Below are 55,887 nucleotides of genomic sequence, written 5' to 3' on the forward strand. Positions count from 1 at the left end.
ACCATGGCTACACGATTCCAAAAACGAAAAAGCCAGCTCTCTCGAACTGGCTTAACTCGTTGAATTCATTGGTGCCGCTTGTCGGAATCGAACTGACGACCTACCGCTTACAAGGCGGTTGCTCTACCAACTGAGCTAAAGCGGCGCGCGTCGGATTATATCTGCTGTCCGCCGGGGATGGCGCGCGCATCGGTGACTCATGGCAACGGCCATGGATTAAACTCAAATCATCATGAACATGTCTCCACATGCCAGCGCGCTGCAGACGTACGCGAATGGAGACCCATCTGCCCGATGTCCGATACCGTCACGCCCGTGCCCGTTCCGGGCTCCCCTGCAAATCGCCTGAACGGAACCGATGCCGGGCCGACGCTTGCCCGTCCGCTCAATGTGCTGCTGATCGAGGATTCCGAAGACGACGCGCTGCTGCTGCTGCACCGCTTCCGGGCAGCGGGCTACCAGGTGTGGTCGCAGCGGGTGGAAGACGAGCGGTCACTGCGCGAGGCGCTGTCGTCGCGCACTTGGGATCTGGTGCTGTCCGACCACAACATGCCGCGCTTTTCGGCGATGGCGGCGCTATCCATCCTGCAGAAACTGGAGCTGGACCTGCCCTTCATCATCGTTTCGGGTGTCATCGAGGAAGACATCGCGGTGTCGGCGATGCGCGCCGGCGCGCATGACTATCTCAGCAAGGGCAAGCTCGACCGGCTGATTCCGGCGGTCGAACGCGAAATGCGCGAGGCGCGCAACCGGGCCGAGCGGCACAGCGCGCTCGATGCCGTGCGCGACAGCGAGGCCCGCTTTCGCGCACTGGCGGCCAACATTCCGGGTATGGTGTTCCAGCTGCTGCGCCATGAAGACGGCGGCTGGCGCTTCCTGTTCGTCAGCGAAGGCTGCCTCGCGCTACTCGGTTTCAAGGCTGGCGAGCTGGTGGCTGCGCCGCGCCGCTTTCTCGACATGGTGCTGCCGGAGGACATGCCGGAGCTGGAGCGCGCGATGCATCTGTCGGCGCACACCCATGCCACGGTGAACTGGGACGGTCGCATCCGCCTGCCCGATGAGGACATCAAGTGGGTAAACCTGCGCTCATCGCCGCGCGTACTCGCGTCCGGCGTGCTGATCTGGGAAGGCATCGTTTCCAACATCACGCAGAGCAAGCTCACGGAGCGCGAATTACGCCAGTCGCGTGGTCAGCTGGCGGAGCTGTCGTCGCACCTGCAGATCGCCAAGGAAGAGGAACGCGAACGCATTGCGCGCGACATCCACGACGAACTGGGCGGCCTGCTGGTGGCGCTGAAGTTCGAAGTGTCGCTGCTGGCAAACAAGACCGCGGCCGATCAGGACGCGATCAAGGCGCGCTCGGTCAGCATGGGCAAACTGGTGGATGACGCGATCACCACGGTCGGGCGGATCGCGCGCGAACTGCGCCCCGGCATCCTGAAGGAATTCGGCCTTGCGCCGGCAGTCGAGAGCCATGCGGAAGACTTTGCCGCCCGTACCGGCCTGAAGTGCGAGTTGCTTTGCATCGATCACGACATCGACCCGGACGAGGAAACGGCCATCGCACTTTTCCGGGTTTTCCAGGAGGCGCTGACCAATGTATCCAAGCACGCCGGCGCGCGCACGGTTGAAGTGCGCCTCACGCAGGAAGACGACGACATCGTGCTCGAAGTCGGCGACGATGGCCGAGGCCTTGCGCCGGAAGACCTGAACAAGCCCAAATCCTTCGGCCTGCGCGGCATCCGCGAGCGCGTGGTGCACTTGAACGGACGTTTCGAAGCGAGCAGCCGCGAACAAGGCGGCACCCGACTGCTGCTGAGGGTGCCGGCGTGCCGCCGCACCGTACTGGAGTTTTCCCGATGAGCAGCATCCGCATACTTATTGCAGACGACCACGCCATCGTGCGCTCCGGCCTGCGCCAGATCCTTTCAGACAGCCCGGATCTCATCGTCACGGGTGAAGCGGAAAACGGAGTCGAAGCGATGCACAAACTGCGTGACGGCAGTTTCGACCTCGTGCTGATGGATGTATCGATGCCCGACCGCAACGGAATCGACACACTCAAGCTGGTGCGCAAGGAGTTTCCGCGACTGCCGGTGCTGGTGCTGTCGATGCACCCGGAGGACCAGTACGCGATCCGCGCACTGAAAGCCGGCGCCTCGGGCTATCTGACCAAGCAGAGCGCGCCGGAACAGCTGGTCACCGCGATCCGCCAGGTCGCCAGCGGCAAGAAATATGTTTCGCCCACGCTGGCCATGGAACTGGCCAATGCCATTACCGACGACGACGAGCGGCCGCCGCACGAGAAATTGTCCGACCGCGAATACCAGACGCTGGTGATGATTGCCTCGGGCAAGACGCTGACCCAGATCGGTGAAGAACTGAGCCTCAGCGTCAAGACGGTCAGCGTCTATCGCGCACGGCTGCTGGAAAAGATGCGCATGAAGAACAACGCCGAACTGACCCACTACGGCCTCAAGCACGGGCTCACTGACTAGGGTATGCCGACCGCCCTCACTGCCGTGCGGAGTGTGGAATAACTTACGGATGCGCCCTAAAGCCCGTCGTCGGAGTGCCGTTGTAAGCATTCGTTACGGACTGTGAATTGCCATTGAAATGTCTGACGCCATGCAGCCGCTCGAAATCGCCCGTGAAGCCTTGCGACGTCTCGCCATGCGTCAGCTGCAGCCCACGCCGGAAAATTACCGGTCGCTCTATCACGAAATTGCCGGCACCAAGGCCGACGACCTGTTCCCGGAACGCGCACTGAAGTTGGTGTGCAGCACCCTGCCTCGGCTCAATCAATCGCAGATCGAATTTGGCGAGCGGCTCGAAAGCGCTGTTGTCAGCCGCAGCTGGTCGGCGATCAGTGGATCCCTGGTCGGTCTGCTGCGCGCGCAGGCGGCGCCTCAGCGCAAGTGGACGGCTCTGCTGAAGGACCTGTTCAAGCAGTTCGAACGCAGTCACGACTCGCTCACGTATGCGCAGAAGCAGGTGACAATCCAGCAGGTGCTGGATACGTCCAGCGGCGAGCTCGATGCCCTCTACGCGCGGCTGAGCAAGCTTGCAGACAACTGGGAATCCTGCGAGAGCAGCGATGCAGAAGCTGCCGGGTTGCACGGCCATGGCCGCCACAAGATCGTCCCCGCGCTGGATAACAGTGACGCCGCACTGCGCGACCTGTTTGCCAGCACGCTCGAAGGTGTCGTCGGCAGCCTGCTGATTTCGGCGCCCGAGCTGCGCGACGAAGCCATTGCGCTGGGGCAGGCGCTGCGCGACGTGCGCGACATGAGCGGCGTCGATGATCTGGCGTCCAAACTGCGCAACCTCGTGTATCGCCTGAACTGGGTGGTCGACGATCAGGCCGAAATCCGGGCCGGTCTGTTGTCGCTGCTTGACCTGCTGCTGAAGAACATCGGCGAACTGGTTCTGGACGACCGCTGGATGCGCGGTCAGATCGATTCGCTGCGTGCGTTGTGCGATCACCCGCTGACTGCGCGCGAACTGGATGAAGTGGAGCGCCGGCTGCGCGAAGTGATCGAGCGTCAGGGCTCGCTGCGCGGCAATATCGACGACGCGAAGCACCAGATCAAGCTGATGCTGGCCGGCTTTGTCGAGCAGCTCGGCAGCTTCACCGACGCCACGTCGGGCTTCGGCGAGAAAATGGAAGGCTACGCGGAAACAATCGCTGCCGCCGACGACATCGGTTCGCTGCAGGGTGTCATTGCCGAAGTGATTGCCGCCACGCATTCCATGCGCGCCACGACAGAAAAGTCGCGTGCCGAGGTTGACAACATGCGCGACCGCGTACGTGCGGCGGAAGCCGAAATAGAACGCCTGCAGGTCGAGCTCGAACAGACCAGCGAAAAGATGCGCCACGACCCGCTGACCGGCGCACTCAACCGCAAGGGACTGGAAGAGTCCTACGCCAAGGAAGTGTCGCGAGCCGCAAGGCGCGGCTCGCTGTTGTGCCTCGCAGTGCTGGACATCGACAACTTCAAGCGGCTCAACGATACCTACGGCCACAACACCGGCGACGAGGCACTGCTGCACCTGGTTGGCACGGTACGCGACTGCCTGCGTCCAAACGACACCCTGTCACGCTACGGCGGTGAGGAATTCGTCATATTGCTGCCGGAAACCTCGGTCGAGGATTCGGTCATCGTGCTGCAACGCCTGCAGCGCGAACTTACCAAACGCTATTTCCTGGCCAACAACGACAAGCTGCTGATCACCTTCAGCGCCGGCGTCACCGTGGTCGGTCATGAGGAACCGCAGACGTCTGCGATTGAGCGTGCCGATGTGGCCATGTATCAGGCCAAGGCCACCGGCAAGAATCGCGTGGTCATCGCACCCGAGCAACCGATTGCTGCGTGACCCGGGCCGGCATCCGCTTCGCCCGCCTCAAGTTCCCGGTTCCCGCAACATTCAGTCGTGATATGCGTCGGGCCGCCGGTTCTGGCGGCCTTTCCTGATTTGAAGGCATGCGCGTTCGGCGTCGAGCTATCTGCGAAGTGCCATCGGTTCCGGGATAGCCACGCGGTGTGCCGTCTTCACACACCCGGTCAGCAGCTGACCAGACATTGCTCGCATCAGCGCTGTCCATGCGGACGTGAGGTGTGATCGACGTTGGGGTGTCGGGCATCGCCTGCGGCTCACCCCAACCTACAGGCGCTTTCCGTGCGGACGTGGCGTGATCGACGTTGGGGTGTCGGGCATCGCCTGCGGCTCACCCCAACCTGCGAGTGCTTTTCCCGGGAGCGGAGCGGTCGGCAGTGCGTTGGTTGGGGTGAGCCGCAGGCGATGCCCAACGAAAACCCTTGCCCGTCACGCACCAGGGCGGCCACTGAGCGGCCCGTCAGCAGCCACGCGCAGCGCGCTCCGCTGACATTCCGTAACAGTCTGAAACAGGTCCTGCACGATGTATGGAGCACAAAACGGGCCGACCTTGCAGGCAAAAGCGATTGCAGCGGCAACCTCACGCAAGCAGGAACGCCCGTACATGCCGCAAGGGGAAGCCATTTCATATCGGCAGCCGCCTGAAAGCCAAGACGACAAAGGCTTTCATTAAGGTGCCCCGCTAAAGTTTGCAGCGGCAACTCCGTTACTTCAAACATCGGCGACATCAACAGCGGGCCATGCAGCCCGGAGCGCCGTAACTACACACTACTTCGTGACAGGAGAAATAAAATGCCGCAAATCATCAACACCAACGTGCCGTCGCTCACCGCACAGCGCAACCTGAATTCTTCGCAAAGCTCGCTCGCCACTTCGCTGCAGCGCCTGTCCTCGGGCCTGCGCATCAACAGCGCGAAGGACGACGCCGCCGGCCTCGCCATTTCAGAACGGATGACGTCGCAGGTGCGCGGTCTGAACCAGGCTGTCCGCAACGCCAACGACGCGATCTCGCTGACGCAGACTGCCGAAGGCGCGATGGGTTCGATCACCGAAGGTCTGCAGCGCATGCGTGAATTGTCGGTTCAGGCCGCCAATGATTCGAACAGCGCCAGCGACCGTCAGGCCCTTCAGCAGGAAGTGTCGCAGCTGCAACAGGAAATCAACCGCGTTGCCTCGTCGACCCAGTTCAACGGCAAGAACCTGCTCGACGGTTCGTTCTCCGGCCAGTACTTCCAGGTCGGCGCGAATGCCAACCAGTCGATCGGCATCAGCCTCGCCAATACCAAGGCGACCAACATCGGCGCCAATACGGTGACCGCCGGCGGTACGTTGAACAACGCAGCCGCTCTGGCAGCCGGTGCGGGTGCCCGCGTCGCCAACACCGTCGTCGCAGCCGAAGATCTGACCGTGACCGGTTCGCTCGGCACGGCAGCGGTTGCAGTGAATCTCGCAGACACCGCCAAGGCTGTCGCCGCGGCCGTCAATGCACAAAGCGCCACCACCGGCGTAAACGCAACGGCAGCGACCGAAGCCACGCTGAGCGGCCTGACGGCTGCCGGCACCTACACCTTCACGCTGTTCGGCGAAAATTCAACCGGTGTCGCCGTGTCGGCCACCATCGGCAACGCAGCCGATCTGAGCTCGTTGTCGACCGCGATCAACAACTACGCGGCGACCACCGGCATTACCGCCACGGTCAGCGGCGGTTCGGTCACGCTGAAGTCGGAAAGCGGCGCAGACATTTCGCTCACCGACTTCGCTGGCGCCGGCGATATCAGCCTCCAGGGTCGCAATGCCTTCACCAGCGCAACGGCCGGTGCAGCAGTCGTGCTGACGGGCGCTACCGCCGCCACCGACTCCTCGACGGTCGGCGGTACCTTGAAGTTCTCGTCGTCCGACGCCTTCTCGGTCACCAGCGCGTCGGCCGGTGGTCTCTTCACCGCGACCACGGCGAACGCCAGTGCGCTGTCGTCGGTCGCCTCGATCAGCGTCGGCACGCAGACCGGCGCCAACGCCGCCATCGACGTCATCGACGCCGCCCTGCAGTCGATCAATACGCAACGCGCTTCACTGGGTGCCATCCAGAATCGTGTGCAGAACACGATCAGCAACCTGCAGACCACGTCGGAAAACGTCAGCGCAGCCCGCAGCCGTATCCAGGATGCCGACTTCGCGATGGAAACCGCCAACCTGACCCGCGCGCAGATCCTGCAGCAGGCCGGTACCGCGATGCTGGCGCAAGCCAACTCGCTTCCGCAGAACGTGCTCAGCCTGCTCCGCGGCTAAGCACCGGCAACTGAAAGAAACGGGGCACGGTTCGCCGTGCCCCGTTAATTGCAAGGGGAAATCGTCATGGCGATCCAGCCAGTCCCGCCGAGTACCTCGCCACCGCACACTCCGGCCCTCGCACAGAGCACCGGAGTGAAGGTCGTGGCTCCCGCCAGTGTTCGTGACCAACCCGCGCAGAACACCCCGCTCACAACCGAACAGATCGAACAGACGGTGGACGAAATCCGTCGCCAGATTCAACCGGTGGACCAGAATTTGCTCTTCACGATTGACAAGGAAACAGGGAAAACAATCGTGAGACTTATCGACTCAAGCACCAAGGAAATCCTGCGGCAGATCCCCTCGGAGGAACTGATCGCGATCGCGCGCGCGCTCGGCAAGGGCCAGAGCGGCCTGATTGAGCGCAAGGCCTGAGGGGCGCAGCACCATGGCAATCTCTTCCGCAGGAATCGGCTCCGGCCTTGACGTTTCAGGCCTCGTATCGCAGCTGATGTCGCTCGAACAGCGCCCACTGACGCTGCTCGCACAGAAGGAGGCCGGCGTACAGGCGAAGATCTCCGCCTACGGTTCCATCAAGGGTGCACTGTCTTCCATCCAGTCGGCCGCAACCGCCCTGTCGAACGCGGCAACATTTACCGCACGCAAAGCTGCCATCGGCAACGCCGACGTGGCAACAGTTGCCGGCACGCAAACCGCGGTTGCCGGCAACTACACACTTGAGGTCAATACGCTGGCCGAATCGCAAGTGGTGGCATCCGGCCAGTTCGCCGGCAGCACGGCAAGCGTCGGCAGCGGCACGCTGACCATACAGTTGGGCAAGTACAACGCGGGTGCCTTTACCGCCAACCCGGACAAGGCCGCAGTCAACATCACCATCGGAAGCGGTGCGATGTCGCTGGCCGACGTGCGCGACGCCATCAACGACGCCGATGCAGGCGTTACCGCCTCGCTCGTCAATGACGGCAACGGCCATCGCCTGGTACTGCGCTCCGTCGACGGCGGAACCGAAAACACGGTGAAGATCACCGCCACCGACGACGACGGCAACAACACCGACGATGCCGGACTGTCGCGCCTGATCTACGACGCATCGACCGGCGGTACGTCACGCCTGTCGCAGATGATCCCGGCGTCCGATGCCACGCTGACGGTCAATGGCATCGCCATCACATCAAGCACGAACACGCTGACCGACGCGATCGAAGGCGTGACTCTGAGCTTGAAGAAGACCAACGCCGGCAGTCCGACCGTGGTCTCCGTCACCAATGACACCAGCGTCGCCCGCAGCGGCGTAGAGCGTCTCGTCAAGGCTTACAACGATGCCCTCGGGATCATCAAGACGCAGACCAGTTACAACACCGAAACCGACAAGGCCGCCACGCTGAATGGCGAAAGCACGATGCTGGCATTGCGCAACCGCCTGAGCGCACTTGTCGGCACCTCGATCGCCCCGGGCCTGAATTTGTCGGCGATCGGCGTATCGGTCGAGAAGGACGGCAAGCTGGCGATCGACTCGACCAAACTCACGGCCGCTCTCGATAACGGCAACGTGGAAAAGCTGTTCCGCGGCTCCGATGACGTCAAGGGCATGGGCAGCCGGCTGACCAGCCTGATGGACGACATGATCGACGCCGGCGGCCTCATTTCCAGCCGCACCGAAGGGCTGACTGCGGCTGCCAAGGCGTTCCAGAAACGCGCTGAAGCGATGTCGGACCGTCTGCTGACGATCGAAGCGCGCTATCGCAAACAATTCAGTGCGCTCGACACGCTGATCAGCAACATGACCGCCACCAGCAACTATCTGACGCAACAACTGGCCAATCTGCCGACGATCTCGTCGCGCTGATGCAATCAACCGGGCAAAAGGGACTTTCATGTTTGCATCGCTTTCAAATCCGCATATGGCCTACGCACAGGTCGGTATGGAAACACGGGTGGCCGGTGCCGATCCGCACCTGCTGATCCTGATGCTGTTCGACGGTGCGCTGATGTCGGTATCCACCGCCAGCCACCAGATGGAAATGGGTGAAACCGCTGGCAAGGGCCTGTCGATTTCACGAGCCATCGACATCATCGGCAACGGTCTCAAGGTGAGCCTGGATCTGGACGCCGGCGGCGAACTCGCCCAGCGGCTATATGCGCTGTACGACTACATGTGCGCACGCCTGCTGCATGCCAATGCTCACAACGACCGCGCTGCACTGGAAGAGGTCAGTCACCTGCTGGGCGAATTGAAGGATGCCTGGGAAGAAATCAGACAGAAGCTGTCGCAAGGCGCGCCCATGTAGGCAAAAGCGGAAATTGCACGGTAATTACCACTTACCTGTGCGCCTCCGAACCGCTGCCCGCCTGTACGCTCATTGACTAACCGGTACCTCCTGCAAGACGGCCCGACGACATGAATTCACTGCCCCTGCTCGAAGACATGCACCAGATCTCCAGTCACATGGTTGATGCCGCGCGCGCCAACGACTGGGACCGCCTGGTCACCCTTGAACTCGACGTGTCCGCGCTGCGCCAGCGCATCGCCGACAATGACGAGGAAGTGACTTCGCCGTCCGAGCGCGCCCGCAAGGTTGCGCTGATGAAACAGATACTCGCCCACGACGCCGAAGTGCGCCGCCACGTCGAACCGTGGATGGCACAGGTCAAGGTGTTCCTCGGCAAGCTTCCGGCAGGCCGGGCCGAAAACGGCTGAACGCATGAACAACCTGCTGCCGGGCATCTCGCAACGTCTTGCGGAACTGGCCCGCGGCTCGGTACAGGTCGCCGGTCCGGTTAGCCCGATCGGCGAACAGCTGCCTGAATTCCAGCCCGGCGAGCGCTACACCGCACAGATCATCCAGAACCTGCAGGACGGGCGCGCACGCGCCCAGGTGGCGGGTCAGATGGTCACGCTGCAACTGCCGCAGGGCGCACGCGAAGGCAGCACGGTCACCCTGACCCACGTCGCGCGCAATGCGCAGACACTGATCGCCACGCTGGTCCCGGATCCTGCGGCCGGCGAGGCCAGCGACGTCAGCCTCAGCGAGCCGGCGCGCGCCATCAGTGCGCTGCTCGACCGCCCGTCGCCGCCGCCGGCACGCCTGTCCGCCGGGCAGGCGCTGATCGATCCGGCCCTGCTGCGCGCCAGTGCCCACGTGAGCGACGCGGCGGCAACACCGGTGATCGCCGGCCGACTTGCCAGCGCGATCGGCCAGAGCGGCCTGTTCTACGAGTCGCACCAGGCGCAGTGGGTCAGCGGCGAGCGCACGATCGAATCCACCGCGCGCGAGCCGCAGCGTGCCTTTGATCCCCAAGCCCGTGCGACGCCGGCCGCGCTGCAGCGCGCCGATACCGCAACGCTTGCACAGGCCGGCGCCGAATTCCCACAGATCAACGACGCACCGGCCCCGGAACGGGCCGAAGCCGTGCGCGCAGATTCCGCAACGCCGGCCGAACTGCGACCGCTGGTGCACAACCAATTGCTGGGTCTGGCACAGCACTCGCTCGCCTGGGAAGGACTTGCCTGGCCCGGGCAGATGATGAAGATCGAGATCGACGACCCGCGCGCCGACGGACGGCCCGATGAGGCTGCTGCCGAGCCGGACACCGATGTACCCTGGACGTCACGCCTGCGACTGGTGCTGCCCGGTCTGGGGGAGGTCGAAACGTCCCTGACGCTGTGGCGCGACCATGGCATCGCGCTCAATTTTTCCAGTGATCCTGAAGCGCGGCTTCGCATGGGCAGTGCCCTGCTCGAACTGCAGCAGCGCATGAGCGACGCCGGACTGCGCCTGGGTCAGGTGACCTTCGGCGATGCAGCGCCGGCCGTCGAAAGCCCATCGATCGAGGCGGCCGATGAAACCACGACCGACCCCGCCGGCAGGCAGGTGATGGCATGACGCAGTCTGCCCGCGCCCAGGCGGTCGCCATGGCCTACGGTGCCGGCGATGCCGCGCCGCGCGTCGTGGCCAAGGGCCGCGGGCTGGTGGCCGACGAAATCATCCGGCGCGCGCGTGAAGCGGGCGTTTTCGTGCATGAATCGCGCGAAATGGTTGCGCTGCTGATGGGGCTCGATCTCGACCAGCGCATCCCGCCGGAGCTTTACGTCGCCGTAGCCGAACTGCTGGCGTGGATCTATCGTGTCGAAAAGGGGCTGAACGCGGCACCGCCATCGACCATCAGGGTGCCCACCTGACCTTACACTCCACCGCACCGCCGCACTCCTGCACCAGCAGGCGCGGCACACCGACAGGACGCATTCCATGACCGAGGACATCCGGTTCGATCTGCTTGAAGCCGACGATTTCGCCCGCTACGTGCTGGACGGCACGACCGATATCGTGTTCTACCTGCGCGCCATCAAGGACCAGAAAGCCAATGTTTCGGTCTATGCCGGCCGATCAAGCGAGCCCTTCCTGACGGCCGTACTCGACATCGACGACGCACGCGGCGCGGTCGTACTCGATGTGCCGCGGGACGAGAAACAATTGGAAAAAGCGCTCAAGTCGTCACCGCTGGTCTGCCTTACCTCGCTGGAAAAGGTGAAGGTGCAGTTCATGGTGCCGCGCTGCCGCAGCGTCGAATTCGACGGCGGTCCGGCGATCGAGATTCCGCTGCCCACGCGCATGTTGCGGCTGCAGCGGCGTGACTACTATCGCCTCATCGTGCCACCCAATCCCCGCCTGCGCTGCCTGATCCCGACCGGTGACGGTAACGGACGCATGATCGAAGCCAACATCGTGGACATCTCGGGCGGCGGTCTGGCCGTTGTGGCGCCACCGAGCAGCCTGAACCTGTCGGTCGACAGCCTGATTGATCAGTGCCAGATCATGCTGCCCGAACTTGGCACCATCACGGCCACGCTGCAGGTGCGCAACATGTTCCGTGTCACCGAACGCGGTGGCAGCGAGCTGCGTGCGGGATGCCAGTTCATCGGCCTGCCGGCCACGGCGGATGCACTCATCCAGCGTTACATCCTGCGCATCGAGCAGGAGCGTACGAGCGTGCGCGACGTCTGAGAAATGCGTTGACGCGTTCACTCGCGCTGCGCTGCTGACTGCTCGGTTGCTGACAGCAGTTGATATGCGCGCTAAGGTCTTACGATGGTGCCAAAGGCGGCGCCATTGACGATCGAGACCACGAGGCAATGAACATGGTGAACGAACTGCAGACGTTGTTGCCGCACGGCTACTGTTTCTCGTGGCAGAAAGACCTGGTACTGCTGCACGTCGTATCGAACGTGCTGATCGCGGCCGCCTACTTTACGATTCCAGTCACCTTGTGGACCTTCGTCCGTCGTCGCACCGACCTAAGTTTCAGCCCGATCTTCGTCATGTTCGGCGTATTCATCATGGCGTGCGGGGTCACGCATGTGATGGACATCTGGACGCTGTGGCACCCGGATTTCTGGCTTGACGGCTGGCTGCGCCTGATGACGGCAGGCGTGTCGATAGCGACCGCCATCATGCTGTGGCGACTGATCCCGATTGCGCTGTCGCTGCCCAGCCCCGAGTCGCTCAGCGAGGCCAACACCGAACTAAAGGCAGAAATCGCGCGCCGCAAGCAATACGAAACCGAACTGCGCGCGCTCAACTGCCAGATGAAGCAGCAGATCGAGGAACTCGAAGCGCTTTCGTACGCCATTTCGCACGACGTACGCGGCCCGCTGCGGCACATAGAAGGGTTCGCGCGCGCTCTGGCCGACAAGCACCCGGCACCGACCGACCACCCTGCTCAGCGCTACATAGAGCGCATACGGTCGTCAGTGCATCACCTGAGCAATATCGTCGAAGGTCTGCTCGCGTTCTCGCGCGCCAGCCGCACCGAAATGCGCCGGGAGCGCTGCGACATGAACATGCTGATCGCCGAAGTGGTAGAAGAACTGGCGCCCGACATGGACAACCGTGTCGTCGAGTTGAAGCTCGGCGCGCTGCCCGACGTGCAGGCAGATCCCAAACTGCTCTACCAAGTGTTCTACAACCTGATGGCCAATGCAGTGAAGTATTCGCGCGACCGAGCACCGGCAGTGATCGAAGTCGATTGCATCGACGACAGCGGCGACGACCTTGTATTCCGTATTCGCGACAATGGCGCTGGCTTCGACATGCAATATGCAGGCAAACTATTCGGTGTGTTCCAGCGCCTGCATCATTCGAGCGAATTCGAAGGTACCGGCATCGGGCTGGCTAACGTGAAGCGCATCGTCGAGCGCCATGGCGGGCGCGTCTGGGCCACCGGCGAGATCAACGCAGGTGCCAGCTTCTTCGTCGCCCTGCCGCGACGTGCCCGCGCGGCAGCTGAGCGTTCTGCAGACCCCCTCACAGGAGTAAGCGATGTCCCTGCACTTGCGTGACATTCTGGTTGTCGAGGACAACGACAACGATGTCGAACTGATGTTGCTCAGCCTTGGCGAACTCAAGCTTGCCAACGACATCATCATTGCACGCGACGGCGTCGATGGGCTGGACTACCTTTACCGGCGCGGCCGCTTCGCCGCGCGCGAGGGTGACCATCCGCTGTTCATGCTGCTTGACTTGAACATGCCGCGCATGGGAGGTATCGACATGCTGGTCGAAATGCGCCGCGATGACAGGCTGCGCAGCCTGCCGGTCGTCATCATGACCTCCTCACGCGAAGATCCGGACCTTCGCCGCTGCTACGACCTGGGCATCAACGCCTACGTCGTGAAACCGGTCGATTTCGATCAGTTTTCGCGCACGGTGACCAATCTGGGCATTTTCTGGGCGCTGATCAACGAGCCGCCGCCGCGGATCTGAATCGCCAACCCAGGCCTCGATCCTGCTGATCAAAAGCCGGTTTTTCACCCCGTCGCCGATTTTCCGCCTCGAAACGTGAAAATTCGGTGACACCTGCATCCGTTCTGGCCTCTGCCGAGTAGTGGGAATGACGACGCGCTTTCGAGTTGCGGTCTCGTCCATTTCCCCAACCATTTTCTTCGGAGAGGTCAGACATGTACGAAAAATCACTGTTCGCAGCAGCATCCACCCTTGCGCTCGCGCTTGCAACCCCGGCCGGAGCGGCCGATTTCATCGGCCTGACGACCGGCAACGAAATCGGCATGATCAGCAGCAGCAACACTTCGGCCGCCACCTTCACGTCGATAACCGGCCTGGGCGCCGGTGAACGCATCCTCGGCATCGATCTGCGCCCCAGCAACAACATGGTGTACGGCGTCAGCAGCCTGAACCGCATCTACACGCTTGACGTATCGAGCGGCATGGCCACCTTCATGGCGGCACTCGACACCCCGCTGGTCAACGCGTCTCTGTCCTACGGCATCGACTTCAATCCGGTGGCCGATTTCGCCGGAGCGGCGTCGCTGCGCTACGTGAGCAACGTCGGTCAGAACCTGGCGATCAACGTCAATACGGGTGTCGTCGGCAATGCTGCCAGCGTCATCCCGTCCGGTTTCAGTGCGGTGGCCTACACCAACTCAGATGCCTCGGCGATGAGCGGCCCGGCATCAACTGCGCTGTACTACCTCAACACCACGACCGACACGCTGCACATCGCGCCGACCGCTTTCAATGCACCGACCATCACGACCGTCGGATCACTCGGCATTTCGGGCAATGTGATCGGCGCCAACGGTTTCGAAATCGACGCCAGTGGCATGGGCTGGGCAGCACTGACGCTGGACAACGGTGACAGCGGTCTCTATTCGATCGACCTCGGTACCGGTCTCGCGACCTTCAATGGCGCGCTCAACGCCAACCTGCGCGGCTTCACGTCTGCCTCCTTCATGGCACCGGTGCCGGAACCCGAAACCTGGGGCATGCTGCTGTCCGGTCTCGGCCTGATCGGCATGATGGCGCGCCGCCGCATACGCAAGGCCTGAGCACGCTGCACGTCGCGCGGGCTTCGGTTCGCGCGATTTTCAAGGGCTTCGCGCCGCAGGGTGCGAAGCCCTTTTTCGTTATTACTCGAAACGTGGTGCTGGCTGCCCGGATCAGCCGAGCAGCAGGTCGAAAAAATCAACCGGAACGACCTTGCGCGCCACCGGTGCCGGCGGGCGCGGCCAGGGTTGCAACAAGGCGCCACGATCCGGTACGAGACGTTGTTCGAACTGCACGAAATGCTTGCCGTTGATCCGGTTGTATTCGCCCTGGAAGGCGGCGAGGTAGGCATCCGGCGTCAATCCGCGGGTGGTGCCGTGCAGCAGGTTTTCAATGCACAGCGCAGACAGCCGAGCGAAAGCGGTCAGCTTGCCCACCTCGGCAGCCGCCTCCAGATGGCCGTCGGTATCGAGCGTCCATTGCTTGCGTTCCAGCAGTTGTGCATAGCCGACGGCGGCGTCCCGCACCGGTTGCAATCCGGTAACGGCCATCGGGTAGGCATCGTTGTGCAGGCGCGCCTGCGCGATGTCGATCAGCGTTTCGCGGAATCGCTTGTAGCGGTCGAACACCACGGTCACGTAGAGCGACAACAGCGTGCCGAACAGGATGCCGATCAGCGCGCCGGATGCATCCTTGCCCCATAGGGCCCAGACACTGTCATCCGGCGGTTTGTCGGATAGCCGATCGGGCGGCTGGGCGCAGACGATCAGCGGGGGCGCTGTCGGCGGACAGGCCGGGCAGCCGTCGGTCGGCGGACACGAAGCGCCGGGATCGGTCACGGACCCGGGCGTAGCGGACGCCACGACCATCGATGCGACCGGTATCGTCGATGCGCCGTCGGTCGCCTGCGCGAGCGCCGTGCACGCAAGCCACAGCGCGCCGGCCACTGTCACGACGCGGCGCATTTGCTGCGACATCACGCCACCGGCCACGGGGTACGGACGCCAGCAGCCGTGTCATCAGTCGAGCACATACGTTTCGTCCTGCTCGGGCACCACGGCGGACCAGCCCAGTTCGTGCTCGAGCTTCTGACGCAGACTGTCCGCCGCGGTTGCTTCGCCATGCGTCACGAATACGCGGCGCGGCGCCCGCCCGACCGGGCGCAGCCAGTCGAGGATTTCGCGGTAGTCGGCATGCGCCGACAGGCCGTCTACCTTGGCCACTTCGCAGCCGATCGGCGCATCGCGGCCGAAGATCCGCAGGCTGCGCGTGCCCTTCAGCAGCGCATCGCCGCGCGTTCCTTCAGCCTGGTAACCGGCGATCACGACCGTGTTGCGCGGGTCGGCACCAAACGCCAGCAGGTGGTGCAGGATGCGGCCGCCATTGAGCATGCCGGCGCCCGCGATGATCACCTTGGGGTAACGGTTGCCCGCCAGCGCTTCCGACTCTTCCGGCTTACGGGTGAAGGTGACCGCGTCACGCATGCGGTCACACGCCTGCTGGCTGAGCCGATGTTCGTGCCGGTACTGTCGGAACACACCGGTGACGTCGATCGCCATCGGGCTGTCGAGAAACACCGGCAGGTCGGGAATGCGCCGTTCGTCGATCAGCGTGGCCAGCAGATGCATCAGTGTCTGGGCGCGACCGACGGCGAAGGACGGCAGGAGCACCGTACCACCGCGTGCCGCGGTGCGGCTGACGATGCCGGCCAGCGTGGCAAACGGGTCATGTTCAGGATGCAGGCGATCACCATACGTCGACTCGACCACCAGCCAGTCCGTATCCGGCAGCGGTTCGGGTGCGTGCATTACCGGGTCGTCCGGCCGCCCGAGATCACCGCTGAAGGTGATGCGCTGACCGGCGCACTCGACGCAGACGCTGGCCGCGCCCAGGATGTGCCCGGCGCGCTGAAAGGTGACGCGATACGGGCCGATCGAGAACGGTTCGCCGAAGCCCGTGCTGCGCAGATGCTCCATCGCGTGGCGCGCATCGTCGGCCGTATACAGCGGCTCCGCCGGATGGTGCTTGCTGTAGCCGTACTTGTTGGCGTGACGCGCGTCTTCTTCCTGCAGGTGGGCACTGTCCTCGAGCAGGATGTCCACCAGTTCGCGCGTGGCCGACGTCGCCCACACCGGTCCGTCGAAGCCTTCGCGCATCAATCGCGGCAGATAGCCGGAATGGTCGAGATGGGCATGCGTCAGCACGACGGCCAACAGCCCGGCTGCATCGACCGGAAAAGGCTTCCAGTTGCGACTGCGGATATTCTTTACACCCTGGAACAAGCCGCAATCCACGAGCAGCGAGTGCCCCTCGTGCGTCAGCAGATAGCGCGAGCCGGTCACCGTGCCGGCGGCACCCAGAAAACGGATTTTCATCGTTGTCGTCCTCCTCGCTCAGAGTGTAAGCCCGGCTGTCGCAGTGCGACAGCCGGGCACTCAGTTGTCGGCGGAGAGATTCTGCGCGATGCGCCAGAGCACGCCACTCGGGTCGGGCAGCTCAAAATCCCGCATCCCCCACGGTCGGTCTTCCGGCCTGCCGATCACCACGGCGAAGCGCCGGGCGATAGCAGCCGATACGAGGTGCGCATGCCAGGCGTCCACGTCGGCGACCAGCAGATGCATCTGGAACTGCCGAGCAAACGCCGGTTCATCGAAGGCCTGAAGCAGAAAGCTTGTATGGCCATGGCGCACATAAGCCAGCCTGTCGTCCCCCCACGGCACTTCGAAACCAAGCGCCAGATAGAACCGGCGCGACAATTCGAAGTCGGTGGCCGGTACAAAGGCCTTGATTTCGACCGGATCCAGATTCATCACAGGTCGCTGCGGATGGCGCCGATGCGCCGCACCCTTCGACTGATCAGGCCGAGGCCAACCAGCATCATCAGCGCAGCGCCCGGCTCGGGCACCGTCGACACCTGCCAGCCCATGTCGGCAAAGCCGGCGTAGTCGAGCGCGGTAGGCAACTGGCGTTCACCGAAGGGGGTACTCGGATCCATCATCGTTTCCTGCGGCAGGCCATCGCGCACGCTGATCGTGCCTTCAGCCCAGTGACTGCCGTAGCGGTCGACCGGCACGCCGCCGCCGTACGCCGCCACCGACGCAACACCGATGAACAGACCCGTGCTGGCATCGATCTGCGCCAGCCACGAATCAGCTTCGCCAAATCCGAGGATGTGACCGATTTCGTGTGTGGCCGTGGTCAGAAAATCCGGGCTGCCGGGCGACAGACCCGAGGCATCCGCGCCGAAATACCAGTCATTGCTGGCGTTGAACCAGATGTAGCCGCCCCAAGTGGCGTAGTCGCTGGCGTCCGGGCCGGTGGTGTTGAGCTGACCACGCGTCATGACCGCGTTGACGAAGGCGGCACTGCCGGTGGCCTGCAGGTTTGCGCCGGTACCGGCGAAGCCCAGCACGCCCGGCGCCGACGGCGAGCCGCCGACATAGATGCGCAAGGTATCGGCTTCGATGGCGACGTTGTTCAGGGTGACGCCGGGCCCGCCCAGACTCGGATGCAGGAAGGACACCGACCACTGGTCGCCCTCAGCCGGCATGATCGCGCTCAGCGTGTCGGCGAAGCCGCTGTAATGAGCGGCTGCGAGGTCGAGCAAGGCGCGGCGATCGACCCGCGGCGCGCCGGTCGTCAGGTCGGTGAAGAAGCCGCGCGTGTCGTAGGTGTAGTCGAACTCGATCTGCAGCGCCGAGGCCGACGGCGACGCGAGCGCCAGTAACAGGGCCAGCAGCGGCATCGTCGCGACACGACGCTGCGATGTCAGGTCGCGGTCACGCATGGGCGCACTCCCGATAGTGCACCGGACGTGCGCCGCGGCGCGCCAGCGCCGATACCAGACCCAGACCGGCCAGCAGCATCGCCCACGCCTCCGGTTCCGGGACGGCCGACAGCGGCGTGACCGAACCGGTGCCGCCGCCATAGACACCCTGCAGCGCGACGATCATTTCGCCGTCGAGCGCAAATACCGGCCCCTCGTAGACCGACGACTGCGCGGGCGGGGCGGCAGGCACGTCACTGCTTTCGTAGTGCCCCATGCCCAGCGTATGCCCCAGTTCGTGCTGCGCCACCGCGTAGAACCACAGCGGTGTCCAGCCGGCGCCGAAGCGGCCGGCGTTGAACACGATGTCGCCCGCCAGACCGCTGGCGGCCGAGAACGGAAAATAGGCGTAGGCGTTCGCATGGCTGATGTTCGCAACCAGGCCGACCCGGATGTCGGCCAGTCCGGCCGGGTCGTACTCGCCGGTTTCCGGCAAAGGACCGGCGTCGGTCACTTCGACGAAATGGATGGGCAGCACCGCTGCGTAATCCGACAGCGCCTGTTCGAAAGCACTACGCAGCAAGGACGCCGGCAGCGCCGTGCCGGAGGCATCGCGCAGGCCGCCGTCGAGCAGATTGCTGAAGCTGTACGAGAGCTCGATCGCACTGCCCGGGCCGTCCGGCTGCGCCCAGCTCGCATACATCGGGTAGTGGCCGGCCTGCGCAGGTGCGGCGGCAAGGGCGCCGACGAGCGCCAGCGCGCCGCCCAGCCGACGCGCCTGGAAGGCAGCGACCTTCACGGCGCCGCCTCGGCAGCGCGCTGCCGGCGACGTGCCAGGCCCAGCAGACCGAGTCCGGCCAGCAACATCGCATGCGTTTCAGGCTCGGGCACGGCACTGACTGTCAGGAAGGCCGAACCCGGCGCTTCGGTGTTGTTGAGGAAGCCGTGCAGGAACTCGTTGCCCGAGGTGTCGTTCACGCCTGTCAGGGCCAGCACGTGAACCGCGTTGCTGCCGCTGATCCAGTCGCCGACGATCGCCGACACATCGAAGGTGACTGCGCCGGAACCGCTCACGACGCTGCGCGCCGCGACATCGGCCGGCAAAATGCTCTGGTTGAAGAAGTTCAGCCAGCTCACGCTGCCGCCCGGATTCGTGTCATCCGTGATCGCGGTGAACGGGTTGGCGGCGACCCCATGCGCCGACACGGTGAAGGGATTCCCGGCGCTGGCGTCGGCCCCGAAGCCGCCGCTGGTCGACTGCACCGTCAGAATGGCGCTGACCGGGCCGCTGAAGGTCGAAAAGTCGTAATCGAAGGCGAGATAGATGGTTTCGGCGCCGACGGTGCCGAACGGATTGCCGGTCGATACGCGGAACACCGGGCGATTGTCGCCCGCGTATCCGCGGACTGCATTCGCGCCCTGGAAAAAGGAGGACGTCATCACGTCTTCCGCCACATCTATCTTGATGGCATGTACCGGGCCGCTGGCCAGCAAGGTTCCCAGCATCACTGCACCGGCTGCACGCACGGCCTGTTTTCGGATGGTCATCGATTCACCTCATTGATTTTGACAGTTGTCCGCACTCCTGCCCCGCATGCGGCGGGGCGGACAGTGCAGTCGGAGGCTGGCGGACCGATCCGGTCGTGGCTGGCAGGTGCGACATCGCGCCGATCGGGCACGTGCTGCGGAACGGGAGGCTTGCGCGCCCGGGCGATGCGGGCGATGGCTGGCGAAGGATTCGCTGGGTGACGGACTCGAGGTCGACGCCTGGCTTGCTGAAAACACCCGTGAAAACGATGCGAAGACCTCTTCACGCACGAATTCACGGACGAATGAAGAATCTTCCAAATGAGAATTATTGTCAACAAGTGCAGCGAAAATCGTCTGTCGGATTCGGCTGCTGTCGGCACGGGTACTGCGCACGACATCGACCCGGCATGACGGGCGACATCGGCCATTCCGCCTAGAACGATGCATCCACGTCCGTCCGGTGCTTGAATGACACGCCCGTCGTCCTCCAACTCCGGAAAGGTTTCCCATGCCCCCCGTCACGATTCCGCAGGCGCGCACGCGCCGCCTCTGCAGTGCGCTCCTCGTCTGCGGGCTGGGCAGCGCAGGCGCCCACGCCGCCTACTACTCGAGCAGTACGACCAGTTCGTCGCTTTCGAGCTTTGCCAACGGGCCGAACGAACAGACCCGCCACGGCGCTGCCACGCCCGGCGGTTCGTCGGCCGCGAGCGCGGTGCTCAGCAGCAGCGGCAACCGGGTGATCGAAGGTGGCACGCACAGCGCGGCGCGATCCGAACCCGGTGGCGTCCATGTGATGGCGGACGCCAACGTGCGCCTGAGCAATCCGGACTACAACCTGAATCTGGTCGTGGCGGCCAGTTCCACCGCCCATGCCAGTTTCAGTGACGCTCTGGTCATTCATGCGCCCGGCCTCGCCGCCGGCACGACCGCGCTGCTCACCTACCGCATCAGCGTGTCGGGCGACCTCGGCATCCAGGGGAACAACAGCTGGAATGGCGGCTGGAACGCATCGTCGTACTGGAGCTTCTCGTCCTCGCTCGGTTCGACATCCACCTTCCGCAGCCTGCTCAACGATTGGGCGCCGGGCAGCGACCAGCGCCTGCTCGGTGACGGCCGGTTCGGCAACCTCGACATCACGGTGCCGGTGATACTGGGTACGGTGCTTCCGTTCAGCCTGGGCGGCAATGCTTCGGCGTCGGTCAGCCTGGGCAGCACCCCCTACGAACCCTCGTCCGGTCAGATCGCAGCCTTCTCCGACCTCGGCAACACAATAGGCTGGGGTGGCATCGTGTTGCTGACAACGACCGAAGGCGCGCCGATCAACAGCTACTCCGCGTTCGGTGATTCCGGTTTCGACTACCGTCAGGCCTATGTCAGCGCCGTGCCGGAACCCGCGCCGGCCGCGCTGTTCGCTGGCGGCCTGCTCGCGCTGCTGGCACTGCGCCGCCGCTGACAGGCGAAAAAAAAACCGGCCAACGGCCGGTTTTTCCTGAGCGGTCCGATCTGTCAGACCGGCATGTTCATGATGTCCTGGTAGGCATTCACCAGCTTGTTCCGCACCTGCACCATCTGCTGGAAGGACAGACTGGCCTTCTGCGACGCGATCATCACGTCCTGCAGATTGGCCTCCGAGGTGCCGGTGATGAAACCTTCCGACATCTGCCTGGCTTGCGCCTGCGCCGCATTGACCTGTTCGATTGCATTCTTCAGCGCGTCGCCGAAGTCAGCCCCCGAGTCGGCGCCCGCCTGAGCGGCAGGCTTGCCGGCGGCGACCTGCGCCGTGGAGCGCAACTCGGTGATCATCTGGTTCAGGCTGGTGTTCATTACATTCCTCCGATGCCGTACGGCATGACTGCCCTGCGCTGCGCCGCAGGGCGGCAAAAAATGCCGCCCGCGGACCACCCATTCAGGGGTTTTGACCCGGTTGGTAATTCATGAGCAAATCCCGGGCCAACACACTGCAAGGAAACGTTCAACCTTCCCGCAGCAACCCGTCCGCCTTGTATCGCGCCAGTTTATAGCGCAACGTGCGCTCGGAAATACCCAGTTTCTCGATCGCCTTCTTGCGCGATCCACCGACCTCGGCGAGCGTTTCCAGGATCAGGTCGCGCTCCATGTCACGCACCGACCTGACCTTCAGGGGCGCGTCAGGCGTGGCACTGGGCGGTGCATCGTTGGCCGCGGGCGTCGGCATGACCGGCTCTACCGCGGCAGCGGGCACCGCGACCGGACGCGACAGACCGCGCTGGCCGCCAAGAATGATGTGCTCGGCTTCGATCAGGTCATCCGGCGCCATGATGGCGGCGCGCTGCACGGTATTCTCGAGTTCGCGCACATTGCCGGGCCAGTCGTGGCCGGCAAGGATTGCCGCCGCCGGATTGCCGAGCCGCAGCACACGACCTTGCGCCTTCGCGCAGCCGGCGAGGAAGTGGCGGGCCAGCGGCACGATGTCGCCCGGCCGGTCGCGCAGCGACGGAATGCCGATCGGGAACACGTTCAACCGGTAGTACAGATCTTCGCGGAAGCGACCGGCGCGCGCTTCGGCTTCCATGTCGCGGTTACTGGTGGCCAGTACGCGGATGTCGAGCGGAATCGGCCTCTTGCCGCCGACCCGCTCCACCTCGCGCTCCTGCAGCACACGCAGCATCTTGGCTTGCAGCGCCAGCGGCATTTCGGAAATTTCATCCAGCAGCAGCGTGCCGCCATTGGCCTGTTCGAACTTGCCGGCCTGCGCGGCAGCCGCACCGGTAAATGCGCCCTTCTCGTAGCCGAACAGCGTCGCTTCGAGCAGGTTGTCCGGGATGGCCGCGCAGTTGATCGCGATGAAAGGCATGGCGGCACGTGCCGACTGCTGGTGGATGTAGCGGGCAAACACTTCCTTGCCGGTGCCGGATTCGCCGGTCAGCAGCACGGTGGCTTCGGAGCGGGCGACCCGCGCGGCAAGACCGAGCACCTGCCGGGTGCGTGCATCCTCGCAAACCATGTCGGCCGGCGTCACCACCGGTGCCGCGTAACGGTCGATGTGGGCAAGCAACACGTCGGGCTCGAATGGCTTGAGCAGGAAATCGCAGGCGCCTGCGCGCATCGCGGCGACCGCTTTTTCGACGTCGCCGAAGGCCGTCATCAGCAGCACAGGCAGCGCGGCTTCTCGAGCGCGGATTTCGCGCAGCAGCGTGAGGCCGTCCATCGGCTGCATCTTCAGGTCGGTGATGACCAGATTCAGCGCGTGTTCGCCGGTGTTGCGCTCGATCATGCGCAACGCCTGCGGGCCATCGGCCGCACCGATCACGCGGTGGCCGGCGCATTCGATGGCCAGACACAGCGCATCGCGCAGATTCGGTTCGTCCTCGACCACCAGGATGTTCAGCTTTTCGCTCATTGCACCTTCTCCAGCACGTCTTCCGGGGCACCGCTACCGGCCGTGATCGGCAGGCGCAGCGTAAATTGACTGCCCGCGCCGGGCGCGGACACGCATTCGATGTCGCCGCCGTGCACGCGCGCCACACCGCGTGCAATCGCCAGCCCGAGTCCGGTGCCTTCATCACGCGTGGTGAAGAAGGGTTCGAACAGTCTTTCCTGAATCTCCGGCGCGATGCCTTGCCCGGTGTCGCGCACGGTGAATCCGAGGCGATTGCCATCGATGCCGACAGACAGCCCGACTTCACCGTCAATGCCGCAGGCCTGCACCGCGTTTTCGAGCAGGCTGACCAGCGCGCTGGCAATCGCCTTGCGATCGCCCGACACCGTGCCGACTGCCGATGCGGCATCGACAATCAGTTCGACGCCGGCAGCACGCGCCACCGGCTCGATTGTGTGGCGCAGTTCTTCAAGCAAGCCGGCGATGTCGATCGCCTCGCGGCCAAGCACTTCACCGCGCGCGAACATCAATGTGTCGCGAATCAGCCGCTCGAGATGGCGCAGCCTGTCCTGCGCGCGCGACGCAATCGAGCGCATGTCGGCTGGCGGCAGTTCGCGCCCGATCAGCGTGCCGACGTAAAGCGTGGCGGCGGCCAGCGGCGTGCGCAGCTGATGCGCGAGTGAGGCGGCCATTTCACCCATCGCTGCCAGACGTTCATTGCGGGCAGCGGCAATCTTGAGTGCGTGCTGGCGCGTCATGTCGTGCAGCAGCACGATGCGGGCGTTCTCGCCGGTCAGCGGCGCTTCGCTGACCGACAGCCGGCGATGCGCGCGCTCGCTGTCGGTGCACTCCCATTCGGCAGGAGCGTCGGCCTGAACCAGCCGACCGGTGCAGGACGACCATGACTGCCCGGCCCGGGCGCCCACCATGTCGAACGCCACCGGATTGGCCTGTTCGATTTCGCCAGCGCCGTCGACCACGACGACACCGGCGGGCAGCTGGTTCAGCAACGTGGTCAAACGGTCGGTCAGGCGGGCCTTCTGTTCATACTGGCGACGCAATTCGCCGTTGGCTGCGGCCAGTTCTTCGGTCAGGCTGGCGACCTGTCGTTCCAGCGTGCCGTAGGCTTCCGACAGCTCGGCCGACGCAGCATTGAACAGGCGGAAGGCTTCGGCCAGGCGTGCCGCTTCCTCCGGCGCAATGCGCGGCGTGTCCGCGGCTGAAGCGGCGGTGACGGCAACAGTGGCAGCAGCGGGATCAGCCATGTTCGGAACGCCGGCGGGCGCAGGAATTGATCGACCGTTCCAGCGTAGCAAGGCGCAGGCCACGTTTTCGGGCGGATCAGCCGGTCAAAAACCCGCCTTATCCGCGGAACGGCTCGCGCGAGGCACGCCGACAATCCGTCTCATCCTGCAAGGTCTGCCGTGCTGCAGACCCTCATCCGTCACCTGCGCGAGACGAAACATGGCCGCTGCAAACGCCGTACTTGATCCGAACACCGCCTCTTCCGGGGGCGCCAATCCGATGGCGCTTGCGCAGCAGCGACTGGCAGCCTTGCCGATGCAGAAAAAGATGGGACTCGCCGGCGGCCTGGCGATGGCGATCGCGCTGCTGGTCGGCGTCGCGCTGTGGAGCAACAGCCCCAATTACGAAGTGCTGTTCTCGAACATCAACGACAAGGACGGCGGCGCCATCGTCGCGATGCTGCAGCAGCAGAACGTGCCGTACAAATTCTCCGAAGGCGGTCACGCCATCCTGGTGCCGTCGCAGTTCGTACATGATGCGCGGCTGAAGCTCGCCGCCCAGGGGCTGCCACGCGGGGGCTCGATCGGCTTCGAGCTGATGGAAAAGCAGAAGATGGGGCAGTCGCAGTTCTCCGAGCAGGTGACCTACCAGCGTGCGCTGGAAGGTGAATTGGCGCAGACCATCGGCACGCTGGCCGCAGTCGACAACGCCCGCGTGCATCTGGCCATTCCGAAACAGAGCGCTTTCCTGCGCGACGACCAGAAGCCCTCGGCATCGGTGGTGATCGGTCTGCTCGGCGGCCGCACGCTGAGCCCGGAACAGGTCGGCGGCATCGTGCACCTGGTCGCATCGAGTGTGCCGCAGCTGGCCACCGAAAACGTTTCGGTGCTCGACCAGAACGGCAACCTGCTGTCGGGCAACCGCGACATGAAAAACGGCGCGACGCTCAACCCGACCCAGCTGAAGTATGTGAACGAAATCGAGGCATCCACCATCCGGCGCATCGAAGCCATGCTGGAGCCGCTGATGGGGCGCGGCAACTACCGCGTGCAGACCGCCGCCGACATCGACTTCAGCCAGACCGAACAGACCGCCGAAACCTACAAGCCGAATCCGACGCCGGACGCCGCGATACGCAGCCAGCAGATGAGCGAATCGGTCAGCAACCAGCCGGCCGCCGGTGGCGTACCGGGCGCGCTGGCCAATCAACCACCGGCACCGGCCGCCGCGCCGATCGTGATACCGCCGGCGCCCGGAGGGCCCGCGGCCGAAGGTGCGCCCGGGGCGGCGCCGATGGTGCCTATCAACACGCGCAAGGATTCGACGACCAATTTCGAGCTGGACAAGACCGTACAACACATCCGCCAGCCGACCGGCCAGATCCGCCGTTTGTCGGTAGCCGTACTGGTGGCGCAGAAGATCAAGACGGATGACAAGGGCAACGCCACGCCGGTGGCGCTCACCGACGCCGAACTCAAGCGCATCAACGATCTGACGCGCGAGGCGATGGGTTTCAACGAAGCGCGTGGCGATACGCTGAACGTGGCATCGGCCCCCTTCACCGAAGTGCAGCAGGAAGTGATCGATACGCCGATCTGGAAAGACCCGGAACTGACCGGCATGGCGGGCGACCTGCTGAAGTATCTGCTGGTCGCCGGCGTCGCCGCCTACCTGTTGTTCGGTGTGCTCAAGCCGCTGGTACGCACGCTGACCGAACCGGTCGAGCGCGACGAAGACGACGTTCGCGACGTCACGCTGGATGCCGATGGCCAGCCGATCGCCCTGCCCGGCAGCGCCGCAGCGCAGCTCGAACTGTCACCGGAGGCCCGCGCAGCGCTCGATTTCGAAACCAAACTCGAAGCGGCACGCACGATGGCGAAGAACGATCCGAAGGCGATCGCGGAAGTAATCAAGCACTGGGTGAACGGCGATGAATGATGCTGGAATCGAACGCAGCGCTCTGCTTCTTGTGACGCTGGGCGAAGACGCCGCAGCCGAGGTGCTCAAGCACCTCGGGCCGCGCGAGGTGCAGAAGATCGGTACTGCAATGGCCGGGCTGCGCAACGTGCCGCGCGAACGCGTGATCGAAGTGCTCGACCTGTTCGACGAAGCCACCTCGGCCGGCAGCCGCGTGTCGGCCGACGAGACGCTGATCCGCAACATGCTGACCAAGGCGCTCGGCGAAGAGCGCGCCGGCCATCTGCTGTCACGCATCCTGAACGACTCGGACACCGCCGGCATCGAAGGCCTGAAGTGGCTTGACGCAGCCACCATCGCCAATCTGATCAAGAACGAACACCCGCAGATCATCGCCACCATCCTGACCCACCTCGAATTCGATCAGGCCGCCGAGGTGCTGAAGCTGTTTGCGGAACGGCTGCGCAACGACGTCATCCTGCGCATCGCCACGCTCGACGGCGTGCAGCCAGTGGCACTGAAGGAACTGAACGACGCGATGTCGCGCGTGCTGGCGGGCTCGGCCAAGATGAAGAAGACCGCGCTGGGCGGCATCAAGGCGACCGCCGAAATACTTGGCTTCGTCGGCAGTGCGAATGAATCGGCCATCCTTGATGCCGTCAAGGAATACGACGCCGAACTGGCGCAGAAGATCGTCGATGAAATGTTCGTGTTTGAAAACCTGCTCGACATCGACGACCGCGGCATCCAGACCCTGCTGCGCGAAGTCAGCGGCGACCAGCTGGTACTGGCGCTGAAGGGCGCCTCCCCAGAGTTGCGCGAGAAGATTTTCAAGAACATGTCGTCGCGCGCCGCGGAATCCCTGCGCGAAGACCTCGAGGGCCGCGGCCCGGTCAAGCTGTCCGAGGTGGAGGGCGAACAGAAGGAAATCCTGAAGATCGCTCGTCGTCTGGCAGAAGAAGGCCAGATCGTCATGGGCGGCAAGGGCGGCGAGGAAATGCTGTGATCCGGTGCGATCCCGACGACACCTGCGGGAGCAACCGATGACATCGGACGGCGCACTCGCCTTCACGCACTGGAAGCTCGAAGTGTTCGACCAGGGCGTGGCGCCGACTGTGGGCATTGAGGATGCCCCGGGCGGGTCGCAGGGCCGCGCATCCGCAACGCCGGTAACGACAACACATGCGGTAGCCGACTCGGAAGCAGGCAGCGAGACGCAGCCCGACTTCAAGCTGCCGACGGCCGAAGAACTCGAAAAGCTTCAGACGGACGCACACCGCGAAGGGTATGCCGCGGGCTACGAAGAAGGTACGGCGCGCGTGCGCATGGAAGCCATGCGCCTGCACAGCGTGATCGAACAGCTCGAAGAGGCACTGGCATCGCTCGACACCGAAGTGGCGCAGGGCGTGCTGCACCTGGGCGTGGAAATCGCCCGCCAGGTGGTGCGGCAGGCGATCGCGGTCAAACCGGAAGTGATCGTCGGGGTCGTGCGCGAAGCGATCAACCAGCTACCGCATCAGCACACAGCGATCTATCTGAACCCGGACGACGCGTCGCTCGTGCGTTCGCACGCGGGTGACCAGCTGGCGCATGCCGGCCACCGAATATTCGAAGACACCGCGATTGCACGCGGCGGCTGCAAGATCGAAGCGGGCGGCAGTCATATCGACGCCACGCTGGCCACACGCTGGACGCGCATTGTCGAGGCGCTGATCGACGACGCGGACTGGATAGAACATGACTGACACACTGGACACCAAGGCCGACGAGGCTTTGCCCGACGACACGCCGGACACCGCAGTGCTGGAGGCGGCCGCACCCGCGGCGTCGAACCTGCACGTTGCGAAGTGGTCGGGTTTCATGACCGACTGTGGCACGCTGGCCGGACGGGTCAATCCGTACCTGCACGCGGGGCGTCTGACCCGCATCAACGGTCTGGTGATGGAAGCCGCCGGCCTGAAGCTGCCGCTGGGTTCCGGCTGCCGCATCATGGTTCCGGGCGGCAATAGCTGCGAAGCCGAAGTGGTCGGTTTCAACGGCGACAAGCTGTTCATGATGCCGACCGACGACGTCGTCGGCCTCGCCCCCGGCGCGCAGGTGATTCCGCTCGAAGCAGCGCCGCAGCGCCCGACGCCGACCGAAAGGCTGGAGCCTCGCCGGCGTGCATCGGACCGTGCCAAGCACCTGCCTGTTGGCGACGCCTTGCTCGGACGCGTGGTCGATGGTGCCGGTCGCCCGCTCGACGGGCTCGGCCCTGTCATCACGCGGCACTCGCGTTCGGTGGCCAGCCGCGCGGTGAATCCGCTGCTGCGCGAGCCGATACGCCGCACCATGGACACCGGCATCCGCTCGATCAATTCGCTGCTCACCGTCGGCCGCGGCCAGCGCATCGGTCTGTTCGCCGGATCCGGCGTCGGCAAGTCGGTGCTGCTGGGCATGATGGCGCGCTTCACCTCGGCCGAGGTCGTGGTGGTCGGGCTGATCGGCGAACGGGGCCGCGAGGTGAAGGAATTCATCGAGCAGATCCTTGGTGCCGCCGGCCTGAAACGATCCGTCGTGGTCGCCGCACCGGCCGACACCAGCCCGCTGATGCGGCTGCAGGGTGCGGCCTATGCCACCACGGTTGCCGAGTGGTTCCGCGATCAGGGCCGGCATGTGCTGCTCATCATGGATTCGCTGACCCGCTATGCGATGGCGCAGCGCGAGATTGCACTGGCCATCGGCGAGCCACCGGTCACCCGCGGCTATCCGCCGAGCGTGTTCGCCCGCCTGCCGCAACTGGTCGAGCGCGCGGGCAACGGACCGGAGGGTGGCGGCTCGATCACCGCGTTCTACACCGTGCTGGCGGAAGGTGACGACCAGCAGGACCCGATCGCCGACTCGGCGCGCGCCATTCTCGATGGCCACTTCGTGCTCACCCGCCAGCTGGCCGATGCCGGCCACTACCCGGCCATCGACATCGAACAGTCAGTGTCGCGCGCCATGCACGGGTTGGTGAAACCCAGCCATTTCGATCTGGTGCGCCGCTTCAAGGGGCTGTGGTCGCGCTATCAGCGCGCGCGCGACCTCATTTCAGTCGGCGCCTATTCGCCGGGCTCGGACCCGCAACTCGATCTTGCAGTGAACATGTTTCCGACGCTGGAAGCGTTTCTGCAGCAGGCCATCGATGAGCGTGAAGGATTTGAGGACGCCGTGATGAAGCTGCACCAGATTTTCGGTCTGAATCCCTGATTGCAAAAATCGGTGACACGAGTGGCGGCCGTGACCGGCCGCACGCAACGTGCGCCGTCAAAGAGAGACCTTTGAATCATGGCTGAACCCTTTCGTCTGCAGACCATTCTCGACCTGAGCCAGACGCGCATGGACGAGTCGGCACGTGCGCTGGCAGCGCTTATCGCCAGCGAACACGACCAGTCGCGCAAGCTCACGATGCTCGAGGACTACCGCAAGGAGTATCAGGACCAGTTCATGGCCGCTGCACGCAACGGCATGACACCGGGCCAGTGGAGCAATTACTCCGCCTTTCTCGCGCGCATCGACGACGCCATCCGCCACCAGCAGCAGCAGGTGGAACAATCGCGCGACCGCGCCCAGGCTGGCCAGCGCGTATGGCTCGACACGCGAACCCGCGTGAAGGCCTTCGAAACACTGTCCGACCGCCATCAAGCCACACTGGTCAAGCGTGAAGCCAGGGCCGAACAGCGGGTGGCCGACGACCGCTCGGGTCGCGTGGTTGCGGACGACTGACACAGAACGTCATGCCGCCCAGCAGCTGGCACGCTAGCTGCTTATACCCCTCCATCAACGGAGGACCTCCCATGTCAGACATCAAGCTCAGCCTGCCCTCGTCGGCCACGCCGCTCGCGTCCAGTGGCCCGGTGGGCGAAGCGCGCGGCATCGGCGCCGATGCGTCGCCCGAAGACGCTGCGACGGCATTTGCCAACCTGCTACAGGATTCCCTGAAAAACGCACCCGAAGACCCGCGCGCCGCCTTGCTGGCGAAGCTGCTCGATGACGGCAACGGTACGCCGGACGACGAGAAGGTCGATCTGCTGGATGCGCTGAGCGCCGATCCGGCCCGCATCGCGACCGAACTGCTGCCGGCCGGCTTGCTCGTGCCGGCGACCCTGCCCGTCATCGAACGGCTGGCCGGCCGGGGAGATGCCCTGGACGAACAGGCCGACCTTGATCTCGATCTGACCGGGCAAGGCGGCAGGAAAGCGGGCCGCGAGGCGTCGGGCGAATTGCCGGCGGCAGTGATTGCCGCCGCGACAGATGGCACCGGCGAAACGAACGGCAAGAATCTGCCGGACGCGCTGCTGGCTGGAGACACCCGGACGGACGGCGGTCAGCCGGCAACGCCGCAGACCGCCCAGGGCGATTTTCGCGGCCACCTGAACGCTGCACAGAAGCCGCCCACCGAAATGGCGGTTGCCACCCCGATCACGCATCCTGGCTGGGCGGACGACATCGGCCACCAGGTGATCTGGCTGGCCGACAACGGCAACAGCCGCGCGGAACTGATCCTGACGCCACCACATCTTGGCCGGATCGAAATTTCGCTGCAGATCGGCGGCGATCTGGGCACCGCACAGTTCGTATCGGCCAACCCGCAGGTGCGGGAAGCACTGGAGCAGGCCATGCCGCGACTGCGTGAAATGCTCGCCGAGGGCGGCATTTCTCTTGGCGACACCAATGTCAGCGGCGAACAACGCTCCGGCGAACAGGGTCAGGGCAGCCAGCGCGGCGCGCGCGGGCGCGATGGGAACGGCGATGGCGAGCTGCTTGTCGCACCGGCAGCGCGGCGCGGCAGCGGCCTTGTTGACCTGTTCGCGTAGCACCCCGGTAACGGGTTGAAAACGCGCTCCTGACGGCGCCGCATACATCGGCGCTAAAAAAACGGGACATTCGGCCGTTATTCGGTCATTGAAAGGCATCAGTACCCGCCGACAATCCCGATCCATACAGGAGCGCACAACATGGCAAAAGCCGCCACCGCAGACGACGTCGCCGCCGACGCACCCAAGAAGAGCAAGAAAATGCTCTTCATCATCCTTGCCGTCGTGCTGCTGGTCGTCGTCGGCGGTGCCGCCGCGATGTTCATGATGGCCGGCAGTCATGCCGAAGAGGGTGACGACGAGCACGCCGAAGAAATGAGCGACGAAGATCCGGACGCCAAGGCCGTCGCCGCCAAGAAGGCCAAACTGAAGAAGAAGAAGGAAGCCGAAGCCAAGGGCCTGCCGCCGGTATTCGTTGAACTCGATCCCTTCACGGTCAATCTGGCGCCCGAAACACAGGTTGATCAGTACCTGCAGGTCAAGGCTACGGTCAAGGTTGAAGAACAACCCGCAGCCGACAACCTGAAGGTGTACATGCCTGAAATCCGCCACCACGTGCTGATGCTTCTGTCCGGCAAGAAGGCGTCGGAGCTGGGTACGACAGCAGGCCGGGAAGCACTTGCAGGCGAGATGAGGAATTCGATCAATGCCATCGTTGGCGAAGTACCTACCAACAAGAAGGGCGAGCCGGGAGAGCCTGTCGGACCCGTGGAGGCCGTGTTGTTCACGTCCTTCATCGTCCAGTAGGCTGAATCCGGTCGCCGCGAGGAAACGCGATGTCTGATTTTCTTTCCCAGGAAGAGGTCGATGCCCTGCTCAAGGGCGTCACCGGCGAGGCCGACGATGTGGCCGAAGCCGAAGACACGGGCGGCGTACGCCCGTACAACCTCGGCACCCAGGAAAGAATCGTGCGCGGGCGCATGCCCACGCTGGAGCTCATACACGAGCGTTTTGCCCGCTACCTTCGCATCGGCCTGTTCAATTTCATGCAGCGCAGCGCAGAGATTTCGCTCGGCCCGATCCGGCTGCAGAAGTATTCCGAATTCATCCGCAACCTGGTCGTACCGACCAATCTGAATCTGGTCCAGGTCAAGCCGCTGCGAGGCACCGGGCTGGTGGTGTTCGATCCGAACCTCGTCTTTCTGGTCATCGACAACATGTTCGGCGGTGACGGGCGATTCCACACCCGGGTTGAGGGGCGTGACTTCACGCCGACCGAACAACGCATCATCCAGGGCCTCCTGGAAGTGTTCTTCGCAGAGTACGAACGGTCGTGGGAGCCGGTGTTCAAGATCAATTTCGAGTACGTGCGCTCGGAAATGAATTCGCAGTTCGCCAACATCGCCACGCCGTCGGAGATCGTCGTGGCGGCGACCTTCACCCTGGAACTCGGCGGCGTGTCGGCGGAAATGCACATCTGCCTGCCGTATTCGATGGTCGAACCGCTGCGCGACACGCTGAATTCATCGATGCAGAGCGACAGCGTCAGCTCGGACAACCGGTGGATCAACCTGCTGACTCGTCAGGTGCAGGATGCTGCGGTGGAACTGAACGTGCAGCTGGGGGGCGGCTCGCTGACCCTGGGCGGCCTGAACAACCTAAAGGTTGGCGACATCATTCCGATAACCATTTCAGACACGGTGCTCGCCGAAGTTGATGGCATTCCCGTCCTGGAATGCAAGTACGGCATACAGGCTGGCCGCTATGCGCTGAAGATCGAGCGTTTCATGGCCGGCGAAGAAGAACTGATCGAACACGCCCTGAACGTGCAGGGCAAGAAAAAGGGTGAGGAACCATCATGAGTGATCTGGCTGAAGCCGAAGAGCAGGTCAGCGATGACGACTGGGCAGCTGCGATGTCCGAGCAGACCACAGCTGACGACGCACTTGCCGCACTCGATGGAGAGGCGGCTAAGGATGTACAGCCTGCCAACATTTTCCAGCAGTTCGGTGATGCGGCGAACAAGTCATCCGAAGGCCTGCGCGACTTCGAAATGATTCTCGACATCCCGGTCCAGCTGACCGTGGAACTCGGACGCACCAAGATTTCGATCCGGAATCTGCTGCAACTGGGTCACGGTTCGGTGGTGGAACTGGACGGCATGGCCGGCGAGCCGATGGACGTGCTGGTCAACGGCACGCTGATCGCACAGGGCGAAGTGGTGGTGGTGAACGAAAAGTTCGGCATTCGCTTGACCGACATCATTACGCCGGCGGAGCGGATGAAGAAACTGAAACGCTGACGAATGCCATCGATCGGGCCGGAGATCAGTCAGAGTACGTCTGGCGAATGGAAAAGAGCGATGCCATGGCGTCGCTCTTTTTTTGTCGGCGCCCGCCGTCACGGCAAGTAGGCAAGGCTGACGCGGAGGCGATGCGCGGGCTGCGCAACGGATGGTATCGTGAGCCATCCCGACATTTCACGGAGCTGTCATGCGACTGCTGCTCGCCATTTTTCTGCCGTTCATGGTCTTCTTCACCATCGGTCGCCCGATCGCTGGCGTGATTTGCCTCATCCTGCAGCTGACGCTGATCGGATGGATACCGGCTGCGCTGTGGGCGGTCTATGCGCTGAGTCAGTACAAGACTGACAAGCGCATCGAAGAAGCGCTCGGCAAGCGGTAGGCAGCACTGCCGGTTCGAGGCAAGTTGTCCGGTGTCACGTCAGACCCCACTGCATGCTGACTGCGCAATCGCGGCGGGGAACGGCTAACCTCGACTGGCGTCGTCGAAGATCGCAAAGCCGCTCGCGGCCCGCTTTGCTTGATACATGGCGACATCGGCACGCTGGACCAGTTGCTCGGCCGTCTCGCCATGTTCCGGATAGAGCGCGATGCCGATGCTGGGCGTGATGATGAGCTGAAGGTCATCCATGTTGATCGGGGTGCCGAGGTTCGCAAGCACCATACTGGCCACGCGCTCGATGTTTTCCCGGCCCTGGGGGTTCATCAGCAAATAGAGAAACTCGTCGCCCCCGTTGCGGCATACCGTGTCTTCGTCTCGACAGTGTCCGTTCAGACGGCGCGCAATCTCCTCCAGCACGCGGTCGCCGGCGGCATGACCATGCGTATCGTTGATTGTCTTGAAACGGTCCAGATCGAGAAACATGATGGCCAGCGTCCAGCCATGGCGCTCGGCGAGCGAGATGGCTTGCGCAAGCCGGTCATCGAACAATGTGCGATTGGGCAAGCCGGTCCTCGAGTCGTGCATCCCGTCGAACTTCGCCTTCTGCTCTCCCCGCTGTGACAGCGCGAGGGCGGCCTCCGATTCGATCAACGCTTTCCGGGAGCGCTTCAGCGCAGATTCGACACCCTTCAGGTCTTCGATGCCCTGAGCCAGCGTATCCGTCACCTCATGCAGGTCGCCCGCGACATCCTGCACCTTGACTTCAACCCCCTCGCTGTCTGCCAGCGCTTCATGCACGGGCAGGGACGTTACACCCTCTGCAATCTTTGCCTTGACGACATCGTTTGCCGAAGTGAGCTCGTTGGCAACGACTTCGACCTTCGCCTTCGCTTCGTGGCTCTTTTCAAGCGCCCGTCTGAACGTCTGCGGGGCGAGCACGGGACGATCCGGGCTAGATGGATCTGCGGTCATGGGGTGGTGTGGTACCAGGTGGATCCGGAGCAAAGTAAGGAATTCGTCGAACTCGCGATCGACACTTTTTCATCCTTGAGAATCTTGTGCCTTTGGCATCAGCGCAGGCGATACGTTCAACACCTCTCGCGCGCTGCGTAACGACGATCCCCGGCTGCGCACGGAGCCGGAAGTCGAGCGGCGGAAATTGCCGCCCTAAAACCGATCTATTCCCGCGCTGAACGGGTACTGTCGGGCGCTAGCCTTGGCGCATGAAAACCTGGCTTTCTCTCATGCTGCTTGTTTCCGCCGGCTTGCTGCAGGCTGCGGAGCCCGTGGCACCTGCTGCGCCCGCCAGTGGTGCCGGCGCGGTCATGCAGATGGTCGGCGCGCTCGGTGTCGTGCTGGCGACGCTGTTTGCCGTGCTTTGGCTGCTGCGCCGCCTGTCCGGTGGTCGCCTCGCGGGCAGCGCACCGATCCGCACCGTGGGCGGCATCGCCGTGGGATCACGCGAACGCGTGGTATTGCTGGAGATCGGCGAGCACTGGCTGGTCGTGGGCGTCGCGCCCGGCTCGGTCACCGGCATCGCGACACTGCCGCGCGGCGAGATCAGTCCGGTCGGCAGCGATACAAAGCCGGTCGCGGCAGACTTCGGCGCCCTGCTGGCAAAGTTGAAGGCGGGTCGATCATGACCCGGCGCTTGCTTCCAGCACTGGGTCTGACTTTCCTCGGCAGCCTCGCGGCACCGGATACGTGGGCGCAGGCCCTGCCCGCGCTGACCAGTACGCCAGCCGCCGGCGGCGGCACCAATTGGTCACTGTCGATCCAGACCCTGCTGCTGCTGACCAGCCTGTCCTTCCTGCCGGCGGTCATGCTGATGATGACCAGCTTCACCCGCATCATCATCGTGCTTTCGCTGTTACGTCAGGCCATGGGCACGCAGACCAGCCCGCCCAACCAGGTGCTGATCGGCCTGGCGCTGTTCCTGAGCTTTTTCATCATGGCGCCGGTCGGCGAGAAGATCTACGCCGAGGCCTATCTGCCGCTGAGCGAAAACCGCATCGGCTTCGAACAGGCGCTGGACGCCGGCGCCAAGCCACTGAAAACCTTCATGCTGAAGCAGGTGCGCGAGCCCGATATTGAGCTGTTCATGCGCCTGTCGAACACCCCGAAAGTCTCCAGCTCGGAGCAGTTGCCGATGCGCGTGGTCGTGCCGGCATACGTCACCTCGGAACTGAAGACTGCATTCCAGATCGGCTTCATCATCTTCATTCCCTTCATCATCATCGACATGGTGGTCGCATCGGTGCTGATGGCGATGGGCATGATGATGATGTCGCCGGTCATCGTGTCGCTACCGTTCAAACTCATGCTGTTCGTGCTGGTGGATGGCTGGAACCTCATCCTCGGCACTCTCGTTTCGAGTTTCGGCCAGATATGAAGGACTGCGCACCATGACGCCCACCACCGTCGTCGACATCGGCCGCCACGCCGTCGAAACCCTGCTACTCGTGTCCGCACCGATGCTGGGCGCAGCGCTGATCACCGGCCTCATCGTCAGCATCTTCCAGGCCGCGACGCAGGTGAACGAAATGACGCTTTCGTTCATCCCGAAGCTGATCGCGGTATTTGCCGTGCTGGTGATCGGCGGCCCGTGGATGATCACCATCATGACCGACTACATGCGCCGGCTGTATTCATCGATCCCGTCGCTGCTCGGCTAGTACTGAATGATTTCGGTCACCGCCGCCCAGCTCGACCTGTGGATGGCAAGTTTCCTGTTTCCGCTGGCGCGGGTGATGGGGCTGATCGCCGCGGCACCGGTATTCAGCAACCGCGCCTTCGTCATGCGCGCCCGGCTTGCGCTCGGACTGCTGATTACGTTTGCCATACTGCCCACCCTGCCGCCGTCCGGGCTGAGCGTCGGCACCTGGCCGGGCACCATGGCACTGGTACAGCAGATGCTGATCGGCATCGCGCTCGGCTTCACGATACGCATCGTATTCGCCGCGGTCGATCTGGCCGGGGAGCTGATCGGCCTGCAGATGGGTCTGGGTTTCGCGATGTTCTACGACCCGGACAACGCGTCCCAGTCACCGGTGATCGCGGAATTCCTCGGTCTGATGGCGACACTGATCTTCCTGTCGATCAATGGTCATCTGATGTTGCTGGCCGTGCTGGGCAACAGCTTCGAGTGGTGGCCGGTCGGTGCCGACCTGTTCCCGGCCAACGGCTGGCTGGCCATCGCGCGCTGGGGCAGCACGGTGTTTTCCGCCGGCCTGATGCTGGCGCTGCCACTGATCGCGGCGCTGCTGGTGGTCAATATCGCACTGGCCGTGCTGACACGCGCCGCGCCAGCGCTGAACCTGTTTGCCATCGGCTTCCCGGTGACGCTGATTGCCGGCTTCGTGATGTTGATGCTGATGCTGTCCTTCATCGCACCGGCGATGCAGCGCCTGTTCGAGTACGGCCTCGAAACCGTAGCCCAACTGGCAATGGGGTGAAGCAGGGGTTTCGGCGGGCATTGCCCGCCGCCTGCTGAACGGGCCGGCTGTGCAAAGCCGGCTTCCCGAGCTCAGGGGTTTCGGCGAGCACTGCTCGCCGCCTGCTGAACGGGCCGGCTGTGCAAAGCCGGCTTCCCGAGTTCAGGGGTTTCGCAGCGCACTGCGCTGCGCCTGCCGAACGGGCCGGCTGTGCAGAACCCGCCACGGATAGACATTTGGAACGACCGCTACAACAGCACGTCGCGCGACACCCCCGCCCGGCGCAGGATCTTGCGCAGTTGCGCAAGTGCTTCAAGCTGGATCTGGCGCACCCGCTCGCGGGTCAAGCTGAGCTGATCGGCCAGCTCTTCCAGGGTTGCGATCTCGCGGTTGTTGATGCCGTAGCGATACTCGATCACCGTGCGTTGCTTGTCGTTGAGCTGGGCGATCCAGGCCTGCACCAGACTGCCGATTTCGGCGTTCTGGATCTGCTCTTCCGGTCCTGCCTGATTATCGTCGGCGAGGGACTCACCGATCGAAAGCGACGGATCGATGTCGAGCGGCGCATCGAGTGAAGCCGTGTGCTCGTTCAACGACAGAATGTGCCGCACGTCTTCGACCGGCTTGGCCAGCAAGGTTGCGATGTCTTCCGCACAGCAATCGCCGCCGCTGCGCGCCTCCAGATTGCGCATGGCACGCAGCACCTGGTTCAGTTCCTTCACCACATGCACCGGCAGCCGGATGGTACGCGACTGGTTCATGATCGCGCGCTCGATGTTCTGCCGTATCCACCAGGTGGCGTAGGTGGAGAAACGGAAACCGCGCTCCGGATCGAACTTTTCCAGCGCATGGATCAAGCCGAGATTGCCCTCTTCCACGAGGTCAAGCAGCGGCATGCCGCGGTTCAGATAGTGCTTTGCGATGTTCACGACCAGGCGCAGGTTGCGCTCGATCATGGTCTGGCGCGCTTCGAAGTCACCCTGGCGCACGCGGCGCGACAGGGCAAGTTCTTCCTCCGGCGTCAGCAGCGGGTTGGCACCGATCTCATTCAGATAGAGCTGGGTGGCATCGCCGAGAAATTCCGCCTCGGGCGCTTCGACCGGTTCGGCCGCGACCTCTGCGCCATCCAGTTCGCCCGCGACGGCATCGTCGTCGACGGGCTCGGCCGGTTCGGCGTCTTCGGGTTGCGAAAGATCGGACATGGATTATCTCGGTGGCAGATACTTCATCGGATCGACGGGCTTGCCCTGGCGCCTGATTTCGAAGTGCAGACGGGGCTTGCCGGCTTCGGTGTCGCTGTCGCCCAGCTCGGCGATACGCTGACCGCGCTTTACCGTGTCGCGTTCCTGAACCAGTATCTTGCTGTTGTGCGCGTAAGCGGACAAAAACGTGTTGTCGTGCTTGACGATGACCAGTTTGCCATAACCGCGCATGGCCTCGCCGGCATACACCACGCGACCGCCAGCCGCCGCCAGAACCGGGTCGCCGGTACGCCCTGCAACATCAACGCCCTTGTTGCTGCCTTCGCCGAAGCGTCCGATGATGCGGCCGCTCGCCGGCCAGCTCCACTCGACGCCGTCTTCCGTACGCACAGCGTCCGGCGGCGTCACGATGACCGGTGCGCTGGTCCCTGCAGCAGCAGCCGTTGCCGGCGGCGGCGCGGGCGTTGTGGCCGCGACGGCTGCACCGGGCGGCTGAGATGAAATCCCGGCCGAACGAATGCGGTCGAGCGTCGCTTCGGAGTACGGTTCAACGCCGCCGCGTGGCTCGCGCTTGAGCATCGCGTCCGCCACGGCGGGAGGGGGCGACTCGGTCACGGCCGGCGCGCTCGGAGCAGGCGTGTCAATGGGCCGCGATTCAACGCCCGGCGCGGCGATCGGGCGGGTTTCCATGCCCCCCTCCGGTGCGGCAACACGCAATTCCTGCCCGAGCTTGATCAGATTGGGGTTTTCGAGTCGATTCCAGATCACCAGATCGCGCCAGTCCTGACCATATTCGAGCGCGATGCTGAACAGCGTGTCGCCCTTGGCGACGACGTGCACAGCGGGACGTTGTGCAGCGGCTGCTGCAGCGGGAGGCGTGGCCGGTGCGGCAGTGGGCGACGTCCCCACCGGCGGACGGACTTCAACTGGCGCCGGCCGCGTGCCAGCGCATGACGCAAGCAACAGGCACAACACCGGGACTGCGAACAACGATCTATTCATTCAACCCCCGGCAACAGCGGCACGAAGCGCACCGCGTCCAGTTTCGATTCGACGTAGCGCTGCGGCTGTCTTTCGATCAGTCTCAGTGATTGGTCGGCAGTACCGACGGGAATCACGAGTCGCCCGCCTTCAGCCAGCTGATCGAGCAAGGCCTTGGGCACCGCCGCAGCAGCAGCAGCCACAATGATTGTATCGAACGGCGCCTCTGCAGCCAGACCGATCATGCCATCGGCGTGTTTCAGGCGAACGTTCGGCAGCCGCAAAGGACGCAGGTTGCGCTTGGCACGTTCCAGCAGCGGCGCAATGCGCTCGATGGCATACACATCACTCGCGAGCTTCGACAACACGGCTGCCTGATACCCACACCCGGCTCCGACTTCAAGCGTCTTGCCGAGAGGACGTCCGCCAGCGCGCAGAAGTTCAATCATGCGTGCGACGACAAAGGGCTGCGAAATGGTCTGCTGGAAGCCGAGCGGCAGCGCAGTATCCTCATAGGCGCGCGTACCGAGTGCCTCTTCGACGAACTGGTGACGCGGTATGGACTGCATTGCAGCCAGCACGCCTTCGTCGCGGATGCCCGAAACACGCAGTCGTTCAACCATCCGGGCACGCGCACGCGTAAGGCTCAGACTTGCGTCTGCGGCCGTCATGCGCCCAGCCAGTCGCGCACCTGCCCCATCTGGGCCATGTGGGTCAGGTCGATCTGCAGTGGCGTAATCGATGCGAATCCGTTGGCCGTGGCGTGGAAATCGGTCCCTTCACCGGCATCCTGAGCGGCGCCTGCGGCGCCGACCCAGTAGACAGTTTCGTTGCGCGGATTGGTGGTGCGTACCACAGGCTCGGCCTTGTGCCGCCGACCGAGACGCGTTACCTGCACACCTTTCAGCGTGTCGAACGACAAGTCCGGAACATTGACGTTTAGCAATACCGGCGTCGCGAAAGGCCGGTCGGTCAGACGGCGCACCAGATCGCAGGCGATGCGGGCCGCCGTGTCGTAATGCGCGCTGCCTTTGCGCGTCATCGACATTGCAATCGCCGGGACGCCGAGCAGGAATCCTTCGGTCGCTGCCGCAACGGTGCCCGAGTAGATCGTGTCGTCGCCCATGTTGGCGCCGTCATTGATACCCGATACGACGATGTCGGGCAGGTGGTCGAGCATGCCCGTCACGGCAAGATGAACACAGTCGGTCGGCGTGCCATTGACATAATGAAAACCGTTGCGCGCGCGGCGCAGAATCAGCGGGCGATCAAGTGTCAGGGAATTGCTGGCACCGCTGCGGTCAGCTTCAGGCGCCACAACGGTCACATCCCCAACCTCGCCGAGCGCCCGTGCGAGCGCCTCGAGGCCGGGAGCAAAGTAACCGTCGTCGTTGGACAACAGAATGCGCATGGGAAACGGAGGGCGAATGATGCGGAACGCTGTTGCAACCGATGTCGCAACGAATGGGCCACAACAGATTGAAGCAAGAAGAATTGGTCGGGGCGGTGGGATTCGAACTCACGACCCCTTGCACCCCATGCAAGTGCGCTACCAGGCTGCGCTACGCCCCGACTCAGCTCGAAATTATATCAGGGGCCGACCGGCTTGAACCGGCGGCCCCACAAAAATCGGCAACCGCGCATCACTCGAGCAGGTCGAGGATCTCCCGCAGTGCGGCACGCAACTCGGCTACATCGACGTCGTTTCCCGCTGCAGCCGGCGCTGTTCCGGCACGAGGATCGGAATCGTCGAGACGGTTACGCGCACCGCTGATGGTGAAGCCTTCTTCATAGAGCAGCTGACGGATGCGGCGCACCAGCAGTACTTCATGATGCTGATAATAGCGCCGGTTGCCGCGTCGCTTCACCGGCTTGAGCTGGGTGAATTCCTGCTCCCAGTAGCGCAGCACATGCGGCTTGACGCCGCACAGCTCGCTCACCTCACCGATCGTGAAGTAACGCTTGGCTGGAATCGCTGGCAGGACCAGCGGCTCCTTACTCGTCGTTTCCATCGTAATCGATGCCCTCGACGGCCGCCTTCAGCTTCTGGCTCGCGTGAAAAGTAACGACCCGCCGCGCGGTGATCGGTATCTCCTCGCCAGTTTTGGGATTGCGCCCCGGGCGCTGCGGCTTGTCACGCAACTGGAAGTTGCCGAAGCCCGAAAGCTTGACGCCGTCACCGTTTTCGAGCGCGTCACGGATCTCGTCGAAGAATGCTTCGACCATATCCTTCGCCTCGCGTTTGTTCAGCCCTACTTGTTCGAACAGCATTTCCGCCAGTTCGGCTTTGGTCAGTGTGGTCATGCGGCTTCCTCGTAACCCTGTCGCCCTGCCGCCTCAGGCGCGCAGCTTTGCACCGAACTCACGCTGTGCATACATCACCAGTTGATCAACGGTCGCATCGACTTCAGCGTCCGCCAAAGTACGTTGAGTATCTTGCATAACTATACGGAAAGCAAAGCTTTTTTCGTTATCTGATATGCCTTTACCCTGATATACGTCGAACAGGGCGATGTCCTGCACGATGGCCGGTGAAGCGCTGCGAAGCCCCTCCAGCACCTGCGAAAGCGGGGTCGAACGCGGCAGCAGCAGTGCCAGATCGCGGCGGACGGCAGGCTGTCTGGAAACGGTCTGGTATGCCGGCACGGCGCTGCCGAGCAATGGTTCAAGATCGCATTCGAATACCAGCGGGGCGCTTGCCAATTCGTAGCGCTGCACCAGTTCCGGATGCAGCTCACCGATGAATCCGAAGACGTGTCCGTTCAGGCTGATTGATGCCGAGCGCCCTGGATGAAGCGCCACATGACGCGCCGGCGCGAATGCTGCCTGATAAGGCAGCACCAGCGCCTCGACATCGCCCTTTACGTCGAAGAAATCGGTCGGACGCGCCGTTGCGCCCCACTGTTCCGCTTGCGCCGCCCCCCAGGCGAGCCCTGCGATGCGCAGTGTCTGTGCGAAGCCCGGGACCGGCACCGCCTGCGCTTCATGTGCAAAGCAGCGGCCGATTTCAAACACCCGCACGCGATCAAGTTGACGGCGACGGTTGGTCACCACGTTGTCGACCAGACCACCGATCAGCGTCGAGCGCATGACCGACATCTGGCTCGCAATCGGGTTGGCCAGCACGACCGGCGTGTCGTTGCCGGCAAAATCCTTTTCCCAGCGCCGTTCGACGAATGCGAAGTTGATCACTTCCTGATAGTCGCGGTCAGCCATCAGGTGACGCACGTTCGATGCGCTTCGACGCCCTTCGGACAGCTCCGGCATGGCCAGGCGGCCGATTGGCGGATGGGTCGGGATGTTGTCGTAGCCGTGCAGTCGTGCCAGTTCCTCTATCAGGTCTTCCTCGATGCGCAGATCGAAGCGCCAGCTCGGTGGCTGAACGATGAAATCGTTGCCATCGCGTGTGAAAGGAAGCGCCATGCGCTGAAGACAAGCCTCGATGGCGTCGTCACCAAACGGCAGGCCGAGTACACGGGACACGCGCAACGGGCGCAGACGGACCGGCTCGCGCAACGGCAGCGCAGTGATGCGGTCATCGACCGGGCCGGCTTCGCCGCCGCACAGTTCGAGAATGAACTGTGTGACGCGCTCGACACCGACTACGGTATCGGCAAAATCGACGCCACGCTCGAACCGGTGAGCGGCCTCGCTGGAGAACGCATAGCGACGGGCGCGACCCTGAATGGCGTCGGGTTGCCAGAACGCCGCCTCGACATAGACGTTGCGGGTATCGAGCGTGCATGCGGTCGATGCCCCGCCCATGATGCCAGCGAAGCTTTCGACGCCGGCTGTATCGGCAATGACGCCGCAATCCGGTGTCAGCGTGATGGTCTGCTCGTTCAGCAACACGAGTTGTTCGCCCTCGCGTGCCCAGCGTACGGTCAGGCCACCCTGCACACGATCGAGATCGAACACGTGATTCGGACGATTCAGTTCCAGCATGACGTAATTGGAAATGTCGACCAGAATGGATATGGAACGCATTCCGGCGCGTTCAAGCTGGCGCTTCATCCACTCGGGCGTGGCCGCGCCAGCGTTCACACCGCGGACGACGCGGCCCGAGAAACGGCCGCACAGATCCGGCGCCTCGATGCTGACGGGCAGCACCTCGGTCAGCGTGACGGGTGCGGCGACGACATCGGGCACGCACAACGGCGCGCCGGTAAGTGCCGACACTTCGCGCGCAATTCCCAACATGCCGAAACAGTCGGCACGGTTCGGTGTGAGCTTGATGACGAAAGCGTTGTCGTCAAGATCGAGGTAATGACGGATGTCTGCACCCACCGGCGCATCGGCGGGCAGTGCGAGCAGACCGCCATGATCTTCCGACAGACCAAGTTCGCGCGCAGAGCACAGCATGCCATTGCTTTCCACGCCGCGCAGCTTGGCCCGCTTGATTTCGATTCCCGGCAGACTGGCGCCAACCGTGGCGCACGGCACTTTCATGCCGGCAGCAACGTTGGGCGCACCGCACACGATCTGCAGCGGCTCACCACCGGCGTTGACGCAGCACACGCGCAGGCGGTCTGCGTCCGGATGAGGTGCCACGGTCAACACCTCCGCCACGACAACGCCGTGAAAGACCGCTGCTACCGGATCGAGCTCCTCGACTTCAAGACCCGCCATTGTCAGCAGGTGCGACAGCGCCTGCGTATCGATGGCCGGGTCAACGAACTCGCGCAGCCATTTTTCTGAAAATTTCATCGGGCAAAAACCTCAGCGGAACTGGCTCAGGAAACGCACATCGCCGTCATAGAACAGGCGCAGGTCATTGATGCCATAGCGCAGCATGGTCAGTCGGTCGGGCCCGAAGCCGAACGCAAAACCGGTATGACGTTCGGCGTCGATGCCACAATGTCGCAGCACATTCGGATGCACCATGCCGCAACCGGCGATTTCCAGCCAGCGACCGGCCAGCGGACCGCTCGGAAATGCAACATCGATTTCCGCTGACGGCTCGGTGAATGGAAAGAAGGACGGCCGGAAACGTACGTCGAGCCGATCGGCTTCGAAGAAGCGATGCAGAAAATCGCTCACCACGCCCTTCAGGTCGGCAAAGCTGACCGACTCACCGACCCACAGGCCTTCGACCTGATGGAACATCGGCGAGTGGGTGGCATCGGAATCGACGCGATAGACGCGACCGGGCGCAATGATGCGGATCTCCGGCATCGTTGCCGCGCCTGCATGACGCGCCACGTGGGCCTGCATGTAACGCACCTGTATCGGGCTGGTATGGGTGCGCAACATCACGTCGCAGGCGCCCTCCAGATAGAAGGTGTCATGCATGGAACGCGCAGGATGGTTTTCCGGCGTGTTCAGTGCGGTGAAATTGTGGAAGTCGGTTTCTATCTCTGGCCCGTCTGCCACATCGAAACCAATGCCGCGGAACAGGGCTTCGATACGTTCGAGCGTGCGGGTCACCGGATGCAGACCGCCCTTCGAATGGCCACGCCCGGGCAGGGTCACGTCGAGAGATTCTTCCGCCAGGCGCGCCTCGAGTGCCGCGTAGCGCAATGCCTCGCGGCGCGCTTCAAGGGCTGATTCGACCTTCTGCTTGGCGATGTTGATGGCCGCACCGATGGTCTTGCGGGCATCGGGGTCGAGCTTGCCGAGGCCTTTGAGCAGCTCGGTCAGGGTGCCGGACTTGCCGAGAAAACGCGCCTTGACCTGTTCCAGCGCCACGGCATCTGCCGCCGCAGAAAAATCAGTTTCCGCTTGTAAAACAAGCGCTTCCAGATCACTCATCGACTTGAATCCGAACAATATGGGGACAAAAAAAGGAGGCCAGGCCTCCTTTTTCTGCGTGCAACACGCTTAGCCGAGCTGGGCCTTTGCCTGATTCGCGATGGCGGCAAACGCAGCCTTGTCGAAGACTGCGAGGTCTGCAAGCACCTTGCGATCGACCTGGATCGACGCCTTGTTCAAGCCGTTGATCAGCTTCGAGTAGGTCAGCCCCACTTCACGGGCAGCAGCGTTGATACGCACGATCCACAGCGCGCGGAACTGACGCTTCTTCTGACGGCGGTCGCGGTAGGCGTACTGGCCCGCCTTCATCACCGCTTCCTTGGCGATGCGATAGACGCTATGGCGGCGGCCGCGGTAACCCTTGGCCTTATCAAGTACCTTCTTGTGACGGGCGCGTGCTGTTACACCACGTTTGACTCTTGGCATCTCGTGGGCTCCTTATGCGTAGGGCAGCATGTTGCGAACGCGTGCGTCATCCGTCGCATGCACCGCCGTCATACCGCGAAGCTGGCGCTTCGACTTGGTGGTCTTTTTCGTCAGGATGTGGCGCTTGAACGCCTGCGAACGCTTGATGCTGCCGCTCGCCCTGACCTTGAAGCGCTTCGCAGCGCCCTTCTTGGTCTTCATCTTGGGCATGACAAAACTCCATTTATGTCATCTTCACAGGTGACCGCGAACCTTTCGCAGCGCTTTCATACCCGTGAACACTTGTTGTGCCGCGACTCTTCAATCGCGGCGCCGCGAGGCAAAAGCCCGCGTATCGCCGGACTTCAAGTCCGGCAGATTCTTCTTCAGGCTGAGTGAATCAGACCTTCTTCTTGCTCGGAGCCAGCACCATGATCAACTGGCGGCCTTCGAGCTTCGGAAACTGCTCAACCACCGCAAGCGCTTCAAGATCGGCCTTCACACGTTCCAGCAGGCGGATACCGAACTCCTGGTGCGCCATTTCGCGGCCACGGAAACGAAGGGTAACCTTGGCCTTGTCGCCATCCTGAAGGAAACGCGACAGGTTACGCAGCTTGATCTGGTAGTCCCCTTCGTCCGTGCCCGGACGGAACTTCACTTCCTTGATCTGTATCTGCTTCTGCTTGGATTTCGCCTCGGCAGCGCGCTTCGCTTCCTGGTACTTGAACTTGCCGAAGTCCATCAGACGGCAGACCGGCGGCTTGGCGAGCGGGGCAATTTCGACCAGATCCACACCGGCTTCTTCTGCCAACGTCAACGCCTGACGGGCCGACATGATACCCAGTTGCTCACCCTCTTCGCCAACAAGACGTAATTCCGGGGCGTTGATCTCCGAATTGAGGCGCTGCGATTTTTGCTGACTGATGCTCGTACTCCCGAGGCGAAAAAAATCAGGCCGTGCGATCGATTCCCCGCGTAGCAATTTCATCAGCGAGACGCTGAATGAAGCCGCTCAGGGTCATCTGCCCGAGATCCGTATTTCCCCGGGCACGCACGGCCACCATTTTTGCCGCCTTTTCCTTGTCGCCCACGACGACTTGGTAGGGCAGCTTCTGCAGACTATGTTCGCGGATTTTATAGTTAATTTTCTCGCCGCGCAAATCGCATTCAACGCGCAGACCCGCAGCGCGCAAAGCATTCGTGACTTCCTGGGCGTAATCCGCCTGCGCCTCCGTGATCCCCATCACGACGACCTGGACCGGAGCCAGCCAGAGCGGAAAGTTGCCCGCATGGTTTTCGATAAGGATGCCGATGAAGCGCTCAAGCGAACCGAGCACCGCTCGATGCAGCATCACGGGCCGGTAACGGCCGTTGTCCTCGGCGACATACTCGGCGTCCAGCCGCTCCGGAAGCACGAAATCGAGCTGAAGAGTGCCGCACTGCCATGACCGCCCGATGGCGTCCTTGATGTGGTACTCGATCTTCGGGCCGTAAAAGGCGCCCTCGCCCGGCAGTTCTTCCCACTGCATGCCCGAGGCAGCGAGCGCTTCGCGCAGGCCTGCCTCGGCGCGATCCCACACATCGTCAGAGCCCGCGCGCTTGGCCGGACGAAGCGAAAGCTTCACCGCCAGATCATGAAAGCCGAAATCGCGATAGACGCGCAGCAGCAGTTCATTGAACGCAGTCACTTCCGATGTGATCTGCGCCTCGGTGCAGAAAATGTGCGCATCGTCCTGCACGAAGCCGCGTACCCGCATCAGGCCGTGCAGCGCGCCGGACGGCTCGTTGCGGTGGCAGGAACCGAACTCCGCCAGACGCAGCGGAAGGTCGCGGTAGGAATGAAGCGCTGCATTGAAGATCTGCACATGGCCGGGGCAGTTCATCGGCTTTACGGCGTAGTCGCGCTTTTCCGACTCGGTGGTGAACATGTTCTCGCGGTAGTTTTCCCAGTGGCCGGATTTCTCCCACAGCACGCGGTCCATCATGAGCGGCGTCTTCACCTCGCGATAGCCCGCTTCGTCGAGCACCTGACGCATGTACTGCTCGATCTGCTGCCACACGACCCAGCCCTTGGGGTGCCAGAACACCATGCCAGGCGCCTCTTCCTGCATGTGGAAAAGGTCAAGTTGCTTGCCCAGCCGTCGATGATCGCGCTTTTCCGCCTCCTCGAGCATGTTGAGGTAGGCGTCCTGCTCGTCCTTCTTCGCCCAGGCCGTGCCGTAAATGCGCTGGAGCATTTCGTTCTTTGCATCGCCGCGCCAATAGGCCCCGGCCACCTTCATCAGCTTGAACACCTTGAGTTTGCCGGTCGACGGCACGTGCGGACCACGGCACAGATCGACGAATTCGCCTTCGCGATACAGCGACACGTCCTGATCAGCGGGGATCGACGCGATGATTTCCGCCTTGTAATGCTCGCCGATCGATCTGAAGAATTCGACCGCCTTGTCGCGCTGCCACACTTCGCGCGACACCGGAATGTCCTTCTTCGACAATTCGGTCATGCGCTGCTCGATCGCAGCCAGATCGTCAGGCGTGAACGGGCGCTTGTACGAAAAGTCGTAATAGAAGCCGTTGTCGATCACCGGTCCGATGGTCACCTGGGCGTCCGGAAACAGCTCCTTGACCGCATAGGCCAGCAAGTGGGCCGTCGAATGGCGGATCATGTCCAGCCCGTCGGGATCGCGGTCGGTGACGATGGCCAGTTGCGCGTCGCCTGCAATCACGAAGGAGGTATCGACCAGCTTGCCATCGACACGGCCTGCAAGTGCTGCCTTGGCCAGACCAGCGCCGATGGACGCTGCAACGTCGCGCACGGTGACTGCAGCGTCAAAGCTGCGGACCGATCCATCCGGCAGGGTGATATTGACCATGGGCGTTGCTCCGGAAAACGGTAACGGGGATGTAACGAAAATTCAGGACGAAAAAAAAGTGCGGCCTGAGCCGCACTTTTCATTTGCACACGCTTGAACGAAGTCGTTCCGTGCGTCTTGATCTGCAGGCCTCAGACGGCGATAGATACCGGAGTGAAACGCGTTCGCGGTGTCATAACGCAACCTTTCAAAACCTGCAGCGAATGTTGGTAGGCGCGATTGGACTCGAACCAACGACCCCCACCATGTCAAGGTGGTGCTCTAACCAGCTGAGCTACGCGCCTAAAAGAGCGCGCAAGTATAGCCGGAATCCGGCGCGACTCAAGACAAATTTCGCACGGTGTTTCAGGGTGCCTGCCAGGCGGCCAGATACTCCTTCCAGTGCGCACCCGGCTGCGCCGCCAGCCATTCACGCACGAAGGCGATCTCGGCATCGTACTGCGCGCGGTCGAGCACGCCGCGCATCAACTGAAAGCGCTGGAACACGAGGAAGGTGTTGAGCACATCGGTTTCGCAGTAATCGCGGATCTGTGCAATCTCACCGCGCTGCCAGGCGCCCCAGACGGCCGAGCCGTCCATGCCGAGCTTGCCCGGGAAACCGATGAGCTTGGCGAGTTCGTCCAGCGGTGCATTGCCGCGGCCCTGATACAGCGCCAGTAGATCCATCAAGTCAAGGTGTCGCGAGTGGTAGCGGCTAATGTAATTGTTCCACTTGAACTCACGTGCATCCGGGCCGTCGCCCTCGCCCATTTCCCAGTAGCGCGGCGCGGTGACACCGTGTATCAACCCGCGGTAGTGCAGCACTGGAAGATCGAAGCCGGCGCCGTTCCACGACACGATCTGCGGCGTCAGCCGTTCGATGCCTTCGTAGAAGCGCTGGATGATCTGGCCTTCGCCATTCTCCGGCTCGGCCAGCGACCATACCTTGAGCGAACGCGCATCGCGAAGCGCGCACGATATGACGACGACGCGCTGCAGGTGCAGTGGCAGGAAATCGTGGCCGACGCTGGCCCGGCGCTGCTGGAAAGCGAACTCGGCTACTTCGGAGTCGGACAGCTCGTCCGGTAGTTGATGCAGCCGACGGATGCCGGCGATGTCCGGAATGCTTTCTATGTCGAATACGAGTACGGCGGCCATGTCTGTCCTGTGGGGATTGAAGTTACTTGCGCGACCATTGACCGCCGGACTGGACATACCAGCCACTCTGGGCGCGCCCGATCCAGCGCTGCGCGAAGGTAGAGCGGATGTCCGCCTCCCATTCGGGATGACCGTTGGCGCGCGCGATTTCGCGGTACAGCGCATCGCGGTCGCCATTTTCCTGCGCCACCAGACCCTGCACTGTCTGGCGCTGTGCCAGCGGCACGACATTGGCATCGCGCAACGCGATCCTGCCGTCGGCAGTGAGACCCAGCGCGCCGGATGCATAGTGCGGCGCGAGCTGCGCATGACGTGCCTGCATCGCATCGCGCAACTGGCTGATCGCGGGCGTGTTGATTTCCAGATTGCCCTGCGCCCAGACTGCGCCCGCGTACAACAGGCAAAGCAGAACAATGCGGTGCACTGTCTTCATGGTTGTTTCCCTTCCGGTGTCGCCGGGGTCTGGCTGCCGTTCTTCAGCTGCCAGACTTCGTCGATGATGCGATCAGCCGCCTTCTCCGCCGCAGCGGCGGGAAAGTAGATGTTGATGGTGACGCAGCCCGCGAGCAGGGCTGCTGCTGCCAGTGCGACGGTCATCTGCCCGCACTTGTGTGCTCTTCGCGTGAGCGCCGTGTGTGTATGCAACCTGTTCATATCCACCTCATTGAAGCACCGGTTTCGTTTCGGTCACGCGCGCCAGCCGTTCCAGCAACACTTGCCAGTCGACGCGCCGATTGTAGCCAACCACGCTGATTGCCGGCACACCGCCACCTTCGATCAAGACGAAGCCGCCGTTTCGGTCGCTCAGCCCATCCATCTCGCACACGCCATTGCGCAAGCGGCACGACACGCCGATGCGCCGATATCCGAAGCGTTCGAACACGCCAAGAAAGATGCGCTGGATCGCCGCAGTCGCCCCTGCTCCACCCAGTGCAGTGATGCTATCCACTGCGCTCTGGCTGATTGTCCGGGGATAGTCACCCTCGCTCGACAACACTCGTGCATCAAACGCCAATGGCACCCAGCGCGACAATTCGAGCCCCGTCACATCACCGTCGAGCCGACCGGTGATGCGGCCGAACTTGAAAGTTTCGGTCAGCGCATCCAAGTCGACATAACGCATCTGCAGGTCGGAAAGTACACGAGGAGTGGCCCCGAAAGGCTCGATCACCTGCAGACCGCTCGCTGCGATGTAGCCGCCGAACACCTGGATCAGCAGCTGGCCGTCCAGTGACAGCACGCCGTCGCGCCAGCGCACATGCGGCACGCTGGCGCCAACACTTCCTGCCATGCGCGGCCAGCCGAGCGCCTGCGTCAGTTCAGGCATCGATAGCGGTTCAAGATCGGCAGACAGATCTCCCGTCCATCGACCGTCCTCGCGATGAAAGCGCAGCAGATTCAGCTGCAGGCCGGCGTCGAGCAGCGGAATACGCACCGGCTGAACAGTGACGTGATCGGGTGCGACTTCGGCGTCGAGCACGAAGCGGCCGACCGGAACGCGGCCGAAGCGACCGTCACCCGCAGTAACGCGCATGCGCGTCGCTCCGTCACGCCGCCAGGGCAGGTTGGCTTCCAGTCGCTGCAGCGAGTATCGTCCAGCCGCGTCATTCACGTGCCCGTTGCGTACGGTCAGTGTCGCACTGTGCAGCCCGGCATTGTCGAGCCGGGCTGTGACATCCGCTTGCCCCTGCATGACGAATGCCGGCCAGCCCCTCGCGGCAAACAGCGGCTGGACAAAGCGTTCGTTCAGCACCTTCAGATCGAGTTCGACGCCCTGCACGCGCGCCGCGCGTAGCGAGGTACTTGCGCGATCCAGCGTGGCGTCGCCGGTCAGACGCCCGATACCGGCAAGTTCAAGCGCAAGCGACGTCAGATCGAGAGCAGACGGCGACAACCTGAAATCCGCCGACAGCACGCTGCCGCCGCCGGTCAAATAGATGCTGTCCCACAACAACTCGCCGCCGCGCCAGTCCATGACAAGGGTACCGCGCCAGTCAGGGCCGTCGCGCTGCACGTCGATATCGACGACCGCAGATAGCGAATCCGCCGCACGCAGTCCGTCTGCCGAGCCAAACCGTCCGTCCCTTGCGGTGAGCAACGCACGCAATCGTGGCGTCCGTTCGGCGCCTGTCATTGTCAATGTGGCGTCGACATCAACCTGGGCGCCCGGCACGTACGGCTTCAACGCCGGAAACGCGCCGACCAGGAATGCCAGCGGCACGCCGGATGACACCAACCGCATCTGCGGCGCATCGCCTGCCAGCGCACCTGTCACTGTGGCGGTGACTTCGGCGTCCAGCCGAACGTCGACGCGCAGCGCGCGTTGAGGTCCGCGAAGGGTGAACTCGATCGGCCACGGACCGTAACCGTCGGCGCTGAGCCGGCCACCCCTGCAGTGCACTTCAGGCAGCACCGCGAAGTCACCGCATTCAAGCTTGACATGCTGCAGCGCGCGCCCGGCCACAAGCGCGCGCGCCGCGGTGATGCGCGCGCGGCCACCGTCCAGACCGGCCGCAGCGATGCGCACATCGCTGAGCTCGACGGCCGGCGCCGACATTGACTCGAAGCGCAATTCAATGGCCGCCTGCGCCGATGAATGCGTACCGAGCAGAATCAGCGCGGCAACGCAGCGGCGCAGCGGCCGCAACAGTCTTTCAGGAAGGGAATACACCCGTTGACAGATAGCGGTCACCGCGGTCGCAAACGATGGTGACGATGGTCGCATTCTCGACTTCGGCCGCAATGCGCAAAGCGACGACCAGCGCACCGCCGGAACTGATGCCGGCGCAGATACCCTCCTCGGCGGCCAGACGGCGCGTCATGTTTTCGGCCGCAGCCTGACCAACATACTCCAGCCGGTCGACGCGCGCACCGTCGTAGATTTTCGGCAGATAAGCTTGCGGCCACTTGCGGATGCCCGGAATCTGCGCACCTTCCTCAGGCTGGCAGCCGACGATCTGGATATCCGGATTCTTCGACTTCAGGAAGGTCGAGGTGCCCATAATGGTGCCGGTGGTGCCCATGGAGCTGACGAAATGGGTGACCCGGCCATCGGTATCACGCCAGACTTCCGGGCCTGTGCCTTCGATGTGAGCGCGCGGATTGTCCGGATTGGCGAACTGGTCGAGGATGATGCCGCGACCTTCGTCACGCATCTTCTCCGCTACATCCCGCGCCAGTTCCATGCTGCCCGCCTTGCTCGTCAGCACCAGTTCGGCACCGTAGGCAGCCATGCTCTGGCGGCGTTCGATGCTCTGGTTCTCGGGCATGACCAGAATGATCCTGTAGCCGCGCATCGCTGCCACCATGGCCAGCGCGATGCCGGTGTTGCCACTGGTCGCCTCGATCAGCGTGTCACCCGGCTTGATGTCGCCGCGCTCTTCGGCGCGGCGGATCATCGACAGCGCCGGTCTGTCCTTGACCGAGCCGGCTGGATTATTGCCTTCCAGCTTGCCGAGGATCACGTTGCCGCGACGCTCGTTGTCCGCGCCCGGAATGCGCTGTAGCCGAACCAGCGGTGTGTTGCCGACAAAATCTTCGAGTGTGTTGTAGTCCATGGCTGCCTTGAAGTCAGTAGGTTCGATTCAGCGTGAGCCAGCCGGTTTGGGGGGTGCGCCTGCCGGCTTGGGCGGAGCGGCGGACCCAGCGGCCGCTGAATCTGCCGATGGCTGGGCGGGAGGACTGCCCGCGGGTCTCGGCGGCACGCCGGCCGGTCGTGCCGGCGGAGCAGGCGGCGTACCCGCAGTACCTCCCGCCGGACGCGGCGGTGGCGATGCTGCAGATCGCGCTGGCGGTGCTGCAGCGGGTGTCTGGATTTCTGGAAGTGAGGCGCGGCGGCGCATCACCACGATGCCGATCACCGCGACGACGCCGATCAACGCGACGACCCACCAGGGAAAGCCATCGGAGGTCGGAGAGGCAGAGGGCGCGCTTGCGGTCGTTCCAGAGGTTGACGCACCGGCTACGGCACTGACGGTGAGCAGCGGCTTGAGTTCGGCGAAGGTCTTGTCGCCGATGCCCTTCACGTTGCGCAGGTCATCCACCGAGGCAAACGGCCCGTTCTTCGCGCGGTGCTCGATGATCGCCTGGGCGCGGCTAGGACCGACGCCGGGCAATGCATCGAGGTCCGCTTCGGTGGCGGTATTCAGATCGAGCGCGGCAAGCACCCACGGGGCTGCGAGGCAAAGCAGCAGACAACAGATCAGGCGACGCATGGCGCAAACTCCACAGGCAGATGGAAGACGGACGTCGCGCGACCGTCGGATCAGGTGTGACGCAGATCGGCCGCCAGTTCGTCAAGCGAGCATACCGCAGTGCCGAGCTTCGCAACGACGATGCCCGCCGCACGGTTCGATAGCCGCATCGCGTCGGTCATTGAACTGCCTGCCGCCAGCATGACGGCCATCGCGGCAATCACCGTGTCGCCGGCGCCACTCACGTCATACACCTCGCGTGCCAGCGCGGGCTCGTGAATGACACCGCGCGCGTCGTACAGGCTCATGCCGGCATCCGAGCGGGTCAGCAGCAACGCCCCGAGATCCAGTTCGTCGCGCAGCGTGCGCGCGCGGCGCGCGAGGTCGTCATCGTCCGTCCAGCGCCCGACGACCTCGCGCAACTCGTTGCGATTCGGCTTCAGCAGCGTGGCTCCGGCGTAGCGCGAATAGTCGTCGCCCTTGGGATCGACCAACACGCGTTTGCCGGCGGCCCGGGCAATATCCATCATGTCGCGGATGTTCGACAGCGCGCCCTTGCCGTAATCGGAAAGGATCACCAGGTCCGCGTCGCTCACCCTTCGGGCAAACTCATCAAGCTTGGCGCGCAGAACTTCATGCGTCGGCACGTTCTCGAAATCGATGCGCAGCAGTTGCTGCTGGCGGCCGATCACACGGAGCTTGATGGTGGTCGATAGCGCGGCGTCCTCGTGAAGGCTGGCGTCGATGCCCGCCGCCCGCATCTGGGCACGCAGCGTGCGGCCGGCGTCGTCGGCGCCGACCACCGACAACAGGCTGACGTGCGCACCAAGTGCGGCGCAGTTGCGCGCGACATTGGCCGCCCCACCCGGCCGCTCCTCGATCCGGTCGATCTTTACCACCGGCACTGGCGCCTCAGGCGAGATGCGCTGCACGTCGCCGAACCAGTAGCGGTCCAGCATCACATCGCCGACGACGAGGATGCGGACGCGCGAGGTGTCGGGCAACGACAAGTAAGATGACGGCAAGCTCATCGATCAGGGCGTGAGGTCGAATTCTTCGGTGCGTTTGGGCGGATAGGTTTCCCAGCCGCCACAGGCTGGACAGCGCCAGTGGAACTGGCGCGCCTTGAAGCCGCAGGTATCGCAACGGTAACGCGCCACGCGGCGCGTGTGCGCATGGATGATGCCCTTCATCAGATCGGAATCGGTGCGCGACTCCGGCGGCAGCGTCTGCATCTGTGCTTCAAGCAGCTTGTCGAGCCCGAGCAGTGTCGGATTGCGGCGCAGTTCGTCGCGCACCAGCGCGAGTGCACCGGCCGGTCCTTCGGTGTCGAGCTCTTCCTTGAACACCACGTCGAGCAGATCCAGCGACGTGTGGCGTTCGAGATAGCTCTTCAGCAACGTGATGCCCTGACGTTCGCGCCCGAGCTTGCGATAGGCGTCGGCCAGACGGCCAGCGACCAGGGCAAGGTAGACAGGATTCTGCTGTTCGACCCGCTGCCACTGCTCAATCGCAAGTTCCCATTGCTGCTCGGCAGCGTGCAGGTCGCCCATCAAAACCAGCGCACGCACACACTTGCGATGCGTGGCCAGCGCATCCTCGAGCAGCGGCCGGGCATCCCCGAAACGCGACTGCGCCAGCGCGTGGGTCGCAAGCTCGCACAGGAACTGGGCGATGTCCTTCTGGGCGCGATGAGATTCGTCCGGCGGCAAGGCGCGTGCAATCTCGATTGCTTTCGCCCACTCCTTCTCCTGCTGGTAGATGTCGAGCAGGTGATGCAGGGCTGCCATGTCGAGCGCCGTGTTGCGCAGACCGACGAACACCTCCTCGGCACGGTCAAGCAGACCGGCCTTCAGATAGTCCTGACCCAGTTCGAGTCGGGCATTCAGGCGCAACTCCGGCTTGATGTCCTCTCGCTTCACCAGCGCCTGATGAATCTGGATGGCACGGTCTGTCTCGCCACGGCGTCGGAACAGATTGCCCAGTGCGAACTGCAGTTCGGTGGTTTGCGGATCACTGCGGGTCGCCTCGATGAAGGACTCGATGGCACGATCCGGTTGTTCATTCAGCAGGAAGTTCAGACCGGCGAAGTAAGAGCGCGGCAGCACTCTTGATTCGCTGACCAGATGGCGAATATCGATGCGCGCCGCCAGCCAGCCGAGTCC

At 63.5% G+C, this 55,887-nt stretch carries 59 protein-coding genes and 3 tRNA genes (1 of these 62 only partly in view); 29 read left to right on the forward strand and 33 right to left on the reverse strand.

Translation table 11 applies throughout. The features are described from left to right. Positions 1–69: 69 nt before the first annotated feature. Positions 70–145 (reverse strand) — tRNA-Thr (locus tag Q8R75_RS06290). A gap of 149 nt (positions 146–294) precedes the next feature. On the opposite strand from Q8R75_RS06290, the gene Q8R75_RS06295 reads away from it, so the two are divergent. From Q8R75_RS06295 to Q8R75_RS06360, 14 genes are all read left to right on the forward strand, one after another. Beyond that, positions 295–1,863, forward strand: coding sequence for an ATP-binding protein (locus tag Q8R75_RS06295; protein WP_305611844.1), 1,569 nt, complete (start codon positions 295–297; stop codon positions 1,861–1,863). Then, on the forward strand, positions 1,860–2,498 hold the full coding sequence (locus Q8R75_RS06300) for a response regulator transcription factor (RefSeq protein ID WP_069039955.1): 639 nt from the start codon (positions 1,860–1,862) through the stop codon (positions 2,496–2,498). Before Q8R75_RS06295 ends, Q8R75_RS06300 begins: the two co-directional genes overlap by 4 nt. A gap of 118 nt (positions 2,499–2,616) precedes the next feature. Beyond that, the gene (locus tag Q8R75_RS06305) at positions 2,617–4,377 is read left to right on the forward strand and encodes a GGDEF domain-containing protein (protein ID WP_305611847.1); all 1,761 of its coding nucleotides are present in this window, start codon (positions 2,617–2,619) and stop codon (positions 4,375–4,377) included. An 813-nt stretch (positions 4,378–5,190) separates the two neighbouring features. After that, entirely contained in the window at positions 5,191–6,684 is a 1,494-nt protein-coding gene (locus Q8R75_RS06310) for a flagellin (RefSeq protein WP_305611848.1), read from the forward strand. Positions 6,685–6,750: 66 nt separating this feature from the next. Then, positions 6,751–7,101, forward strand: a complete 351-nt coding sequence (locus Q8R75_RS06315) for a flagellar protein FlaG (RefSeq protein ID WP_305626292.1) — start codon at positions 6,751–6,753, stop codon at positions 7,099–7,101. A gap of 13 nt (positions 7,102–7,114) precedes the next feature. Then, complete coding sequence (fliD, locus tag Q8R75_RS06320) at positions 7,115–8,533, forward strand: flagellar filament capping protein FliD (protein ID WP_305611852.1); 1,419 nt, start codon at positions 7,115–7,117, stop codon at positions 8,531–8,533. Positions 8,534–8,561: 28 nt separating this feature from the next. Then, entirely contained in the window at positions 8,562–8,975 is a 414-nt protein-coding gene (gene fliS, locus Q8R75_RS06325) for a flagellar export chaperone FliS (protein WP_069039952.1), read from the forward strand. A gap of 110 nt (positions 8,976–9,085) precedes the next feature. Continuing rightward, positions 9,086–9,385: a flagellar protein FliT gene (locus Q8R75_RS06330; RefSeq protein WP_305611853.1), complete on the forward strand. Its 300-nt coding sequence runs from the start codon at positions 9,086–9,088 to the stop codon at positions 9,383–9,385. A 4-nt stretch (positions 9,386–9,389) separates the two neighbouring features. Beyond that, entirely contained in the window at positions 9,390–10,571 is a 1,182-nt protein-coding gene (locus Q8R75_RS06335; RefSeq protein ID WP_305611854.1) for a flagellar hook-length control protein FliK, read from the forward strand. Then, complete coding sequence (locus Q8R75_RS06340; RefSeq protein WP_305611855.1) at positions 10,568–10,867, forward strand: EscU/YscU/HrcU family type III secretion system export apparatus switch protein; 300 nt, start codon at positions 10,568–10,570, stop codon at positions 10,865–10,867. The genes Q8R75_RS06335 and Q8R75_RS06340 overlap by 4 nt, the downstream gene beginning before the upstream one ends. Positions 10,868–10,934: 67 nt before the next feature. Further along, the gene (locus tag Q8R75_RS06345) at positions 10,935–11,690 is read left to right on the forward strand and encodes a flagellar brake protein (protein WP_305611856.1); all 756 of its coding nucleotides are present in this window, start codon (positions 10,935–10,937) and stop codon (positions 11,688–11,690) included. 134 nt (positions 11,691–11,824) lie between these two features. After that, positions 11,825–13,024, forward strand: coding sequence for an ATP-binding protein (locus Q8R75_RS06350; RefSeq protein WP_305611857.1), 1,200 nt, complete (start codon positions 11,825–11,827; stop codon positions 13,022–13,024). Next, entirely contained in the window at positions 13,005–13,448 is a 444-nt protein-coding gene (locus Q8R75_RS06355; protein WP_305611858.1) for a response regulator, read from the forward strand. Before Q8R75_RS06350 ends, Q8R75_RS06355 begins: the two co-directional genes overlap by 20 nt. 194 nt (positions 13,449–13,642) lie before the next feature. Continuing rightward, positions 13,643–14,530, forward strand: a complete 888-nt coding sequence (locus Q8R75_RS06360) for a DUF4394 domain-containing protein (RefSeq protein WP_305611859.1) — start codon at positions 13,643–13,645, stop codon at positions 14,528–14,530. A gap of 111 nt (positions 14,531–14,641) precedes the next feature. On the opposite strand, the gene Q8R75_RS06365 is transcribed toward Q8R75_RS06360, so the two are convergent. Genes Q8R75_RS06365 through Q8R75_RS06390 form a run of 6 tightly spaced genes read right to left on the reverse strand, consistent with a single transcriptional unit; the run spans position 14,642 to position 19,782 of the window. Continuing rightward, positions 14,642–15,445, reverse strand: coding sequence for a hypothetical protein (locus tag Q8R75_RS06365; protein ID WP_305611860.1), 804 nt, complete (start codon positions 15,443–15,445; stop codon positions 14,642–14,644). 42 nt (positions 15,446–15,487) lie between these two features. Next, positions 15,488–16,843: an MBL fold metallo-hydrolase gene (locus Q8R75_RS06370; protein ID WP_305626287.1), complete on the reverse strand. Its 1,356-nt coding sequence runs from the start codon at positions 16,841–16,843 to the stop codon at positions 15,488–15,490. A gap of 60 nt (positions 16,844–16,903) precedes the next feature. Then, entirely contained in the window at positions 16,904–17,278 is a 375-nt protein-coding gene (locus tag Q8R75_RS06375; RefSeq protein WP_305611862.1) for a VOC family protein, read from the reverse strand. Further along, positions 17,278–18,255 carry a PEP-CTERM sorting domain-containing protein gene (locus Q8R75_RS06380; protein WP_305611863.1) on the reverse strand — a complete coding sequence of 326 codons (978 nt, stop codon included), beginning with the start codon at positions 18,253–18,255 and terminating at the stop codon, positions 17,278–17,280. Before Q8R75_RS06380 ends, Q8R75_RS06375 begins: the two co-directional genes overlap by 1 nt. Next, positions 18,248–19,033 (reverse strand): PEP-CTERM sorting domain-containing protein, encoded by a 786-nt coding sequence (locus Q8R75_RS06385; RefSeq protein WP_305611864.1) that lies wholly within the window; start codon positions 19,031–19,033, stop codon positions 18,248–18,250. The genes Q8R75_RS06380 and Q8R75_RS06385 overlap by 8 nt, the downstream gene beginning before the upstream one ends. Beyond that, entirely contained in the window at positions 19,030–19,782 is a 753-nt protein-coding gene (locus tag Q8R75_RS06390) for a PEP-CTERM sorting domain-containing protein (RefSeq protein WP_305611865.1), read from the reverse strand. The genes Q8R75_RS06385 and Q8R75_RS06390 overlap by 4 nt, the downstream gene beginning before the upstream one ends. Before the next feature lie 490 nt (positions 19,783–20,272). Between Q8R75_RS06390 and Q8R75_RS06395 the strand changes: the two genes are divergently transcribed. Further along, positions 20,273–21,217 carry a hypothetical protein gene (locus Q8R75_RS06395; RefSeq protein ID WP_305612000.1) on the forward strand — a complete coding sequence of 315 codons (945 nt, stop codon included), beginning with the start codon at positions 20,273–20,275 and terminating at the stop codon, positions 21,215–21,217. A 53-nt stretch (positions 21,218–21,270) separates the two neighbouring features. Here Q8R75_RS06395 and fliE read toward each other — a convergent pair whose 3' ends face one another. From fliE to Q8R75_RS06410, 3 genes are all read right to left on the reverse strand, one after another. Continuing rightward, the gene (gene fliE / locus Q8R75_RS06400; RefSeq protein ID WP_069039940.1) at positions 21,271–21,588 is read right to left on the reverse strand and encodes a flagellar hook-basal body complex protein FliE; all 318 of its coding nucleotides are present in this window, start codon (positions 21,586–21,588) and stop codon (positions 21,271–21,273) included. A 148-nt stretch (positions 21,589–21,736) separates the two neighbouring features. Then, positions 21,737–23,143, reverse strand: a complete 1,407-nt coding sequence (locus Q8R75_RS06405) for a sigma-54 dependent transcriptional regulator (protein WP_305612002.1) — start codon at positions 23,141–23,143, stop codon at positions 21,737–21,739. Continuing rightward, a complete protein-coding gene (locus tag Q8R75_RS06410; protein WP_305612003.1) occupies positions 23,140–24,387 on the reverse strand; it encodes an ATP-binding protein in 1,248 nt (415 codons plus the stop codon). Before Q8R75_RS06410 ends, Q8R75_RS06405 begins: the two co-directional genes overlap by 4 nt. Before the next feature lie 199 nt (positions 24,388–24,586). On the opposite strand from Q8R75_RS06410, the gene fliF reads away from it, so the two are divergent. The 10 genes from fliF (at position 24,587) to Q8R75_RS06460 (ending at position 33,746) form a co-directional block, all read left to right on the forward strand. After that, positions 24,587–26,305 (forward strand): flagellar basal-body MS-ring/collar protein FliF, encoded by a 1,719-nt coding sequence (fliF, locus tag Q8R75_RS06415; protein WP_305612005.1) that lies wholly within the window; start codon positions 24,587–24,589, stop codon positions 26,303–26,305. Next, positions 26,298–27,290, forward strand: coding sequence for a flagellar motor switch protein FliG (gene fliG, locus Q8R75_RS06420; RefSeq protein ID WP_305612007.1), 993 nt, complete (start codon positions 26,298–26,300; stop codon positions 27,288–27,290). The genes fliF and fliG overlap by 8 nt, the downstream gene beginning before the upstream one ends. Positions 27,291–27,327: 37 nt before the next feature. Beyond that, entirely contained in the window at positions 27,328–28,029 is a 702-nt protein-coding gene (locus Q8R75_RS06425; protein ID WP_305612009.1) for a flagellar assembly protein FliH, read from the forward strand. Between the two features lie 115 nt (positions 28,030–28,144). Further along, complete coding sequence (gene fliI / locus Q8R75_RS06430; protein ID WP_305612015.1) at positions 28,145–29,515, forward strand: flagellar protein export ATPase FliI; 1,371 nt, start codon at positions 28,145–28,147, stop codon at positions 29,513–29,515. Between the two features lie 78 nt (positions 29,516–29,593). After that, positions 29,594–30,031, forward strand: coding sequence for a flagellar export protein FliJ (gene fliJ / locus Q8R75_RS06435; protein ID WP_305612011.1), 438 nt, complete (start codon positions 29,594–29,596; stop codon positions 30,029–30,031). A 71-nt stretch (positions 30,032–30,102) separates the two neighbouring features. After that, on the forward strand, positions 30,103–31,122 hold the full coding sequence (locus tag Q8R75_RS06440; RefSeq protein ID WP_305612013.1) for a flagellar hook-length control protein FliK: 1,020 nt from the start codon (positions 30,103–30,105) through the stop codon (positions 31,120–31,122). A gap of 141 nt (positions 31,123–31,263) precedes the next feature. Further along, entirely contained in the window at positions 31,264–31,869 is a 606-nt protein-coding gene (locus Q8R75_RS06445) for a flagellar basal body-associated FliL family protein (RefSeq protein WP_305626283.1), read from the forward strand. A 29-nt stretch (positions 31,870–31,898) separates the two neighbouring features. Beyond that, positions 31,899–32,924 carry a flagellar motor switch protein FliM gene (fliM, locus tag Q8R75_RS06450; protein ID WP_305626281.1) on the forward strand — a complete coding sequence of 342 codons (1,026 nt, stop codon included), beginning with the start codon at positions 31,899–31,901 and terminating at the stop codon, positions 32,922–32,924. Continuing rightward, positions 32,921–33,364, forward strand: a complete 444-nt coding sequence (gene fliN, locus Q8R75_RS06455) for a flagellar motor switch protein FliN (protein WP_305615757.1) — start codon at positions 32,921–32,923, stop codon at positions 33,362–33,364. The genes fliM and fliN overlap by 4 nt, the downstream gene beginning before the upstream one ends. Before the next feature lie 190 nt (positions 33,365–33,554). Beyond that, the gene (locus Q8R75_RS06460; protein WP_305615755.1) at positions 33,555–33,746 is read left to right on the forward strand and encodes a YqaE/Pmp3 family membrane protein; all 192 of its coding nucleotides are present in this window, start codon (positions 33,555–33,557) and stop codon (positions 33,744–33,746) included. An 84-nt stretch (positions 33,747–33,830) separates the two neighbouring features. On the opposite strand, the gene Q8R75_RS06465 is transcribed toward Q8R75_RS06460, so the two are convergent. Further along, on the reverse strand, positions 33,831–34,685 hold the full coding sequence (locus tag Q8R75_RS06465; RefSeq protein WP_305615753.1) for a GGDEF domain-containing protein: 855 nt from the start codon (positions 34,683–34,685) through the stop codon (positions 33,831–33,833). 305 nt (positions 34,686–34,990) lie between these two features. Between Q8R75_RS06465 and fliO the strand changes: the two genes are divergently transcribed. The 4 genes from fliO to fliR are packed head-to-tail and all read left to right on the forward strand — an operon-like array spanning position 34,991 to position 37,201. Continuing rightward, positions 34,991–35,389 carry a flagellar biosynthetic protein FliO gene (gene fliO, locus Q8R75_RS06470; protein ID WP_305615751.1) on the forward strand — a complete coding sequence of 133 codons (399 nt, stop codon included), beginning with the start codon at positions 34,991–34,993 and terminating at the stop codon, positions 35,387–35,389. Next, on the forward strand, positions 35,386–36,138 hold the full coding sequence (fliP, locus tag Q8R75_RS06475; protein WP_305615749.1) for a flagellar type III secretion system pore protein FliP: 753 nt from the start codon (positions 35,386–35,388) through the stop codon (positions 36,136–36,138). The genes fliO and fliP overlap by 4 nt, the downstream gene beginning before the upstream one ends. A 13-nt stretch (positions 36,139–36,151) precedes the next feature. Beyond that, the gene (gene fliQ / locus Q8R75_RS06480) at positions 36,152–36,421 is read left to right on the forward strand and encodes a flagellar biosynthesis protein FliQ (RefSeq protein WP_069039926.1); all 270 of its coding nucleotides are present in this window, start codon (positions 36,152–36,154) and stop codon (positions 36,419–36,421) included. A gap of 6 nt (positions 36,422–36,427) precedes the next feature. Next, positions 36,428–37,201 carry a flagellar biosynthetic protein FliR gene (gene fliR / locus Q8R75_RS06485; RefSeq protein WP_305615746.1) on the forward strand — a complete coding sequence of 258 codons (774 nt, stop codon included), beginning with the start codon at positions 36,428–36,430 and terminating at the stop codon, positions 37,199–37,201. A gap of 227 nt (positions 37,202–37,428) precedes the next feature. Here the strand turns inward: fliR and rpoS are convergent, their stop codons facing one another. The 22 genes from rpoS to lapB form a co-directional block, all read right to left on the reverse strand. After that, positions 37,429–38,382, reverse strand: coding sequence for an RNA polymerase sigma factor RpoS (gene rpoS, locus Q8R75_RS06490; RefSeq protein ID WP_305615744.1), 954 nt, complete (start codon positions 38,380–38,382; stop codon positions 37,429–37,431). A 3-nt stretch (positions 38,383–38,385) separates the two neighbouring features. After that, positions 38,386–39,222 carry a peptidoglycan DD-metalloendopeptidase family protein gene (locus tag Q8R75_RS06495; protein ID WP_305626276.1) on the reverse strand — a complete coding sequence of 279 codons (837 nt, stop codon included), beginning with the start codon at positions 39,220–39,222 and terminating at the stop codon, positions 38,386–38,388. Positions 39,223–39,380: 158 nt separating this feature from the next. Then, positions 39,381–40,034, reverse strand: coding sequence for a protein-L-isoaspartate(D-aspartate) O-methyltransferase (locus Q8R75_RS06500; protein ID WP_305613121.1), 654 nt, complete (start codon positions 40,032–40,034; stop codon positions 39,381–39,383). Next, positions 40,031–40,774 (reverse strand): 5'/3'-nucleotidase SurE, encoded by a 744-nt coding sequence (gene surE / locus Q8R75_RS06505; protein WP_305613122.1) that lies wholly within the window; start codon positions 40,772–40,774, stop codon positions 40,031–40,033. The genes Q8R75_RS06500 and surE overlap by 4 nt, the downstream gene beginning before the upstream one ends. Positions 40,775–40,858: 84 nt before the next feature. Then, positions 40,859–40,935: transfer RNA gene (locus Q8R75_RS06510), tRNA-Pro, on the reverse strand. A gap of 71 nt (positions 40,936–41,006) precedes the next feature. Then, positions 41,007–41,375 carry a MerR family transcriptional regulator gene (locus Q8R75_RS06515; RefSeq protein ID WP_305613123.1) on the reverse strand — a complete coding sequence of 123 codons (369 nt, stop codon included), beginning with the start codon at positions 41,373–41,375 and terminating at the stop codon, positions 41,007–41,009. After that, the gene (locus Q8R75_RS06520; protein ID WP_305613124.1) at positions 41,359–41,667 is read right to left on the reverse strand and encodes an integration host factor subunit alpha; all 309 of its coding nucleotides are present in this window, start codon (positions 41,665–41,667) and stop codon (positions 41,359–41,361) included. Before Q8R75_RS06520 ends, Q8R75_RS06515 begins: the two co-directional genes overlap by 17 nt. Before the next feature lie 33 nt (positions 41,668–41,700). Continuing rightward, positions 41,701–44,070 (reverse strand): phenylalanine--tRNA ligase subunit beta, encoded by a 2,370-nt coding sequence (pheT, locus tag Q8R75_RS06525; protein ID WP_305613125.1) that lies wholly within the window; start codon positions 44,068–44,070, stop codon positions 41,701–41,703. Positions 44,071–44,082: 12 nt separating this feature from the next. After that, the gene (gene pheS / locus Q8R75_RS06530) at positions 44,083–45,114 is read right to left on the reverse strand and encodes a phenylalanine--tRNA ligase subunit alpha (protein ID WP_305613126.1); all 1,032 of its coding nucleotides are present in this window, start codon (positions 45,112–45,114) and stop codon (positions 44,083–44,085) included. Between the two features lie 69 nt (positions 45,115–45,183). Beyond that, on the reverse strand, positions 45,184–45,540 hold the full coding sequence (gene rplT, locus Q8R75_RS06535; RefSeq protein ID WP_069039916.1) for a 50S ribosomal protein L20: 357 nt from the start codon (positions 45,538–45,540) through the stop codon (positions 45,184–45,186). 12 nt (positions 45,541–45,552) lie between these two features. Further along, positions 45,553–45,750, reverse strand: a complete 198-nt coding sequence (rpmI, locus tag Q8R75_RS06540) for a 50S ribosomal protein L35 (protein ID WP_008062636.1) — start codon at positions 45,748–45,750, stop codon at positions 45,553–45,555. Positions 45,751–45,919: 169 nt separating this feature from the next. Beyond that, the gene (gene infC, locus Q8R75_RS06545) at positions 45,920–46,501 is read right to left on the reverse strand and encodes a translation initiation factor IF-3 (protein WP_305613135.1); all 582 of its coding nucleotides are present in this window, start codon (positions 46,499–46,501) and stop codon (positions 45,920–45,922) included. Then, positions 46,470–48,392: a threonine--tRNA ligase gene (gene thrS / locus Q8R75_RS06550; RefSeq protein WP_305613127.1), complete on the reverse strand. Its 1,923-nt coding sequence runs from the start codon at positions 48,390–48,392 to the stop codon at positions 46,470–46,472. The genes infC and thrS overlap by 32 nt, the downstream gene beginning before the upstream one ends. A gap of 207 nt (positions 48,393–48,599) precedes the next feature. Beyond that, positions 48,600–48,676: transfer RNA gene (locus Q8R75_RS06555), tRNA-Val, on the reverse strand. Between the two features lie 61 nt (positions 48,677–48,737). Next, positions 48,738–49,529: a 3'-5' exonuclease gene (locus Q8R75_RS06560; RefSeq protein ID WP_305626519.1), complete on the reverse strand. Its 792-nt coding sequence runs from the start codon at positions 49,527–49,529 to the stop codon at positions 48,738–48,740. A 22-nt stretch (positions 49,530–49,551) separates the two neighbouring features. Then, positions 49,552–49,962 (reverse strand): YdbL family protein, encoded by a 411-nt coding sequence (locus tag Q8R75_RS06565; protein ID WP_305613129.1) that lies wholly within the window; start codon positions 49,960–49,962, stop codon positions 49,552–49,554. Then, entirely contained in the window at positions 49,959–50,126 is a 168-nt protein-coding gene (locus Q8R75_RS06570; RefSeq protein ID WP_305613130.1) for a hypothetical protein, read from the reverse strand. Before Q8R75_RS06570 ends, Q8R75_RS06565 begins: the two co-directional genes overlap by 4 nt. A gap of 64 nt (positions 50,127–50,190) precedes the next feature. Then, the gene (locus Q8R75_RS06575; protein ID WP_305613131.1) at positions 50,191–52,176 is read right to left on the reverse strand and encodes a hypothetical protein; all 1,986 of its coding nucleotides are present in this window, start codon (positions 52,174–52,176) and stop codon (positions 50,191–50,193) included. Between the two features lie 7 nt (positions 52,177–52,183). Then, positions 52,184–53,086, reverse strand: coding sequence for a cysteine synthase CysM (gene cysM, locus Q8R75_RS06580; protein ID WP_305613132.1), 903 nt, complete (start codon positions 53,084–53,086; stop codon positions 52,184–52,186). 27 nt (positions 53,087–53,113) lie between these two features. Next, a complete protein-coding gene (locus tag Q8R75_RS06585; RefSeq protein ID WP_305613133.1) occupies positions 53,114–53,743 on the reverse strand; it encodes a helix-hairpin-helix domain-containing protein in 630 nt (209 codons plus the stop codon). Positions 53,744–53,793: 50 nt separating this feature from the next. Beyond that, entirely contained in the window at positions 53,794–54,747 is a 954-nt protein-coding gene (gene rfaE1 / locus Q8R75_RS06590) for a D-glycero-beta-D-manno-heptose-7-phosphate kinase (RefSeq protein WP_305626523.1), read from the reverse strand. A gap of 9 nt (positions 54,748–54,756) precedes the next feature. Continuing rightward, positions 54,757–55,887, reverse strand: partial view of a lipopolysaccharide assembly protein LapB gene (lapB, locus tag Q8R75_RS06595; protein WP_305613118.1) — the 3' portion only. The gene runs 45 nt beyond the window's last position; the window shows 1,131 of its 1,176 coding nt (coding positions 46–1,176); its start codon lies off the right edge, out of view; the stop codon is at positions 54,757–54,759.

The sequence above is a fragment of the Methyloversatilis sp. genome (assembly GCF_030696805.1).
GTDB lineage: Bacteria > Pseudomonadota > Gammaproteobacteria > Burkholderiales > Rhodocyclaceae > Methyloversatilis.

Coding starts and splice junctions, on each gene's coding strand:
- fliE (WP_069039940.1), bottom strand. CDS start 21,588: ATGAACACCAGCCTGAACCAGATGATCACCGAGTTGCGCTCCACGGCG.
- Q8R75_RS06315 (WP_305626292.1), top strand. CDS start 6,751: ATGGCGATCCAGCCAGTCCCGCCGAGTACCTCGCCACCGCACACTCCG.
- fliI (WP_305612015.1), top strand. CDS start 28,145: ATGACCGACTGTGGCACGCTGGCCGGACGGGTCAATCCGTACCTGCAC.
- Q8R75_RS06560 (WP_305626519.1), bottom strand. CDS start 49,529: ATGGCCGCCGTACTCGTATTCGACATAGAAAGCATTCCGGACATCGCC.
- fliS (WP_069039952.1), top strand. CDS start 8,562: ATGTTTGCATCGCTTTCAAATCCGCATATGGCCTACGCACAGGTCGGT.
- Q8R75_RS06500 (WP_305613121.1), bottom strand. CDS start 40,034: ATGACGGCCGCAGACGCAAGTCTGAGCCTTACGCGTGCGCGTGCCCGG.
- rpoS (WP_305615744.1), bottom strand. CDS start 38,382: ATGTCCGATCTTTCGCAACCCGAAGACGCCGAACCGGCCGAGCCCGTC.
- Q8R75_RS06300 (WP_069039955.1), top strand. CDS start 1,860: ATGAGCAGCATCCGCATACTTATTGCAGACGACCACGCCATCGTGCGC.
- cysM (WP_305613132.1), bottom strand. CDS start 53,086: ATGGACTACAACACACTCGAAGATTTTGTCGGCAACACACCGCTGGTT.
- rpmI (WP_008062636.1), bottom strand. CDS start 45,750: ATGCCCAAGATGAAGACCAAGAAGGGCGCTGCGAAGCGCTTCAAGGTC.
- Q8R75_RS06460 (WP_305615755.1), top strand. CDS start 33,555: ATGCGACTGCTGCTCGCCATTTTTCTGCCGTTCATGGTCTTCTTCACC.
- surE (WP_305613122.1), bottom strand. CDS start 40,774: ATGCGCATTCTGTTGTCCAACGACGACGGTTACTTTGCTCCCGGCCTC.
- pheT (WP_305613125.1), bottom strand. CDS start 44,070: ATGAAATTTTCAGAAAAATGGCTGCGCGAGTTCGTTGACCCGGCCATC.
- Q8R75_RS06370 (WP_305626287.1), bottom strand. CDS start 16,843: ATGAAAATCCGTTTTCTGGGTGCCGCCGGCACGGTGACCGGCTCGCGC.
- Q8R75_RS06440 (WP_305612013.1), top strand. CDS start 30,103: ATGTCAGACATCAAGCTCAGCCTGCCCTCGTCGGCCACGCCGCTCGCG.
- fliG (WP_305612007.1), top strand. CDS start 26,298: ATGAATGATGCTGGAATCGAACGCAGCGCTCTGCTTCTTGTGACGCTG.
- fliR (WP_305615746.1), top strand. CDS start 36,428: ATGATTTCGGTCACCGCCGCCCAGCTCGACCTGTGGATGGCAAGTTTC.
- Q8R75_RS06445 (WP_305626283.1), top strand. CDS start 31,264: ATGGCAAAAGCCGCCACCGCAGACGACGTCGCCGCCGACGCACCCAAG.
- Q8R75_RS06295 (WP_305611844.1), top strand. CDS start 295: ATGTCCGATACCGTCACGCCCGTGCCCGTTCCGGGCTCCCCTGCAAAT.
- Q8R75_RS06350 (WP_305611857.1), top strand. CDS start 11,825: ATGGTGAACGAACTGCAGACGTTGTTGCCGCACGGCTACTGTTTCTCG.
- Q8R75_RS06515 (WP_305613123.1), bottom strand. CDS start 41,375: ATGGAAACGACGAGTAAGGAGCCGCTGGTCCTGCCAGCGATTCCAGCC.
- Q8R75_RS06425 (WP_305612009.1), top strand. CDS start 27,328: ATGACATCGGACGGCGCACTCGCCTTCACGCACTGGAAGCTCGAAGTG.
- Q8R75_RS06310 (WP_305611848.1), top strand. CDS start 5,191: ATGCCGCAAATCATCAACACCAACGTGCCGTCGCTCACCGCACAGCGC.
- Q8R75_RS06355 (WP_305611858.1), top strand. CDS start 13,005: ATGTCCCTGCACTTGCGTGACATTCTGGTTGTCGAGGACAACGACAAC.
- Q8R75_RS06395 (WP_305612000.1), top strand. CDS start 20,273: ATGCCCCCCGTCACGATTCCGCAGGCGCGCACGCGCCGCCTCTGCAGT.
- Q8R75_RS06410 (WP_305612003.1), bottom strand. CDS start 24,387: ATGGCTGATCCCGCTGCTGCCACTGTTGCCGTCACCGCCGCTTCAGCC.
- Q8R75_RS06330 (WP_305611853.1), top strand. CDS start 9,086: ATGAATTCACTGCCCCTGCTCGAAGACATGCACCAGATCTCCAGTCAC.
- rplT (WP_069039916.1), bottom strand. CDS start 45,540: ATGCCAAGAGTCAAACGTGGTGTAACAGCACGCGCCCGTCACAAGAAG.
- fliQ (WP_069039926.1), top strand. CDS start 36,152: ATGACGCCCACCACCGTCGTCGACATCGGCCGCCACGCCGTCGAAACC.
- fliN (WP_305615757.1), top strand. CDS start 32,921: ATGAGTGATCTGGCTGAAGCCGAAGAGCAGGTCAGCGATGACGACTGG.
- fliD (WP_305611852.1), top strand. CDS start 7,115: ATGGCAATCTCTTCCGCAGGAATCGGCTCCGGCCTTGACGTTTCAGGC.
- Q8R75_RS06405 (WP_305612002.1), bottom strand. CDS start 23,143: ATGAGCGAAAAGCTGAACATCCTGGTGGTCGAGGACGAACCGAATCTG.
- fliP (WP_305615749.1), top strand. CDS start 35,386: ATGACCCGGCGCTTGCTTCCAGCACTGGGTCTGACTTTCCTCGGCAGC.
- Q8R75_RS06390 (WP_305611865.1), bottom strand. CDS start 19,782: ATGACCATCCGAAAACAGGCCGTGCGTGCAGCCGGTGCAGTGATGCTG.
- fliF (WP_305612005.1), top strand. CDS start 24,587: ATGGCCGCTGCAAACGCCGTACTTGATCCGAACACCGCCTCTTCCGGG.
- Q8R75_RS06375 (WP_305611862.1), bottom strand. CDS start 17,278: ATGAATCTGGATCCGGTCGAAATCAAGGCCTTTGTACCGGCCACCGAC.
- Q8R75_RS06570 (WP_305613130.1), bottom strand. CDS start 50,126: ATGACCGTCGCACTGGCAGCAGCAGCCCTGCTCGCGGGCTGCGTCACC.
- Q8R75_RS06585 (WP_305613133.1), bottom strand. CDS start 53,743: ATGCGTCGCCTGATCTGTTGTCTGCTGCTTTGCCTCGCAGCCCCGTGG.
- fliJ (WP_305612011.1), top strand. CDS start 29,594: ATGGCTGAACCCTTTCGTCTGCAGACCATTCTCGACCTGAGCCAGACG.
- Q8R75_RS06340 (WP_305611855.1), top strand. CDS start 10,568: ATGACGCAGTCTGCCCGCGCCCAGGCGGTCGCCATGGCCTACGGTGCC.
- thrS (WP_305613127.1), bottom strand. CDS start 48,392: ATGGTCAATATCACCCTGCCGGATGGATCGGTCCGCAGCTTTGACGCT.
- Q8R75_RS06360 (WP_305611859.1), top strand. CDS start 13,643: ATGTACGAAAAATCACTGTTCGCAGCAGCATCCACCCTTGCGCTCGCG.
- Q8R75_RS06520 (WP_305613124.1), bottom strand. CDS start 41,667: ATGACCACACTGACCAAAGCCGAACTGGCGGAAATGCTGTTCGAACAA.
- Q8R75_RS06380 (WP_305611863.1), bottom strand. CDS start 18,255: ATGCGTGACCGCGACCTGACATCGCAGCGTCGTGTCGCGACGATGCCG.
- Q8R75_RS06565 (WP_305613129.1), bottom strand. CDS start 49,962: ATGAAGACAGTGCACCGCATTGTTCTGCTTTGCCTGTTGTACGCGGGC.
- Q8R75_RS06305 (WP_305611847.1), top strand. CDS start 2,617: ATGTCTGACGCCATGCAGCCGCTCGAAATCGCCCGTGAAGCCTTGCGA.
- pheS (WP_305613126.1), bottom strand. CDS start 45,114: ATGAGTGATCTGGAAGCGCTTGTTTTACAAGCGGAAACTGATTTTTCT.
- fliM (WP_305626281.1), top strand. CDS start 31,899: ATGTCTGATTTTCTTTCCCAGGAAGAGGTCGATGCCCTGCTCAAGGGC.
- fliO (WP_305615751.1), top strand. CDS start 34,991: ATGCTGCTTGTTTCCGCCGGCTTGCTGCAGGCTGCGGAGCCCGTGGCA.
- Q8R75_RS06335 (WP_305611854.1), top strand. CDS start 9,390: ATGAACAACCTGCTGCCGGGCATCTCGCAACGTCTTGCGGAACTGGCC.
- Q8R75_RS06345 (WP_305611856.1), top strand. CDS start 10,935: ATGACCGAGGACATCCGGTTCGATCTGCTTGAAGCCGACGATTTCGCC.
- Q8R75_RS06365 (WP_305611860.1), bottom strand. CDS start 15,445: ATGTCGCAGCAAATGCGCCGCGTCGTGACAGTGGCCGGCGCGCTGTGG.